Origin of the sequence: Burkholderia ubonensis (genome assembly GCF_902833085.1) — a bacterium.
GTDB lineage: Bacteria > Pseudomonadota > Gammaproteobacteria > Burkholderiales > Burkholderiaceae > Burkholderia > Burkholderia ubonensis.
On record NZ_CADFEB010000007.1, the window covers coordinates 396682 to 454352 of the forward strand.

At 64.3% G+C, this 57671-nt stretch carries 46 protein-coding genes and 2 pseudogenes (2 of these 48 only partly in view); 18 read left to right on the forward strand and 30 right to left on the reverse strand.

Translation table 11 applies throughout. The features are described 5' to 3' along the window. The 9 genes from HWX31_RS21660 to HWX31_RS21700 all read right to left on the reverse strand — a co-directional run. Positions 1-267, reverse strand: the 5' portion of a protein-coding gene (locus HWX31_RS21660; RefSeq protein WP_174963946.1) for an OmpA family protein. 408 nt of this gene lie to the left of the window's left edge; only the first 267 of its 675 coding nucleotides appear in the window; its start codon is at positions 265-267; its stop codon lies beyond the left edge, outside the window. 101 nt (positions 268-368) lie between these two features. After that, a complete protein-coding gene (locus tag HWX31_RS21665; RefSeq protein ID WP_175933962.1) occupies positions 369-9296 on the reverse strand; it encodes an ESPR-type extended signal peptide-containing protein in 8928 nt (2975 codons plus the stop codon). A 432-nt stretch (positions 9297-9728) separates the two neighbouring features. After that, positions 9729-10181 carry a hypothetical protein gene (locus HWX31_RS21670; protein WP_174964494.1) on the reverse strand — a complete coding sequence of 151 codons (453 nt, stop codon included), beginning with the start codon at positions 10179-10181 and terminating at the stop codon, positions 9729-9731. 142 nt (positions 10182-10323) lie between these two features. Next, positions 10324-11223 (reverse strand): ferritin-like domain-containing protein, encoded by a 900-nt coding sequence (locus HWX31_RS21675; RefSeq protein WP_174964495.1) that lies wholly within the window; start codon positions 11221-11223, stop codon positions 10324-10326. 105 nt (positions 11224-11328) lie between these two features. Further along, positions 11329-11544 carry a hypothetical protein gene (locus tag HWX31_RS21680; RefSeq protein ID WP_059609854.1) on the reverse strand — a complete coding sequence of 72 codons (216 nt, stop codon included), beginning with the start codon at positions 11542-11544 and terminating at the stop codon, positions 11329-11331. Between the two features lie 214 nt (positions 11545-11758). Then, on the reverse strand, positions 11759-12409 hold the full coding sequence (locus tag HWX31_RS21685; RefSeq protein WP_174964496.1) for an NADPH-dependent FMN reductase: 651 nt from the start codon (positions 12407-12409) through the stop codon (positions 11759-11761). Between the two features lie 373 nt (positions 12410-12782). Then, the gene (locus HWX31_RS21690; RefSeq protein ID WP_174964497.1) at positions 12783-13757 is read right to left on the reverse strand and encodes an isoaspartyl peptidase/L-asparaginase family protein; all 975 of its coding nucleotides are present in this window, start codon (positions 13755-13757) and stop codon (positions 12783-12785) included. A 31-nt stretch (positions 13758-13788) separates the two neighbouring features. Then, positions 13789-15348: a peptide MFS transporter gene (locus tag HWX31_RS21695; protein WP_174964498.1), complete on the reverse strand. Its 1560-nt coding sequence runs from the start codon at positions 15346-15348 to the stop codon at positions 13789-13791. Between the two features lie 57 nt (positions 15349-15405). Beyond that, positions 15406-16380 (reverse strand): MurR/RpiR family transcriptional regulator, encoded by a 975-nt coding sequence (locus HWX31_RS21700; RefSeq protein ID WP_174964499.1) that lies wholly within the window; start codon positions 16378-16380, stop codon positions 15406-15408. Between the two features lie 223 nt (positions 16381-16603). Here HWX31_RS21700 and HWX31_RS21705 point away from each other — a divergent pair, with 223 nt between their 5' ends. Continuing rightward, positions 16604-17392 carry a GNAT family N-acetyltransferase gene (locus HWX31_RS21705; protein ID WP_174964500.1) on the forward strand — a complete coding sequence of 263 codons (789 nt, stop codon included), beginning with the start codon at positions 16604-16606 and terminating at the stop codon, positions 17390-17392. Between the two features lie 214 nt (positions 17393-17606). Further along, positions 17607-19664: a potassium-transporting ATPase subunit KdpB gene (gene kdpB, locus HWX31_RS21710; RefSeq protein WP_174964536.1), complete on the forward strand. Its 2058-nt coding sequence runs from the start codon at positions 17607-17609 to the stop codon at positions 19662-19664. Between the two features lie 166 nt (positions 19665-19830). On the opposite strand, the gene HWX31_RS21715 is transcribed toward kdpB, so the two are convergent. Then, on the reverse strand, positions 19831-20481 hold the full coding sequence (locus HWX31_RS21715) for a lytic transglycosylase domain-containing protein (RefSeq protein ID WP_174964501.1): 651 nt from the start codon (positions 20479-20481) through the stop codon (positions 19831-19833). 477 nt (positions 20482-20958) lie between these two features. On the opposite strand from HWX31_RS21715, the pseudogene HWX31_RS21720 reads away from it, so the two are divergent. The 8 genes and pseudogenes from HWX31_RS21720 to HWX31_RS21755 form a co-directional block, all read left to right on the forward strand. Next, positions 20959-22247: pseudogene (locus tag HWX31_RS21720) on the forward strand (quaternary amine ABC transporter ATP-binding protein); the annotation flags it as partial. Then, the gene (gene choW, locus HWX31_RS21725; protein WP_174964502.1) at positions 22240-23136 is read left to right on the forward strand and encodes a choline ABC transporter permease subunit; all 897 of its coding nucleotides are present in this window, start codon (positions 22240-22242) and stop codon (positions 23134-23136) included. The pseudogene HWX31_RS21720 and the gene choW, both read left to right, overlap by 8 nt. A 120-nt stretch (positions 23137-23256) precedes the next feature. After that, the gene (locus HWX31_RS21730; RefSeq protein ID WP_059611058.1) at positions 23257-24264 is read left to right on the forward strand and encodes a GlxA family transcriptional regulator; all 1008 of its coding nucleotides are present in this window, start codon (positions 23257-23259) and stop codon (positions 24262-24264) included. 105 nt (positions 24265-24369) lie between these two features. Then, the gene (locus HWX31_RS21735) at positions 24370-25320 is read left to right on the forward strand and encodes a choline ABC transporter substrate-binding protein (protein ID WP_042588605.1); all 951 of its coding nucleotides are present in this window, start codon (positions 24370-24372) and stop codon (positions 25318-25320) included. 311 nt (positions 25321-25631) lie between these two features. Then, positions 25632-26309, forward strand: a complete 678-nt coding sequence (locus HWX31_RS21740; RefSeq protein WP_174964503.1) for a PAAR domain-containing protein — start codon at positions 25632-25634, stop codon at positions 26307-26309. Next, positions 26306-26863 carry a PAAR domain-containing protein gene (locus tag HWX31_RS21745; protein WP_059857050.1) on the forward strand — a complete coding sequence of 186 codons (558 nt, stop codon included), beginning with the start codon at positions 26306-26308 and terminating at the stop codon, positions 26861-26863. Before HWX31_RS21740 ends, HWX31_RS21745 begins: the two co-directional genes overlap by 4 nt. Continuing rightward, complete coding sequence (locus tag HWX31_RS21750) at positions 26853-27509, forward strand: M35 family metalloendopeptidase (protein WP_080401537.1); 657 nt, start codon at positions 26853-26855, stop codon at positions 27507-27509. Before HWX31_RS21745 ends, HWX31_RS21750 begins: the two co-directional genes overlap by 11 nt. Positions 27510-27517: 8 nt before the next feature. Beyond that, entirely contained in the window at positions 27518-27997 is a 480-nt protein-coding gene (locus HWX31_RS21755; RefSeq protein ID WP_174964504.1) for a hypothetical protein, read from the forward strand. Positions 27998-28078: 81 nt separating this feature from the next. On the opposite strand, the gene HWX31_RS21760 is transcribed toward HWX31_RS21755, so the two are convergent. After that, positions 28079-28504 (reverse strand): PACE efflux transporter, encoded by a 426-nt coding sequence (locus tag HWX31_RS21760; RefSeq protein WP_174964505.1) that lies wholly within the window; start codon positions 28502-28504, stop codon positions 28079-28081. A 148-nt stretch (positions 28505-28652) separates the two neighbouring features. Here HWX31_RS21760 and HWX31_RS21765 point away from each other — a divergent pair, with 148 nt between their 5' ends. After that, a complete protein-coding gene (locus HWX31_RS21765; RefSeq protein WP_174964506.1) occupies positions 28653-29591 on the forward strand; it encodes a LysR substrate-binding domain-containing protein in 939 nt (312 codons plus the stop codon). Between the two features lie 28 nt (positions 29592-29619). Here HWX31_RS21765 and HWX31_RS21770 read toward each other — a convergent pair whose 3' ends face one another. After that, on the reverse strand, positions 29620-30018 hold the full coding sequence (locus tag HWX31_RS21770) for a nuclear transport factor 2 family protein (RefSeq protein ID WP_174964507.1): 399 nt from the start codon (positions 30016-30018) through the stop codon (positions 29620-29622). A gap of 79 nt (positions 30019-30097) precedes the next feature. Between HWX31_RS21770 and HWX31_RS21775 the strand changes: the two genes are divergently transcribed. After that, positions 30098-31054: a LysR substrate-binding domain-containing protein gene (locus HWX31_RS21775; protein WP_174964508.1), complete on the forward strand. Its 957-nt coding sequence runs from the start codon at positions 30098-30100 to the stop codon at positions 31052-31054. A gap of 34 nt (positions 31055-31088) precedes the next feature. On the opposite strand, the gene HWX31_RS21780 is transcribed toward HWX31_RS21775, so the two are convergent. Both HWX31_RS21780 and HWX31_RS21785 read right to left on the reverse strand, forming a co-directional pair. Continuing rightward, positions 31089-31775, reverse strand: coding sequence for an aspartyl/asparaginyl beta-hydroxylase domain-containing protein (locus HWX31_RS21780; RefSeq protein ID WP_174964509.1), 687 nt, complete (start codon positions 31773-31775; stop codon positions 31089-31091). Positions 31776-31924: 149 nt separating this feature from the next. Continuing rightward, positions 31925-33931 carry a c-type cytochrome gene (locus tag HWX31_RS21785; protein ID WP_415494148.1) on the reverse strand — a complete coding sequence of 669 codons (2007 nt, stop codon included), beginning with the start codon at positions 33929-33931 and terminating at the stop codon, positions 31925-31927. 282 nt (positions 33932-34213) lie between these two features. Between HWX31_RS21785 and HWX31_RS21790 the strand changes: the two genes are divergently transcribed. The 3 genes from HWX31_RS21790 (at position 34214) to HWX31_RS21800 (ending at position 37304) form a co-directional block, all read left to right on the forward strand. Then, a complete protein-coding gene (locus HWX31_RS21790; protein WP_095404014.1) occupies positions 34214-34414 on the forward strand; it encodes a DUF3079 domain-containing protein in 201 nt (66 codons plus the stop codon). A gap of 174 nt (positions 34415-34588) precedes the next feature. Next, entirely contained in the window at positions 34589-36256 is a 1668-nt protein-coding gene (gene hcp / locus HWX31_RS21795) for a hydroxylamine reductase (protein WP_174964511.1), read from the forward strand. Between the two features lie 25 nt (positions 36257-36281). Next, positions 36282-37304, forward strand: coding sequence for a 2Fe-2S iron-sulfur cluster-binding protein (locus HWX31_RS21800; protein WP_174964512.1), 1023 nt, complete (start codon positions 36282-36284; stop codon positions 37302-37304). Positions 37305-37980: 676 nt separating this feature from the next. Here HWX31_RS21800 and HWX31_RS21805 read toward each other — a convergent pair. The 12 genes and pseudogenes from HWX31_RS21805 to HWX31_RS21860 form a co-directional block, all read right to left on the reverse strand. Then, positions 37981-38583, reverse strand: coding sequence for an immunity protein Imm33 domain-containing protein (locus HWX31_RS21805; protein ID WP_244143799.1), 603 nt, complete (start codon positions 38581-38583; stop codon positions 37981-37983). A 484-nt stretch (positions 38584-39067) separates the two neighbouring features. Further along, a complete protein-coding gene (locus tag HWX31_RS21810; RefSeq protein WP_174964513.1) occupies positions 39068-40306 on the reverse strand; it encodes a hypothetical protein in 1239 nt (412 codons plus the stop codon). A 483-nt stretch (positions 40307-40789) separates the two neighbouring features. Beyond that, complete coding sequence (locus HWX31_RS21815) at positions 40790-41533, reverse strand: hypothetical protein (RefSeq protein ID WP_157378853.1); 744 nt, start codon at positions 41531-41533, stop codon at positions 40790-40792. Between the two features lie 548 nt (positions 41534-42081). Further along, on the reverse strand, positions 42082-43569 hold the full coding sequence (locus HWX31_RS21820; protein ID WP_174964514.1) for a caspase family protein: 1488 nt from the start codon (positions 43567-43569) through the stop codon (positions 42082-42084). Between the two features lie 678 nt (positions 43570-44247). After that, positions 44248-45123: a hypothetical protein gene (locus HWX31_RS21825; protein ID WP_174964515.1), complete on the reverse strand. Its 876-nt coding sequence runs from the start codon at positions 45121-45123 to the stop codon at positions 44248-44250. A 310-nt stretch (positions 45124-45433) separates the two neighbouring features. Beyond that, positions 45434-46405, reverse strand: a complete 972-nt coding sequence (gene denD, locus HWX31_RS21830) for a D-erythronate dehydrogenase (RefSeq protein WP_174964516.1) — start codon at positions 46403-46405, stop codon at positions 45434-45436. A gap of 28 nt (positions 46406-46433) precedes the next feature. Further along, positions 46434-47210: a 2-oxo-tetronate isomerase gene (gene otnI / locus HWX31_RS21835; RefSeq protein WP_059609832.1), complete on the reverse strand. Its 777-nt coding sequence runs from the start codon at positions 47208-47210 to the stop codon at positions 46434-46436. 58 nt (positions 47211-47268) lie between these two features. After that, a complete protein-coding gene (locus tag HWX31_RS21840) occupies positions 47269-48594 on the reverse strand; it encodes an MFS transporter (protein WP_174964517.1) in 1326 nt (441 codons plus the stop codon). 113 nt (positions 48595-48707) lie between these two features. After that, positions 48708-49346 (reverse strand): 3-oxo-tetronate 4-phosphate decarboxylase, encoded by a 639-nt coding sequence (otnC, locus tag HWX31_RS21845; RefSeq protein WP_174964518.1) that lies wholly within the window; start codon positions 49344-49346, stop codon positions 48708-48710. Beyond that, on the reverse strand, positions 49343-50632 hold the full coding sequence (otnK, locus tag HWX31_RS21850) for a 3-oxo-tetronate kinase (protein WP_174964519.1): 1290 nt from the start codon (positions 50630-50632) through the stop codon (positions 49343-49345). The genes otnC and otnK overlap by 4 nt, the downstream gene beginning before the upstream one ends. Before the next feature lie 19 nt (positions 50633-50651). After that, positions 50652-51542, reverse strand: coding sequence for an L-threonate dehydrogenase (gene ltnD, locus HWX31_RS21855; RefSeq protein ID WP_174964520.1), 891 nt, complete (start codon positions 51540-51542; stop codon positions 50652-50654). Between the two features lie 356 nt (positions 51543-51898). Further along, a pseudogene (locus HWX31_RS21860) lies at positions 51899-52582 on the reverse strand (FadR/GntR family transcriptional regulator); the annotation flags it as partial. 205 nt (positions 52583-52787) lie between these two features. Here HWX31_RS21860 and HWX31_RS21865 point away from each other — a divergent pair. Further along, positions 52788-53933: a patatin-like phospholipase family protein gene (locus HWX31_RS21865; protein ID WP_174964521.1), complete on the forward strand. Its 1146-nt coding sequence runs from the start codon at positions 52788-52790 to the stop codon at positions 53931-53933. Between the two features lie 87 nt (positions 53934-54020). Beyond that, positions 54021-54260: a hypothetical protein gene (locus tag HWX31_RS21870; RefSeq protein ID WP_174964522.1), complete on the forward strand. Its 240-nt coding sequence runs from the start codon at positions 54021-54023 to the stop codon at positions 54258-54260. Positions 54261-54314: 54 nt separating this feature from the next. Here the strand turns inward: HWX31_RS21870 and HWX31_RS21875 are convergent, their stop codons facing one another. Both HWX31_RS21875 and HWX31_RS21880 read right to left on the reverse strand, forming a co-directional pair. Next, positions 54315-54785, reverse strand: a complete 471-nt coding sequence (locus tag HWX31_RS21875; RefSeq protein ID WP_174964523.1) for a VOC family protein — start codon at positions 54783-54785, stop codon at positions 54315-54317. 202 nt (positions 54786-54987) lie between these two features. Continuing rightward, positions 54988-55911 carry a LysR substrate-binding domain-containing protein gene (locus HWX31_RS21880; protein ID WP_174964524.1) on the reverse strand — a complete coding sequence of 308 codons (924 nt, stop codon included), beginning with the start codon at positions 55909-55911 and terminating at the stop codon, positions 54988-54990. 163 nt (positions 55912-56074) lie between these two features. Here HWX31_RS21880 and HWX31_RS21885 point away from each other — a divergent pair, with 163 nt between their 5' ends. Then, entirely contained in the window at positions 56075-56722 is a 648-nt protein-coding gene (locus HWX31_RS21885) for a LysE family translocator (protein ID WP_174964525.1), read from the forward strand. 17 nt (positions 56723-56739) lie between these two features. Here the strand turns inward: HWX31_RS21885 and HWX31_RS21890 are convergent, their stop codons facing one another. Both HWX31_RS21890 and HWX31_RS21895 read right to left on the reverse strand, forming a co-directional pair. Then, entirely contained in the window at positions 56740-56988 is a 249-nt protein-coding gene (locus HWX31_RS21890) for an adhesin (RefSeq protein WP_174964526.1), read from the reverse strand. A gap of 193 nt (positions 56989-57181) precedes the next feature. Continuing rightward, positions 57182-57671: the 3' portion of a GlxA family transcriptional regulator gene (locus HWX31_RS21895; protein ID WP_059552911.1), read on the reverse strand. Its footprint extends 563 nt past the window's final position; the window shows 490 of its 1053 coding nt (coding positions 564-1053); its start codon lies off the right edge, out of view; its stop codon occupies positions 57182-57184.

Below are 57671 nucleotides of genomic sequence, written 5' to 3' on the forward strand. Positions count from 1 at the left end.
GCACTGGAACACCAGCGTAGCCGGGTCGGCATGGTCGCGCAGCGCTTTCGCGGCATCGACCGTGCGCACCGGCTGGTCGCCGCAGAGGTGTTGTGCGGCCTTCATGCAGGTGTTCGGGCCGGAGAAGATTCCGTGGCAGTCGACCTGGTAAGTGCGCACGCCGTCGCGCGGCTGCAGCTCGGATGCGCTGAACGTCGGGCCGGATGCGCTGGAGCATGCGGCGAGGGCTATCGCGGAAAGCGCGAGCACGAAAGAGAGTTTGTTCACGGTGATGTCCTGAATGCGGTCGTTGACGGAAGCGCGCTGCGTCGATCGGGCGGCGCGGCGGGCCGGGCGCTGACGATTGCGCCCGGCCCGCGCGGCGCGGGTTATTTCCACTGATACAGCATGCCTGCGCCGATCACCTTCTGACCGCCGCTGAAGCCGCCGTTGATCGACGCCTTCAGGTTCTCGGTGATCCGCGCCTGCATGTTGACCGCCATCGCCTTCTGGCCGAGGAACGTCGACGTGCCGACACCCATCCCGAAGTTGGCGTCGCGGTCGAGCTGCGGGATCGACGCCATCGCGCCGACGGCCGCGATACCCTGCTTCGCCATCTGGTCGGTCTGCTGCAGTTGCGAACCGAGGCTGTTGATCTGCGCCTGCTGGCCCGACAGCGCCGTCGACATCGTCGACTGCACCGCGTTGAGCTGGTTGACGTTGACCGCATCGGTGCCTTGCGTGCCCGGCGCGACGTTGACGATCTGGCGCTGCTGCGTGTCGTTGCCGACCGAGACGACGTTCGAGCGGCCGCCGTCGGTCGAATTCGCGCCGATCGCCACCGAGTTCGAGCCGGCGGTGACGGTCGGACGATCCGTGCCGGTGCCGTTCATGTCGGCCGAGATGCCGTTCGTGTTCACCGTGCGCGTCGTGTTGTTGTTCAGCGTCGTCGACAGCTCGTTCAGCGTGTTGTTGATGTTCGTCACGCCGGTCGACAGCGACGCCACGGTGCTGTTCGTCGTGCTGAGGCCCGTCGACAGCGAGCCGATGCCGGTCGAGGTCGACGTCGACAGCGACGTGAGGTTGCTGTTGGTCGACGACAGGCCGGTCGACAGCGAGCTGATGCTGGTCGACGTCGACGTGGACAGCGAAGCGACCGTGCTGTTGGTCGAGCTCAGGCCGGTGGACAGCGAACTGATCCCGGTCGACAGCGAACCGATGCTCGTCGACGTTGCCGTCGACAGGCTGTTGACGGCCTGGTTCGTCGCGTTGAGCTGGCTGCCGTTGATCGCGTCCGTGCTGGTGGCCGAGACGCGGCCTGCAGCAACGTTGGTGATCTGTCGTTCCGCGCCCGGCGCGCCGACGCTCACGACGCTCGTCGGCGAGCTGCCCGCGAAGAAGTACGTGACGCCGCCGATCGTCGTGCTCGACGTCGGGTTCGCGGCGGACGTGACGGAGCCCGTGCCGAGCGCGACGTCGTTGAGGTTGTTCGCGACCGCGTTCGAGCCGAACGCGAGCGACCCGGCGCCGGCCGCGGTCGCCGTGTTGCCGAGGGCGAGCGAGCCGTTGCCCGTCGCCGTGTTGGCGTTGCCGATCGCCAGCGCGCCGTCGCCGGTGGCCGTATTGTTCGCGCCGAGCGCGACCGCGCCGGTGCCGGTGGCCACGTTCGGATCGCCGATCGCGACCGCGCCGTCGCCGCTCGCCGTGTTCGCGACGCCGATCGATACCGCCTTGCCGCCCGTCGCCGACGCGTTCTGGCCGATGGCGACCGCGCCGTTCGACGACGCGTTCGCGCCGTCGCCGACCGCGACGCTGCTCGCGCCCGATGCGGAGGCGTTCGTGCCGGCCGCGATGGCGTTGACGCCCGTTGCGCCGTCGTTGTTGTAGTTGGCCTGCTGCGTGCCGTTGTCGTTGACGCTGTAGTAGTGCGTCTTCGCGGCCTGGATCGCGGTCGAGGTCGAGGTGGACAGCGACGTGAGGTTGCTGTTGGTCGTGCTCAAGCCGGTCGACAGCGAGCCGATGCCGCTCGACGTGGAGGTCGACAGCGATGCGACGGTGCTGTCGGTCGTGCTCAGGCCGGTGGACAAGGAGTTGATGCCGGTCGAGGTCGACGTGGACAGCGATGCGACGGTGCTGTTGGTCGTGCTGAGGCCGGTGGACAGGGAGCCGATGCCGGTCGAGGTCGACGTGGACAGCGATGCGACGGTGCTGTTGGTCGTGCTGAGGCCGGTGGACAGGGAGCCGATGCCGGTCGAGGTCGAGGTGGACAGCGATGCGACGGTGCTGTTGGTCGTGCTCAGGCCGGTGGACAGCGAGCCGATGCCGGTCGAAGTCGACGTGGACAGCGATGCGATCGAGCTGGTTGCCGACGAGATACCCGTCGACGTGGAGGTCGACAGCGACGCGACGGAACTGTCGGTCGAGCTCAGGCCGGTCGACAGCGAGTTGATGCCCGTCGAGGTCGACGTGGACAGCGACGCGATCGAGCTGGTTGCCGTCGAAATTCCGGTCGACGTCGAGGTCGACAGGGACGCGACGGAGCTATCGGTCGAGCTCAGGCCCGTCGACAGTGAGTTGATGCCCGTCGAGGTTGACGTCGAGAGCGAAGCAATCGAGCTGGTCGCCGTCGAGATGCCGGTCGATGTGGAGGTCGACAGGGACGCGACGGAGCTATCGGTCGAACTCAGGCCCGTCGACAGCGAGCTGATGCCCGTCGAGGTCGACGTCGAGAGCGACGCAATCGAGCTGGTTGCCGACGAAATGCCGGTCGACGTCGAGGTCGACAGCGAGGCGACGGAGCTGTCCGTGGAGCTCAGGCCAGTCGACAGTGAGCTGATGCCGGTCGAGGTGGACGTGGACAGCGAGGCAACGGAGCTGTTGGTCGTGCTCAGGCCGGTCGACAGTGAGTTGATGCCCGTCGAGGTGGACGTCGAGAGCGACGCGATCGAGCTGGTTGCCGTCGAGATGCCCGTCGACGTGGACGTCGACAGGGAAGCGACCGAGCTATCGGTCGAGCTCAGACCGGTGGACAGCGAACTGATACCGGTCGAAGTCGACGTGGACAGCGACGCGATCGAGCTGGTCGCCGTCGAGATGCCGGTCGATGTGGAGGTCGACAGGGACGCGACGGAGCTATCGGTCGAGCTCAGACCCGTCGACAGCGAGCTGATGCCGGTCGAAGTCGACGTGGACAGCGACGCGATCGAGCTGGTCGCCGACGAAATGCCCGTCGATGTGGAAGTCGACAGGGACGCGACGGAGCTATCGGTCGAACTCAGGCCCGTCGACAGCGAGCTGATGCCCGTCGAGGTCGAGGTGGAGAGCGATGCGATCGAGCTGGTCGCCGTCGAAATGCCGGTCGACGTGGAGGTCGACAGGGACGCGACGGAGCTATCGGTCGAGCTCAGGCCCGTCGACAGTGAGTTGATGCCGGTCGAAGTCGACGTGGACAGCGACGCGATCGAGCTGGTCGCCGACGAAATGCCCGTCGATGTGGAAGTCGACAGGGAAGCGACGGAGCTATCGGTCGAGCTCAGACCCGTCGACAGCGAGCTGATGCCCGTCGAGGTCGACGTGGAGAGCGATGCGATCGAGCTAGTCGCCGTCGAAATGCCAGTCGACGTGGAGGTCGACAGCGACGCGACGGAGCTATCGGTCGAACTCAGACCCGTCGACAGCGAGCTGATGCCCGTCGAGGTCGACGTGGACAGCGACGCGATCGAGCTGGTGGCCGTCGAAATGCCGGTCGACGTGGAGGTCGACAGCGAAGCGACGGAGCTATCGGTCGAACTCAGACCGGTGGACAGTGAACTGATACCGGTCGAAGTCGACGTGGACAGCGACGCAACGGAGCTGTTGGTCGAACTCAGTCCGGTGGACAGCGAATTGACGCCACTTTGCGCGGTGCTGATGCCGGTCGACGTGGAGGTTGACAGGGAAGCGACGGAGCTGTCGGTCGAGCTCAGACCGGTGGACAGCGAGCTGATACCGGTCGAGGTCGACGTGGACAGCGACGCAATCGAGCTGGTGGCCGTCGAAATGCCCGTCGATGTGGAGGTCGACAGGGAAGCGACGGAGCTGTCGGTCGAGCTCAGGCCCGTCGACAGTGAGCTGATGCCGGTCGAAGTCGACGTGGACAGCGACGCAACGGAGCTGTTGGTCGAACTCAGACCGGTGGACAGCGAATTGACGCCGCTTTGCGCGGTGCTGATGCCGGTCGATGTGGAAGTCGACAGGGACGCGACGGAGCTATCGGTCGAGCTCAGGCCCGTCGACAGCGAGCTGATGCCCGTCGAGGTCGACGTCGAGAGCGACGCAATCGAGCTGGTTGCCGACGAAATGCCGGTCGACGTGGAAGTCGACAGCGAGGTCACGCTGCTATCCGTCGTCGAGAGTCCGGTCGACAGCGACGCAATCGCGCTGTCGGACGACGACAGTGTCGAGGACAGCGATGCGACGGTACTGTTCGTGCTCGACAGGCCGGTGGACAGCGAGCCGATGCCGGTCGAAGTCGACGTGGACAGCGACGTGATGCTCGAATCGGTCGTGCTCGCGACGGCGTAGAGCTGGCTGCCGTTGATTGCGTCCGTGCTGGACGACGTGATCCGGCCGGCTGCCACGTTGGTGATCTGACGTTCAGCCCCTGCGCTGCCGACGCTCACGACGCTCGATGGCGTGGCGCCGGCGAAGTTGCCGTACGTCGTCGAGCCGATAGTGGCGCTGCTGGTCGGGTTCGCGGCTGCCGTCACGGAGCCGGACCCGAGTGCGACATCGCCGGCATTGTTCGCGACGGCGTTCGGTCCGATCGCGACGGAGTTGGTGCCCAGAGCCTGGCTGTCCGGCGCGGTGGAATTCGCGTGGAAGTACTTGATGCCCTGGCTGTTGATGTTGTCGATTGCCGCGCCGACGCTGTTGGCCGTGGACGTCGTGCCGTTGGCGTTGTACGTGGTGTACGACGGCGCGGAGATCGTGCCGGTTGCCGGGTTGTAGGTGGCGCCGCCGCCGAGTGCCGCGGCAGTACTGTTGCCGAGATTGTTGGTGGTGGTCGTTACCGTGCTCAGGCCGGTGGACAGCGAGCTGATGCCCGTCGAGGTCGATGTGGACAGCGAAGCGACGGAGCTGTTGGTCGAGCTGAGGCCCGTCGACAGGGAATTGACGCCGCTCTGCGCGGTGCTGATGCCCGTCGAAGTCGACGTGGAGAGCGAAGCGACCGAGCTGTTGGTCGAGCTGAGTCCCGTGGACAGCGAGTTGACGCCGCTTTGCGCCGTGCTGATGCCGGTCGACGTGGAGGTCGACAGCGAAGCGACGGAGCTGTTGGTCGAGCTGAGGCCGGTCGACAGCGAATTGACACCGCTCTGTGCGGTGCTGATGCCCGTCGAAGTCGACGTGGACAGCGACACGACGGAGCTATTGGTCGAGCTGAGGCCGGTCGACAGCGAGTTGACGCCGCTTTGTGCGGTGCTGATACCGGTGGAGGTCGAGGTCGACAGCGAAGTGACAGAGCTATTGGTCGAGCTGAGGCCGGTCGACAGGGAATTGACGCCGCTCTGCGCGGTGCTGATACCGGTGGAGGTCGAGGTCGACAGCGAAGTGACAGAGCTATTGGTCGAGCTGAGACCGGTCGACAGCGAATTGACACCGCTCTGCGCGGTGCTGATGCCCGTCGAAGTCGACGTGGACAGCGACACGACGGAGCTATCGGTCGAACTGAGTCCGGTCGACAGCGAGTTGACGCCGCTTTGTGCGGTGCTGATACCGGTGGAGGTCGAGGTCGACAGCGAAGTGACGGAGCTATTGGTCGAGCTGAGTCCGGTCGACAGGGAATTGACGCCGCTCTGCGCGGTGCTGATTCCGGTCGAGCTCGACGTCGAGAGCGAGGCGATCGAGCTGTTGGCCGACGAGATGCCGGTCGAAGCCGAAGTGGACAGCGAAGCGACAGAGCTGTTAGTCGAGCTGAGGCCGGTCGACAGGGAATTGACGCCGCTTTGCGCGGTGCTGATGCCCGTCGAACTCGACGTGGAGAGCGAGGCAACGGAGCTGTTGGTCGTGCTCAGTCCGGTGGACAGCGAACCGATGCCGGTCGAGGTCGAGGTGGAGAGCGATGCGATCGAGCTGTTGGCCGTCGAAATGCCGGTCGACGTGGAAGTCGACAGCGAAGCGACGGAGCTATCGGTCGAACTGAGTCCGGTCGACAGCGAATTGACGCCGCTCTGTGCGGTGCTGATGCCCGTCGAGGTCGACGTGGACAGTGAAGCGACGGAGCTGTTGGTCGAGCTGAGGCCGGTCGACAGCGAATTGACACCGCTCTGCGCCGTGCTGATAGCTGTCGAAGCCGAAGTCGACAGCGAGCTGATTCCAGTCGAACTCGACGTGGAGAGCGAGGCAATCGAGCTGTTGGCCGACGAGATGCCGGTCGAAGCCGAAGTGGACAGCGAAGCGACGGAGCTATTGGTCGAGCTGAGGCCCGTCGACAGCGAATTGACGCCGCTTTGCGCAGTGCTGATTCCAGTCGAGCTCGACGTGGAGAGCGATGTGATCGAGCTGTTGGCCGACGAGATGCCCGTCGAAGTCGAGGTCGACAGCGAAGCGACGGAGCTGTTGGTCGAGCTGAGGCCCGTCGACAGCGAACTGACGCCCGTCGACAGTGAAGAAATCGCGGACGAACTCGAGCTCAGGCCGGTCGACAGCGAGCCGACGGCGGTCGAGGTCGACGTCGACAGCGTGTTGATCGCGGTATTGGTTGCGTAGAGCTGCGAACCGTTGATCGCGTCCGTGCTGGTGGCGGAAATTCGTCCGGCCGCGACGTTCGTGACCTGGCGCTCGGCGCCGGCTGCGCCGACGCTGACGACGCTGCTCGGCGTTGTGCCGGCGAACGAATAGGTCGTGCCGCCGACCGTGCCGGTGGCAGTCGGATTCGCGGCCGCGGTGACGGAGCCGCTGCCGAGCGCGACGTCGCCGGCATTGTTCGCAACCGCGTTCGGGCCGATCGCGACGGAGTTGGTGCCGAGGGCCTGGCTGTCCGGCGCGGTGGAATTCGCGTGGAAGTACTTGATGCCCTGGCTGTTGATGTTGTTGATCGCCGAGCCGACGTTGTTCGCGGTGGTCGTCGTGCCGTTCGCGTTGTACGTGGTATACGACGGGGCCGAGATCGTGCCGGTTGCCGGGTTGTACGTTGCGCCGCCGCCGAGCGCAGCGGCAGTGCTGTTGCCGAGGTTGTTGGTGTTGGTCGTCACCGAGCTCAGGCCGGTGGACAGCGAGCTGATGCCGGTCGAGGTCGACGTGGAGAGCGAGGCGATTGCGCTGTTGGCCGACGAGATGCCGGTCGATGCAGACGTCGACAACGAAGTGACCGTGCTATTGGTGGTCGACAGGCCGGTGGACAGCGAGTTGACGCCACTCTGTGCGGTGCTGATGCCGGTCGATGCAGACGTCGACAGCGAAGTGACCGTGCTATTGGTGGTCGACAGGCCGGTGGACAGCGAGTTGACGCCACTCTGTGCGGTGCTGATGCCGGTCGATGCAGACGTCGACAGCGAAGTGACCGTGCTGTTGGTGGTCGACAGGCCAGTGGACAGCGAATTGACGCCGCTTTGCGCGGTGCTGATACCGGTCGACGCGGAGGTCGACAGCGACGTCACCGTGCTGTTCGTCGTGCTCAGCCCGGTCGACAGTGAGCCGATCCCGGTCGAGGTCGACGTGGAAAGTGATGCAATCGAGCTGTTGGCCGACGAAATGCCGGTCGACGTGGACGTGGACAAACTGGCGATGCTCGACGTCGTCGTGCTGGCGACCGCGTAAAGCTGGCTGCCGTTGATCGCATCCGTGCTGGCCGCACCGACGAGGCCGGCGGCGACGTTCTGGATGCGGCGTTCCGAGCCGGGCACGCCGACACTGACCACACCGTTCGCCGCGCTCGCGCCGGCGTAGGTGCCGAACGTCTGAGTGCCGATCGTGGTGCTGCTGACCGTCCCGGTGCCGCCGGTTGCCGTCGTCGCGGTGGCGCTCGTCACCGAGCCGTTGCCGAGTGCAACCGAGTTCGCGACGTTTGCCGTCGAGTTGACACCGAGCGCCAGTGCATTGGTGGCTGTTGCGCTGGACCCTTGCGCAATCGCGACGGATCCGGTGCCGGACGCGTTGGCGTTTGCGCCCAATGCGGTCGCGTACGAATTCGAAGCCACGCTGCTCGAGCCCAGCGCTACGGAGCCTGCCGTCCCGCTCGCGGTCGAGCCGTTGCCGAGCGCCACGGCATCCGAGCCGGAGGCGAGGGCCTTGGCGCCGAAGCTCCCGCTGTTGCCGATCGCGATCGATCCAGTGCCGTTCGACGTCACCGAGTTGCCGATTGCAACCGAGCCGTTCGTGCCCGTGGCGACTGCGGTGCTGCCGATCGCGACAGAGCTGCCGTTCGACGTGGTGGCGTTGCCGATCGCCACGGCGCCCGTGCCGGTCGCCGAGTTCGCATTGCCGAGCGCGACGGCGCCCTGGCCATTCGACGTGTTGTTCGCGCCGATCGCCAGCGCGCCCGTGCCGATTGCGCTGTTCGGATCGCCGATCGCGACCGCGCCGTCACCCGTTGCCGTCTGGCCGCGGCCGATCGCAACCGCGCCGCCGGCTGCCGTGCTGCTGTTGGCCGTCGTGCCGCTCGAGCCGATCGCAACGTTCTGGCCGGTCGCGCCGGACACGATGCCGTCACCCTGGGCGATGCCGAACGCACCGTTGACCGTCGCGCCGCGACCCACCGCAATGCCGGAAGTTGCGGTCGACGCGACCGACGCCTGCAGGCCCGCGGCGACCGAGTTCACGCCCGCTGCGGTGGAGGAACTGCCGAGCGCGGTCGCTCCCGTTGCCGATGCCGTTGCATTGAAGCCGTACGCACTGCTGGATGTCCCTGAAGCGGTGGCAAAGCTGCCGACGGCGGTCGCGCCCTGCGCTGCCAGCGTACCCAGGCCGATCCCGACGGCGCCGTCACCCGACGCCGTTGCGAACGTACCGAACAATGTCACGCCGTTGAAGCCGACGCCGTAACCGCCCCCGTTGGCATTGCAACCTGCGACGTTCGACCAGGTGCCGCTGCCGTCGGCCGGGCCGGACGTCTCGACCGGAAGCGAATGACCGAGCACCGTTCCGGCGCCGCTATTGCAAGTGAGTGATCCAGTGTAGGTCGACGCATACCCGGCAGGTGCCAACGTTGCGAGCAGCAGGCTGACCAGAAGCTTGACCGAGGCCGAGCGTTTGCCCTTGCCGTGAGCCGAGTCGAGCTCCGATGCGGCAACCCAGGTGCCAAGCGATTCATTCCAGATCGAGCGGTATGCGCGGTTCATATCCAACTACCTCCAAATAATCACGCAACACACCTGGCTTTTTCGTTAGATGAATGCGCCGTGCGTTCGTGAAATCCCAAAAATATGGGCGGAGTTTATTTGAGATAGATTTTGTGAATTGCTAAAGAGTGAAAAATTAGGGTGAGGTAAAGTTGAAATTTTGTTAATAAGTAGGGAAGGAAGCAATTCCGTCGTCGGGTAGCGAAAAGAAAGATGAAGGCAATGTGGAAGCTTGGTGGTGCTACGCCTTGGCTGCGAGATATCCTTGTCTATCAATGGTTTGGCGGTGGTTCTGTCGATGGATTGGCAAGCGACGAGGCGAAAAAGTAAGACAAATGAAATGGCAAACGTTTGCGTGCCGCTCGTCGCGTTGTGTGTTTGTAATGTTAAAAATGAGGCCGAGATAATTTGATGTGTGTTGATGTTAAAGTATTAAATATATGTTTTTTGATGGTTTTGGTTTTTATTTTGTGTGTAAATTAAAAGTGAGAAATTCGTGAAGGGCGGTAATCCGGCTATGCCGATCTGCGCATCGCGCATCGCCGGGATGCGCCCGTCTGGCGGGCCGGTACAGGGAGGAGGCTGATTGTCGGCAGGCAAAAACATGAGGCCGGACGCGAGTCGTGCCGGCTGCATGTCTATTTCGAATTTGTTTGAGTGAATATTGCGATTCCACAACAATCGACTCAATTGTGGAAGGAAGTCGCAACGCACGATTCGGCGCTGATATTCGCTGCGGCCGCCGAGCAGCGGCAGCGGGGCAGCGGGGCGGCGTTGGCCTTGCGGCGCGTCCGGATCAATCGGATCGGGCCGCGACGCGGCAGGACGCTGCCGGACGGTTTCGTGTCGAGGGGCGGGAAATGAAGCGTGCGGGAAGGGCGCCATGTGCGGCGGGACGTCGCGCCAGGAGGACTGATCGCTCGGCTAACCTTCGGGCAGGCGGCGGAGGCAATACGAGGTGGACGCTAGCCCCGGCCGCCAAGCGGAATCGATCTTCGCGGCGAGAACCCGCGATCCACATCCGACGCTACTTCTTGATGAACCGCAGCGCAAACCGCGCCATCCGCGGCACGAACATCGGCCGCAGCAGCCGCTTGTCGTAGCCGGCCATCCGCCGGTCGTTCTCGGCGAGGCACAGTTCGATCAGCTCGCGCGGATCGAGCGCGTCGCCGACGGCCGCGGTGCCGGTCGCCGGGAAGTTCGCGTCGTGCGCGACGCCTTCGGCGTCGATCCCGCGCGCGATGCCGATCCGTTCCCAGATCAGGAATGCCCACACGGCAGCGACTTTCACGAAGAACGCGGGCCGGCGCCACCACGCCATGTTGCGCCAGTACCAGGCGTACCAGTTGACGAAGAACAGGATGTGCCGGCCTTCTTCCTGGATCACCGGCTCGAAGGTCTCGACGAGCGCTTCCGGGAAATAGCCGGAACGCTGCGCGGAGCGGAACAGGCCGAACGCGAAGAAGCTGTCGATGCATTCGCTGAAGCCCGTCACCATCCACGCCCATTCGGCGTCCTTCGGTGCGGGGTAGGCCGGCTCGGGGGCAAGCTTGATGCCATACGCGTCGACCAGCTTCGACAGTACGACCTTGTGGCGCGCTTCCTCGCCGCCGTCCATGTCGAGCGCCTGCTTCAGCAGCGGGTCGCGGATGGTCGACGCGAACGTCGCGACGCGAATCGACGCGCGGCCTTCCGTCTGCACGGCGATGTCCCAGATCGGCAACGACGTGAGCCGCTCGAGCTCCTTGGGCTTGAGCGGCGGCCAGTCGATCACGGCCGGCTTGTATGGGTTGTGTGTGTCGAGCAGCATGCGGCAATACATCTGCTTGTGCGCATCGGAACCGATCTTTACCGGACCTTGCCTCTCGAAAGTCCAGTTGCGCATTGCGTGATCAGCTGCCTGCTCTTGCTGCAGCGTGTCAGTCATGGCTTTTGTTATTGCGATTACGGAGTGAAAGATTCTCCCACTGCTTCCGTTTTCGCGTATTTTCGTGCGGCCATGCGCACGGCTGCGTGACTCAGGTCAAGCCGGTCAAGCGTGCGCATCCACCCACAGGCGGCCCCAGCGGGACGCGTAGGCGAGCGCGTGTTCTTCCTCGAAGAAGAAATCGATTGCGTCGAACGTGACCGCGCGCGACGGGCCGCCGCTCGCTTTTTCGATCGTCAGGTTGGCGGCGAACAGGCCGTTCGGCAGCCGCGCGGCGGCGGGCGCGACTTCGTAGCCCTTGTAGCGGATCGTGCGGATCATGGCGCGCTCGAAGAGGTTCGGGCTTTCAGCGTACGAAAACCCGCGACCGGCGTGAACCAATCTTTCGGCCAATGCAAATCACGCGGCGGGCCGAAACCTTATCGACGGTGGACGGCCGGGCGTACTGCGGCCGGCGGCGCCGGATGCGCGCCGCCCGCGCGCGGGCGAGGCGCCGGGCGCGGGCGGCGGAACGGGGAAAGCGGAAACGGGCGGGTTACTGGTTGGCGATCTTCAGCACCGGCGCGAGTGCGTCGACCGATGCCGCATGCGACGCCGCGCGATGCGACGCGAACGCGAGCGCAAATTCGGCGGCCTGCGTGCCGACCGTCTCGAGCTGCGCGACGACTTTCGGATCCGAGCAGCTGTCGGCGCTCTCGAAGCGCGTTTCGAGCGTGTTCACGGTTGCGCCGAACGGCGTCGGCCAGCCGCGCAGCGCATGGACGATCGAGCGCAGCGACGTCAGCACGGTGCCGGCGGCCTGCCAGCCATACGCGGTGACGATCAGGCCGACCGCGCGGCCGTCAAGATAGGGCCGCTGGTCGGCGCGCAGCTCCTCGAGCGTGTCGAGCGCGTTCTTGACGAGGCCGGACACGCCGCCGTGATAGCCGGGCGTCGCGATGATGATCGCGTCGGCTTCGCGCACCGTGTCGATCAGCTCGCGCTGCGTGTCGGTCAGCGCGTCGTGTTCGGGCGCGTAGTGCGGCAGCGTATGCAGGAACGGACCGTCGAACAGACGCGTGCGGGCGCCGGCCGCCTGCGCGCCGCGCAGCGCGAACGCCAGTGCGCGTTCGGTGGACGAGGCGGCGCGGGTGGTGCCGCCGATGCCGACGACGAACGGCCGGCGGTGTTGATCGAATGCAGTCAAGGGGCGCTCCTCGGGGATCGGTTGCCCGGCGGCTTGGCACAGCCTTAAACACGGGCTTAAAAGCTGCATGGTAACGACCCTGCCGCCAGTCTGAAAACGACTTTTCGTTCTATCGATATGCGGCGCGGGCCGGTGAATCGTGTGCGCGGCGGCGCAGATCGATAGCAGAAATGCTTGGTTGGGCGCGCGGCGGACCGTCGATATGATGGCTCCGTCTCCTCCATGATGTCTCTACTGACATGGGTTGGCCCCGCCGGCACGGATGCAGGCGGGGCCTTTTTTCGTGGTGGATTTCGACGAAGAAGCATCCCTCGTCGCGGCATGCATGAGCCCGCCGCTTGATGGAGGCGACACGTCGCCAGCTACCCGCCGTCTACCGATAGATGTCGACGTACCGCTTGCCGTCCGCCTGAATGACGCCGCGATACATGCCTTCGGTGTTGAACGGCATCGAAACGCGCCCTTGGGCATCGACGGCGATGAGTCCTCCGCTGCCGCCCCGGCTCGGAATCACCTCGTTGACGACCGTGCGCGCGGCCTCGTCGACCATCGCATGACCGTACTTCATCCGTGCGGCGACGTCATGGGCCGCGACCGCGCGGATGAATGCTTCTCCCGTTCCCGTCGCGGACACGGCCACGCGTGTATCGGCAAAGGTGCCGCATCCGATGAGCGGCGAATCGCCGATGCGTCCGTGGCGCTTGTTCGTCAAGCCGCCCGTGGAGGTCGCGGCGGCGAGATGACCGTTTGCATCGCGCGCGACGGCGCCGACCGTGCCGAACTTGTGCTCGCCGTTGATGAGCCGGCTCGAATCGGCAGGCGCCTGCTGGCGAAGCAGCGCCGCTCCGTCGTGATCGAGCAATGCGCGTCCGGTGTCGCGCACGGCAACCAGCTGCTGCCAGCGGAAATCGGTGTAGAAGTACTCGGGGGACTCCAGCGCAAGGCCTTCGTCGATCGCGAATTGCTCGGCCCCTGCACCCGACAGCAGCACGTGCGTGGATCGATCCATCACGCGCTGCGCCGCTTCGACGGGATTCCTGATGCGAGACACGCCGGCCACCGCGCCTGCGCGCCCGGTGTGCCCTTCCATGACGGCCGCATCCATTTCGTGGGTGCCCGCATGCGTGAACACCGAGCCGCGCCCCGCGTTGAACAGCGGGCAATTCTCCAATGCGACGACGGCGGCGACGACGGCGTCGACGCTCGACCCGCCGGCTTTCAGGACCAGATGGCCCGCCACGAGCGCTGCTTCGAGCGCGGCGCGATGAGCGGCTTCCTGTTCCGGCGTCATGACGCCGCGCTTCAGTGTCCCGGCGCCGCCGTGGATTGCGAGGATGGTCCTTTCCATTTCATGTTTCCTGCGGTATTCGGTTCGAACGTCAATGCGTGTGCGTCGCGGCCTTCGCCGATTCGTCCCCGACGAGCTTCCTCATCATGGGCATCATCAGGAACAGCAGGGCCGCGACGGCGAAGAGTCCTGCGGCGATGCCGCCGTAGAGCATCGTCAGCCGCGCCGGGTCGGGCACGTAGAAGCCCGCGAAGTAGCCGGCGAGCTTGTAGCCGAACGAACTGCCGAAGAACCACAGGCCCATCATCAAGCCGACGAGCTTGACGGGCGCGAGCTTCGTGACGAGGTTCAGGCCGATCGGGCTCAGGCACAGCTCGCCGAACACTTCGAACAGGAACAGGCCGGCGAGCCACAGCGGATTGATCTTCACGCCGACATGAAGCGTCGAGCACAGGATCGCGAACGCGGCATAGCCGAAGCCGATCAGCACCGGCGCGATCGCGAGCTTCGCGAGGCTCGACGGTTGACGACGGCCGAGCCGCACCCAGAGCGCCGCGAACACCGGTGCGAGCAGGATCACGTACAGCGCGGTCAGCGACTGGAACCACGCCGCGGGCACGACGAAGCCGCCGATGTTGCGCTCCACCATTTCCTTGGCGAACAGGCTCAGGCTCGAGCCTTTCTGTTCATAAGCGGACCAGAATGCGATCGTCACGACGAAGTAAATGCCCATCACGGCGAGGCGCTTCCACTCGGCGCCGGTCAGTTGCTCCCGGATGCCCATCATGATGACGAGCACGAGCGCATCGAACGCCAGCAGGAACGGAAGCACGTTCTGCCAGTTGCTTCCCGCGAGCCCCGTGCCGATGACGGTGAGCACGCCGAGCGCGACGTAGACCGCCGTCTGCCGCGCCCCGCCTTGCCGTTTCCGCGTCGACGCCGCGGGTTTCGCCGCGAGCCGGTCGCCGACGTGCTCGAGACGGCCGCGCTGGAACCAGAAGACGACGAGGCCGAGCAACATGCCGACGCCTGCCGCTGCAAAACCGAAGTGCCAGCTGTTGACCGGATCGATGCCGAACGAGCGCAGCACGTTCTTGAAGGGCTCGGCTTCCGCGAGAAAGCCGCAGACGAGCGGCGCGAGGAATGCGCCGACGTTGATGCCCATGTAGAAGAGCGAGAACCCGCTGTCGCGGCGGTCGTCGTCTTGCGCGTAGAGGCCGCCCACGAGCGCGCTCACGTTCGGCTTGAGCAGGCCCGTGCCGCATGCGACGAGCACGAGCCCCGCGAAGAACGTCGGGACCGCGGGAATGGCCATCGTGAAGTGGCCGGCCGCGATGATGATGCCGCCGATCAATACCGAGCGACGCGTGCCGAGCCACTGGTCGGCGATGATGCCGCCCGGCAGCGACAGCAGGAATGCGGCCATCGAATACGTGCCGTAGATTGCGGTCGCATGGGGGGTGTCGTAGCCGAGCCCGCCGAGACCCGGAGCGGCGACCATGTACAGGACGAGAATGGCTCTCATCCCGTAGAAGCTGAACCGCTCCCACATCTCGGTGAAGAACAGCGTGGTGAGACCGCGCGGATGCCCCGCGAGCCCCGCCGTATCCCTGAGCGGCTGAACTGTGACGCTATCGGAAGTCGTGGTCATGTTGGGTCTCCTCGAATACCCGAACTGCTGAATGGAATGATGGCGACGCTCGCAAGGTCACGAAGGGTTGCGTGTCTTGCGAGGTGCGCCGGGAGCGGCTGCGCCACGCGGGCGGCCAACGTCCCTGGTCGTGTTGTCGTGCGTCCCGTCGGCTTCCGCTTGCGCCGGCGTCGAAGCCGTGGTGTCGAACACGAGATACGGCAGAACGGTTTGCGACAACGCGGCCGCGACGGCTTGCGTCTGCGGTGTCGCTTTCAGCACTTCCGATGCCAGCGTTTCGACGAGCGCCACCATGGCCACCGAACTCGACGACAGCACGCGATGCTCGGCCGGCGCCAGCAGGACGGCGTCGGCCGCGGCGGCGAGCGGCGCGGTCGGGTTGTCGGTCAGCGCGACGACGAAAGCGCCGCGTTCGCGCGCAAAGCGCGCAAGCTCGACCGTGTCACGCGAATAGCGGGGCAGCGAGATCGCGATCAGCGTGTCGCCGGCGCCGACGCGCGTCATGTGCCGGGCGGCTTGCTCGCTGCCGCCTCCGGCGGCGGCCCACACGACCCGCCGGTGATACGGCATCAGCGTGTCTGCAAGCAAGCCGGTCAGATAGGTGCTCAGGCCGAGCCCGAGGCAATACACGGCGTTGCTCGCGACGATGCGCGTCACCACCTGGGCCAGCCGCTCCGTTTGAAGCGACGAATCCATCGCGGCAAGATTGCGCTGGTGATCCGCGAGCCACGCGCCGATCCCTTCTTGCGTTGCCTGCGCCGCCAGTTTCTCGACCGGTTGCAGCGCTTGCCGCACGACCGCGGCAAGGTCCGCCTTCAGCTCCGAAAACCCGCGATATCCGGCGTGCTTCGCGAACCGGTTGACGCTGGCGACGGAGCCGCCGCACGCTTGCGCGACTTCCTCGATCGTGAGCGTTGCAGCGTCGAGCGAATGGGACGCCAGCCATCGCGCGACGGGCTTCAGCGCGTCGGATGCGGTCGCGGATGCGTGGTGAATGCGCTCGATCGCGCCGGGCGGCTCGTTGTGGCTCACGGGGAGGGATGGCTAGCCTGGGTAGCGGGATAACGGGACGTGTGAAGTATGGTCGAGTGAATATCAATTTTCAAGTTAGTGAAAACGTGAAAATGGATGTTCAATCGTCTGGATAATTCAACAAGTGACGACCACGCGCGGCGCAACTTTTACGACATTTTTTCTTGCGACGGAAAAGCCGCCGCTCATAGACTTCGGGCACCCGAAGCGAAGGAGCCAAGCCATGTCGACACCCTCGGACGAAGTCATCGAGCGCTTGCACGTCACGCTGCCGGCGCCACGCGCCGAGCGCGTCGTCGTGCGGCGTTTCGATCCTGTGTTCGACGGCTATGCGCGGCTCACCGACATGCTGCACCGTGCATTCGCGCGACTCGGCGCAATGGGATTGAACTGCACCTGCGTCGACCAGAACGAAGACGTCACGCGGCGGCGCGCGGAAGCAGGCGAGTGTTTCGTCGCGGTCAGCGGCGGCTGCGTGATCGGCACGATGACGCTGTATGCGACCGATCCGGCGTCGGCCTGCTCGCTGTACCGCCGCGACACTGTCGCGAGCGTGCGGCAGGTCGCGGTCGATCCCGGCTGGCAGGGCTGCGGCGTCGGCGCGATGCTGCTGTCGTTCGCCGAGCAATGGGCCGCGACGCGCGGCTATGCGCTGCTTGCGCTCGACACGCCGCAGCCGGCATCGCACCTGCTCGCGTTCTATCGCTCGCAGGGGTTCGAGATCGTCGACGCCGTACGGTTCGCCGGCAAGCGCTACGACAGCGCGATTCTGTGCAAGCGGCCGGTCGCGATGCCGGCGCGGCGGGTGTCGCCCGCGTCGCGGATGGCGGTGCGCATGGCGGCCGTGCGGCGCATCGCCCGCATACTGCCGTCGCGCGTCGCCGCGATGGCCCGGGACGGCATGCGGGCCCGCCCGTGCGCACGGATGGCGGCGCGCCGCGCCGCGGGTGCGGCCAGTTGGCGTTCGTCGCCGTGGCGTGCGCGGCTGCATGGGCGCATCGCGTTGAAGTAAGCGCCGGCGCGTCTGCCCGCGTCCGCATTTACGCGATCTTTACGTTTCGGCTGACGCCTTTACCGCGATTTTCACGCGGGCCTGTCTAGGATGGTTGATGTGGAATCGGATGCCGCGCGCGTTGTCGCGGCACGAGGAGATCGCCATGTCCCTTGCTCCAACGACCGGTCATCGTCCCGACAATCTCGGTCAGGCTCGCACTGCCGCGCGCTCGATGTTCGATCCCGCGATCGTGCGGCCGGCGCTTGCCGATGCGTTCCGCAAGCTCACGCCGCGCACGCAGTTCCGCAACCCGGTGATGTTCTGCGTGTACGTCGGCAGCATCCTGACGACGCTCCTCTGGATCGCAGCGCTCGTCGGCCAGGCCGAGGCGCCGGCCGGCTTCATCGTTGCGATCGCGCTGTGGCTGTGGTTCACGGTGCTGTTCGCGAACTTCGCGGAGGCGCTCGCCGAAGGCCGCTCGAAGGCGCAGGCCGCATCGCTGCGCAGCGCGAAGCACAACGTCGTCGCGAAGAAGCTCGCGGCGCCGCGCGCACAGGCCGCCGTCGAGGTGATGGGTTCCACCGACCTGCGTCGCGGCGATTTCGTGCTCGTCGAGACCGGCGACGTGATCCCGGCCGACGGCGAGGTGATCGAAGGCGTCGCGTCGGTCGACGAATCGGCGATCACCGGCGAATCCGCGCCGGTGATCCGCGAGTCGGGCGGCGACTTTTCGTCGGTGACGGGCGGTACGCGCGTGTTGTCCGACTGGATCGTCGTCGAGGTCACCGCGAACCCGGGCGAGGCATTCCTCGACCGGATGATCGCGATGGTCGAGGGCGCGAAGCGCCAGAAGACGCCGAACGAGATCGCGCTGACGATCCTGCTGGTCGCGCTGACGATCGTGATGCTGCTCGCGACCGCGACGCTGCTGCCGTTCTCGATGTTCTCGGTGGAAGCAATGAAGGCGGGGCACGTGGTGACGATCACCGCGCTGGTCGCGCTGCTCGTGTGCCTGATCCCGACGACGATCGGCGGCCTGCTGTCCGCGATCGGCGTGGCCGGCATGAGCCGGATGATGCAGGCGAACGTGATCGCGACCTCGGGCCGCGCGGTGGAAGCGGCCGGCGACGTCGACGTGCTGCTGCTCGACAAGACCGGCACGATCACGCTCGGCAACCGCCAGGCGTCGGCGTTCATGCCCGGGCCGGGCGTGACGGAAGAGGCGCTTGCGGATGCCGCGCAGCTGTCGTCGCTCGCCGACGAGACGCCGGAGGGCCGCAGCATCGTCGTGCTGGCCAAGCAGCGCTTCAACCTGCGCGAGCGCGACATGCAGGCGCTCCATGCGGTGTTCCTGTCGTTCAGCGCGCAGACGCGGATGAGCGGCGTCGATTTGCCGGGCCGCGAGATTCGCAAGGGCGCGGCCGATGCGGTCAGGCATTACGTGGAGGCCCACGGCGGGCGCGTCGCGCATGAAGTGGACGCGCTCGTGACCGACGTCGCGCGGCGCGGCAGCACGCCGCTCGTGGTCGCGGAGCTGCGCGGCGGCGCGGCGCGCGTGCTCGGCGTGATCGAGCTGAAGGACATCGTGAAGGGCGGCATCAAGGAGCGCTTCGCGGAGCTGCGCAAGATGGGCATCAAGACCGTGATGGTGACGGGCGACAACCGGCTGACCGCGGCGGCGATCGCGGCGGAGGCCGGCGTCGACGATTTTCTTGCGGAAGCGACGCCGGAAGCCAAGCTGACGACGATCCGCGAGCACCAGGCGGCGGGGCGGCTGGTCGCGATGACGGGCGACGGCACCAACGATGCGCCGGCGCTCGCGCAGGCGGACGTCGCAGTCGCGATGAACAGCGGCACGCAGGCGGCGAAGGAAGCCGGGAACATGGTCGACCTCGACTCGAACCCGACCAAGCTGATCGAGATCGTCGAGATCGGCAAGCAGATGCTGATGACGCGCGGCTCGCTGACGACGTTCTCGATCGCGAACGACATCGCGAAGTATTTCGCGATCATCCCGGCCGCGTTCGCGACCACCTATCCGCAACTGCGCGTGCTCGACGTGATGCATCTGGCGTCGCCGTCGTCCGCGATCCTGTCGGCGGTGATCTTCAACGCGCTGATCATCGTCGCGCTGATTCCGCTCGCGCTGAAGGGCGTGCGCTACAGGCCGCTCGGCGCCGCGCCGCTGCTGCGCCGCAACCTGCTGATCTACGGCCTCGGCGGCGTGCTGCTGCCGTTCCCGTTCATCAAGCTGATCGACATGGTGCTGGTGGCGTGCGGGTGGGCATGAGCGAGCCGGCCGTCGTGGACGACGACCGGTTCATCCGGCGTTTTCGAACGCGCTCCGCGCCGGCCCGAGCATATCGTGACGGAGGCGGGCATCGGCTATCGGCTGGTCGGCAGCGCGTAGCACGAAACGGCGACGAAACCGCGCGGGCGTCGTGACGTCCGGACAGTCACGGATTGTCGGCCGTGCGCGGCTCGCCTGCGGTCCGGCGCAACTGCGCATCGAACTGCTGCACGCGCAGCACGACGCGCTGCGCGTAGCGTTTCGTGCCGCCGTTGTAGCGCACGAGCGCGGCTTCGACGTCGCCGTCCTCGTCGTCGAGATAGCCGCGGAAGATCGCCGCGCCGATCCGCACGTTGGTCGCGGGATCGGACAGGTCCTTCACGTGCGCGACGAGATCGCGATGCGACCCGGGCAGCACCTGCATGAGCCCGCGCGCGCCCGCGCCGCTGACCGCATGGCGGTCGAAGCTCGATTCGACCGCGATGATCGCGAGCAGCAGCGCCGGCGCAAGTCCGTAACGTTCCGATTCGGCCTGCACCGCATGCGCGATGGTGCGCGCCTCGGCGTACGCAACGTGGAAGCGGTCGCGCAGCGTCGCGGCGATCGCGTCGAGCGCGGGGACGAACGGCGCGTCAGGCGCGCTGCCGGCAATGGGGCCGGCGGCAGCGACGGACGAGACCTGCGCCGCATTGTCGGCGCTGGCGGGCAATGCGACGGCCGACAGCGAAAGGGCGGCCGCGACGACAAGGGCATTCAGTGACGAAACCGCGCGTTTGCGCGTGACCGGTCGCTTGCCCGACGAGGGTGTTTCCTGCATGTCTGCGCAGTGTTGTCCCGATGGCATCGACTGTACGCAGTCGCGCATTGCGGGCGTCGAAAGAATTGCGTGCGCCGGATAAAGACGTCGTAAAGAAGCGTGTGTCGACCGGAAGGAACCCGAAGCATGTTGCGGGTGAACGTCGGTAGTCGGCGCAATCGGACTCGGCTGGCGCGCCGGTTTCCGCACGGGCATTCGCTTTTCGGACGATCTCGTTGTGACGCCTGCCGGCTCGCCGTCGCGCACCAGCCCGGTGCGGCACGAACCAATCCAGCCCGATCGGACGCGGATTTGTCCGAAAGCGACGCGCGGCTGAGGCAATTTCGCGCCCGCCCGCCGCCGAATCCGCGGCACGTTGCTCCGCACAAGTTTTACTCGCGATGTCCGCCAGTCATGGCGATACGGGTTTTGCGCCGCCGCAAACCGGCCGCGCCGGCCGCACGGCCTCACCCGGCGCGGCCGGACGCCGATTTTCCCTCGTGTCGTATTTGCGCAAGCGTTTGTCGTAATTCGTCGGCAGGTCGGGGTTTTTTCTGGCAACTATGTAGGCACGCTGTGACACGCGTGAGTCCCCGCTACACGAGGAGAAGGTTTCGATGGATGCCCCCAAGGTCGTGGTCGAAGGTCTGTGCAAGGTATTTGGAAGCAACCCGCAGCAGGCGCTCGACATGCTCGCCGCCGGAGCGACGAAGGACGAAGTACTCAAGCGCACGGGCCAGGTCGTCGGCGTGCACAACGTATCGTTCGACGTGCAGGAAGGCGAAATTTTTGTGCTGATGGGCCTGTCCGGCTCCGGCAAATCCACGCTGATCCGCCTCGTGAACCGGCTGGTCGATCCGAGCGCGGGCAAGGTGATGATCGACGGCCTCGACGTCGCGTCGGCGCGCCGCTCGGCACTCACCGCGCTGCGCCGCAAGGACATGAGCATGGTGTTCCAGTCGTTCGCGCTGATGCCGCATCGCACCGTGGTGTCGAACGCCGCGTTCGGCCTCGAGGTCGCGGGCGTCGGCAAGAAGGAGCGCGAACGGCGCGCGATGGAAGTGCTCGAGCAGGTTGGCCTCGCACCGTTTTCGCACAAGCTGCCGTCCGAGCTGTCGGGCGGCATGCAGCAGCGCGTCGGCCTCGCACGCGCGCTCGCCGTGAACCCGTCGCTGATGATCATGGACGAGGCGTTCTCCGCGCTCGATCCGCTCAAGCGCAGGGAAATGCAGGATGTGCTGCTGCAGCTGCAGAAAGAGCAGCGCCGCACGATCATGTTCGTGTCGCACGATCTGGAGGAAGCGCTGCGCATCGGCAACCGGATCGCGATCATGGAGGGCGGGCGCCTCGTGCAGGTCGGCACGCCGCAGGACATCATCGCGAACCCGGCCGACGACTACGTGCGCGCGTTCTTCGACGGCATCGACACCAGCCGCTACCTCACCGCCGGCGACCTGATGCAGACGGGCGCCGTGCCGATCGTGTCGAAGTGCGATGCCGCGAACGTCGCGGCGACGCTGAACGGCAGTGCCGAATACGCGTTCGTGCTCGACGCCGAACGCAAGATCCGCGGCTTCGTCACGCGTGATGCGATCGGTCAGGCCACGCCGTCGGTGCGGCCGATCGAGAGCATCCGGCGCGATGCGTCGCTTGAACATGTCGTCGCGCGCGTGGTCGCGAACCCGAATGCATTGCCCGTCGTCGACGACGACGGCTGCTATTGCGGCTCGGTCGATCGTGCGCTCATCCTGAAGGCCATCACGCGTTCGCGAGGCTCCCATGTCTGAAATGATTCCGCTCGGTACCTGGGTCGACCAGTCCGTTCACTACCTGCTCGATCACGACGCGCAGACGTTCGATGCGATCGGTCGAGCGATCGAGGGCCTCGCGGCATTCGTCGAGCACAGTCTGCAGGCGATCCCGATGTGGATGATGATGGCGATCTTCATCGGCGTCGGGTTGTGGCGCGTCGGCTGGCGCTTCGCGCTGTTCACCACCGCGTCGCTGCTCCTGATCTTCGCGACGGGCTTCTGGGATCAGACCGTCATCACGCTCGGCCTCACGCTGTCGTCGACGATCATCAGCCTCGTGCTCGGCATCCCGCTCGGCATCTGGGCCGCGAAGAGCAAGTGGGTCGCCGCGACCGTGCGTCCGATCCTCGACCTGATGCAGACGATGCCGGCCTTCGTCTACCTGATTCCGGCCGCGATGCTGTTCGGTCTCGGCCGCGTGCCGGGGATCCTGTCGACGGTGATCTTCGCGATGCCGCCGGCCGTGCGCCTCACGAGCCTCGGCATCCGCCACGTGAACCGCGAGATCGTCGAAGCGGGCCAGGCGTTCGGCTGCACGCCGTGGCAGCTGCTCTACAAGGTGCAGTTCCCGAATGCGCTGCCGTCGATCATGCAGGGCGTGAACCAGACGATCATGATGGCGCTGTCGATGGTGATCATCGCGTCGATGGTCGGCGCGGGCGGCCTCGGCAACGACGTGCTCGCCAGCATCCAGCGTCTCGACATCGGCCTGGGCTTCGAAAGCGGCCTGTCGGTCGTGCTGCTCGCGATCATCCTCGACCGCATCACCGAGAGCTTCGGCCGCGCGCCCGGCACCGTGAAGGCGCCGCTGTTCGCGGGCCTCAAGCAGCTGTTCCGCGTCAAGGCCGCCCCCGCGCAGGCCTGATCGACCGGCGGCCGGCGCCTTGTCGTCGACAATCCCGGCCGCCTTCTCCGTGTTTCGCATCGGCTGCCGTGGCGACGCCACGGCGCCGGCTGCCTGCAACCTGCCCGTTAGGAGAGCGATGTGACGTCTGCCGCCGCCGCTGCCGCCCTGGCGCCCGCCGCCTGCGTTTCACCGGTTTCGTCCCTCGCGCATTTCGGCTTTCTGACGCTGCCGAATTTTTCGATGATCGCGTTCTCGAGCGCGGTCGAAGTCCTGCGCATGGCGAATTACGTCGGGCGCGCCGATCACTACCAGTGGTCGATCTATTCGCTCGACGGCGCGCCGGTGCACGCGAGCAACGGCATCGCGGTGCGGCCGACGCAGGCGCTCGACCCGGAACGCTTGCCCGACGTGATGATCGTCTGCGGCGGCATCCGCATCCGCGACGTGGTCGACGAGGACGCGCGCGCGACGCTCGGCTGGCTCGCCGAGCGCGGCCTGCCGCTCGGCGGCATCTGCACCGGCGCGTACGCGCTGATGTCGAGCGGGCTGCTCGACGGCTACCGCTGCACCGTCCATTGGGAAAACCTGTCGTCGCTGCATGCGGAGTTCCCGCAGGTGCGTTTCGCCGACGAGCTGTTCGTCGTCGATCGCGACCGCCTGACCTGCACCGGCGGCACCGCGCCGCTCGACCTGATGCTGAACCTCGTCGGCGCGCGCTTCGGGCAGCAGCTCGCCGCGCAGGTGTCCGAACAGTTCATCCTCGAGCGCATCCGCAGCGCGACCGATCCGCAGCCGATTCCGGTGGACGCGCGCGTCGGCTTCTCGCGCGCGGAGCTGATCGAGGTCGTGCGGCTGATGGAGGCGAACATCGAGGAGCCGCTGTCGCTCGACGAGCTCGCGCGGCTCGTGCGGCTTTCGCAGCGGCATCTGCAGCGGATGTTCAAGGTCTACCTGAACGTGTCGCCGACCCACTATTACCTGACGCTGCGCCTGAAGCGCGCGCGCGACCTGCTGCGCACGACCGACGCGACGATCGCGCGCGTGACGACGGTCTGCGGATTCCATTCGCCGTGCCATTTCAGCAAGGCGTACCGCGCGCAGTTCGGTCATGCGCCGAGCGTCGAGCGCCGGCTGCCGGGGCGCTGAACGGCGCCGCCCCATACGGCCCGTGCGCCGCCGGGATCGCGGCGCACGGCTTCCATTCACGATCCCGGATTTCACGCGAACGACAACACTTTGAGGAGAAGAAAGATGAAGCGACTACTGATCGCAGCGGCATGTGGTGTCGGGATCGCCGCCGCGCCGGCAACGGCCGTGTATGCGGCCGATCCGCCGGTATGCAAGAACGTGCGCTTCGCGGACGTCGGCTGGTCCGACATCGCCGCGACGACCGGCCTTGCATCGACGATGCTGCAGGGCCTCGGCTACACGCCGACCAAGACGATCGCATCGGTGCCGATCACGTTCGCGGGGATCAAGAGCAAGCAGATCGACGTGTTCCTCGGCTACTGGTCGCCGACGATGGACCCGATCATCCAGCCGTTCACGAAGGCCGGCACGATCAAGGTGCTTGCGACGCCGAACCTGACTGGCGCGAAATACACGCTCGCGGTGCCCGACTACGTGTACCAGGGCGGGCTGAAATCGTTCGCGGACATCCAGAAGTTCGCGGACAAGCTGAACGGCAAGATCTACGGGATCGAGCCCGGCAACGACGGCAATGCGCTGATCAAGAAGATGATCGACGGCAACCAGTTCGGGCTCGGCAAGTTCAAGCTGGTCGAGTCGAGCGAGGCCGGGATGCTGGTCGAGGTGAACCGCGCGATCCGCGACAAGCAGTGGATCGTGTTCCTCGGCTGGGAGCCGCATCCGATGAACGTGCAGATGAAGATCGACTACCTGACCGGCGGCGACGACGTGTTCGGCCCGAACTACGGCGAGGCGAAAGTGCTGACGGCGACGCCGCCCGACTACGCCCAGCGCTGCCCGAACGTCGCGAAGTTCGTGTCGAACCTGCAGTTCACGACGTCGATCGAGAACCACGTGATGGTGCCGATCATGAACAAGGAGGAGCCGAACAAGGCTGCGGCCGCATGGTTGAAGGCGAACCCGCAGGCGCTCGACAAGTGGCTCGCGGGCGTGACGACGATCGACGGCAAGCCGGGGCTGCCGGCGGTTAAGGCGTATCTCGGGGTGCATTGACGCATGGTGTGCGGTGCGCGCGGTTGACGCGCGCACGGACGGCGGCCTTCTCGCTTGAAGCGGGAAGGCCGTTTTGCTTTTTTGGGGATCTTGGCGTGATTTCCATTCGCAAATTGCGCATGCTGGTTCGGTAGTCGGAATCTTGCATCGTCCCGAACGTCACGCGTAAGACCAGGATCAGCATGCCGGCTGAAACGGTCAATAAAAATTAGTGTTGCGAATTTCGTATTCGTCAGATTGATTCTTCTTTCTCGTTCACGCAAATTTTGTGCGGAGCAATCCTCACCAATTCGTCGAGAAAGGAAATCCGGATGAAGAACGAACAGACGGCGCCGACTTATCTTTTCGCTACCATCGGCGCACTCACAGAACGCGGCGGTCGAGTGACCGAGGCAACCGGTAGCTTGACTATCGCCGGGCTTGCCGTTGCCCGCGTCGGCGATGTCGTGACCTACGAGGATGGCAGCGAGGCCGTTATTACGGACGGTGCGGGCAATTACGCGGTTTCCGGCAACAAGCCGTTTGCGCTAGTCGGCAGCCGATTGAGCAACGGCGACCGTATCGTCGAAACGCTTCAGCGGTTATGGGGAATTCCGGTTCAGGCAGAGGAAACAGTCGAGGGACTGTTCGAAGCGACTTATGTGCCGCCACCTTCGCCGCCGCGCTATCGGCTGGCGGTACGAGGGGCAACGACCGCGCGCGGTGGCGTACTACGCGAGGCTACCGGCAAGTGGGATACAGGTACTCGGCTCGGCAAGGCTGGTGTCGTGGGTAATCAAGTTCACTATGCAGACGGCTCGACCGCACGAATCGTAAGCGGCCTTGGGCTGGCGGATAACGGAGACTTCGAGCCACTGGCTTTCGTCGGTAGCGAACTGGACAACGGCGATACCGTTACCGACAGCCCGGAGCGTGAGGGTCTTGTATCCGCCTGCACCTTTACGGTGGTGAAGCGTTCGACTGTTGTGCGCCAAGGGAAGGGCTCATGATCCGCTATTTCCTTGCCAAGGGCGATCGTGGCGGCAGCGCGACGATCACGGAAGGATTGGAACACGTCACTTGTTCTAATCCGCCGCCGCGCGTGCATATTGCGACGCTCTACATGAAAACCTACTGCACAGCCTGCAAACAGGCAGGGTTCATCGCGCCCAAGGGGCCGCGCCTGCCCGGTACAGGCCCAAATGGCAAGCCGTGGGCGCTGAGCGGCGACATCAACGTGTGTGGTTGCAATCCGCCGCCGATCTTTCACGCAGAGCGCAACATGCGCATGGTCTTCACAGGCGAGGAGACGGCGACGTTGACGGGACAAAGTCGAAGCGCCACGCGCTCGTCCGTCGTCGACCACGGCACGCATGACGAGCAATATGTGTTGAGTGACGTAGACACGGGCGAACCGTTGGCCCGTGTGCGTTATCGCATTCGTACCGCATCCGGCCAGGTATTCGATGGCGTCACGGATGCCACGGGCTACACGCAACGCATTAGGACAACTGACGCCGAGTCGCTTCACCTTGAAATTGTGAGAGACGAAAATGCCTCGTGACGACGATTACGAACTGGTTCACAATTCGGCCACAACGAACACGACGCCGGGTTCAAAGGTTCCGGTTGCCGTAAACATGGCGCCAATATGTTCGAATATGACCAATAAAGAATTTCGCGAGTCGATAGTAAAATCGCGAGATGACGCGGTGTTATTGATTCGGAAGCGCATCGACGCCGTAGCAAAATGGGATAAAAATGAGCAGGCGCGCGCGAAGAGATGGTTTGGTCGATCAGGTGATTCGACTCGCGCCGCAATGCATCAGGGGTTGCCGAAGCTCTTGCGGGCTATGCAGGAACTAAAGCCGGAAAATATCATTCGATGGGATGAGCAGAAGCAACGAAACATTACTTGTGAAGTTGTTCCCGATAATGGGAGTACTGATGCTGCTGTGTGTAAGCCAGATTCGCATCGACGAATTATCGCAATCTACTCGCATTTTTGCACGTCGCCGCGAGATCATTTTTGGCGAGGATGTCAGGTTCTGACTCTCATTCACGAATGCACCCACTATACCGATGTTTTTGATTCAACCGATGACATGTACGGCGTTTCTGTTGGTCTCTCGTTTTGGGCGCAATCTAATCCAGATCAGGCAATTCGGAATGCCGACAGTATTGCATGTTATATCGGATTCAATGATTAAGTGCATCCATGAAAAATAGAAATTCGGTGTTGCTGAAACTCGCTCTATCGTTGTGGGTATTTTTTGTTTCGTGTCATGCTGGCGCCTGCACGATTTCCGAGGATATGGAAAGTAGCTTGCCAATTAATTCGGTATCGATTTCTAATGAGGATCGGTTGAAAATCGTCGACATGGTTTTGAGTGCGAGGAAATGGCCTGACGTCGAAATCAGAGGGATTGTGTATGCGGGTGGCTATGTGTTGGAGCATAATCCCAATGCTTTGGCGGTTGAGCGTGCAAAATTGCTGAAAGACTATCTCGTTCAGCTCGGTATCAAAGAAGGCAATATTTGGGTGGATACGAGAATCATCAAGAAGCCAGATGTTTCGATGAATGGGAAGAAGGAGTTAAATCAGATCAGCGTAACACTCGTTCCTATCTGTGCTGGAAGTTGCGAGCGGCTTTGTAACGATCCACGTGTCACACCGACAACAAAGGCGATTAGATAATTCGCCATGACTGCGGCCCCGCTTTGGCGGGGCTTTTCTCCGTATAGTTGAACGTGAAGCTGTCTCGTCGTTGCTTGCAGTTCACACCTCCTTCGTCGCCGCCGGCACGTCGAACACCCGATCGAACGCCCACTGGAACACGAACGCATAACAGAAGAAGAACGCGAACAACCCAAGGTCGACGAGGAACGCGTCGAACCACGAGATCTTCAACCACCACGCGACGACCGGCACCAGGATGAAGATCAGCCCGCCTTCGAATCCGCATGCATGGATGACGCGGCGCCCGAGCGTCCGGGCGCGCTGTACGCGCGTTGCTTCCCACCGCTCGAACAGCGAGTTGTAGACCATGTTCCACAGCAGCGCGATTGCGGACATCGTTGCCGACAGCGTGCCCGAGTAAACGAGACCTTCCCCGAAGAGCGCGGCAATCGCGGGCGAGATGCAGGCGATCGCGATCGCCTCGTAGAGGATTGCCTGCGTGATCTTGCGGGGTAGGCCTTGCACGGCGCGTCTCCGTTCCGACGAAAAAGTGGCGCGGCGCGATGCCGCGACGCCTCGCCAGACTAGGCGCGTTGCGCGCCGGGTTCAATTCACCTAATCTCAACCGGATTGAATCGAACTCAACCCGGATCGCGTCCGGCTTGCCCAGCCCGTGTTCTCGAAAATCCCCCTGACCGCGTTGCGTGTATTCGAATCGTCGGCGCGCCTCGGCACGTTCAAGGCCGCCGCGCAGGAACTGTCGGTGACGCCCGCCGCGGTCTCACACCAGATCAAGTCGCTGGAAAGCCGGCTCGGCGTGCTGCTGTTCGAGCGCGACCCGGGCGGCGTGCGGCTGACCGGCGACGGCGAGCGCCTGTTCCGCGCGTGCCACGACGCGCTGCTCGCGCTGAGCCGCGGGCTCGACGCGGTGCGGCCCGAGCCGGCCGAACGCACGCTCGTGCTGACCACGACACCGGCGTTTGCGTCGATGTGGCTGATTCCGCGTCTCGGCCGCTTCCAGCAGGCCGATCCGTCGCTGCACATCAAGGTCGAGACCGGCAACGCGCTCGTCGATCTCGAACGCGACGCGCGCGTGGACCTCGCGATCCGCGCGAGCGCGCGCGACTTCCCGGCGTTGTTCCAGCACGAACTGATCGACGAGTATTTCGGCGCGTATGCGGCGCCCGGCTTCGACGCGAACCGCCCGGATGGGCGGCTGGACCTGATCGAGATCGCCTGGGAGAGCGCCGTGCCGCTGCCGGTCGACTGGCCGTCGTGGTGCCGGGCGGCCGGCAGGGCCGAGTGGCTGCAGCGCGCGGTGTTCCGGCATTACGACGACGAACACTACGCGTTGCAGGCTGTGCTGCACGGGCAGGGTGTCGTGCTCGCCAGTTCGGTGCTGGTGGCCGAGCACGTCGAGCGGGGCGCGTTGACGCCGATCGAGCCGTCGGTGCGGCTCGCGGGCACGCGCTATGTCGCGCTGTGCCGGCCGGGACGCGAGCGGCAGCCGCAAGTCAGGCGGTTTCTCGACTGGCTGGACGACGAACTCGCGCAGACGCGCGCGGCGATCGCGCGGATGACGCGACGCGGTTCGCCGGCGCATGGCGTGTGAAGCATCGATTTGTTACGCCGAGGCCCGGCTACGCGTATTTGTCGCCGACCGTACTGCGCACCGGATGCGTGTCGTAGACGATGACCATGCGCTCGATGAGTCCGCTGTCGTCGAATTCGAATACGTCGACGCATTCGAATCGAACCGCGGCACCGTCCTTCAGTCCCCAGTCGTAGACAAAGTAACCGGTTGCCCGACGCGCGCCGGTCGCGCTGACGCAGATGTCGATCGGCGTGATCCTGCTCTGCCCCGACGCCGACTCGACCTTTTCAAAGAAGGGCCCAGGTTCCATCCAACCGAGAAACGGCGAAAAAATCTGCGCGTCCGGTGTGAACAGCGCGCAGATCGCAGCGGTATCGCCGCGCTCCAGCGCCTTCAGGTAAGTATCCACCTGCCGCGTGTATAGTGCCTCCGACGACGAATCCATCATCATTCTCCGCTGATTGTTTAAAAGCCGGCCGCAAGCGCCAACACGACGCCGCCGCAACCACGATAGCGATGCACCGATGACCGAACCATCGAAAAATCCGCAATCCGGGCATGCGCCGCATGCATACCCACTGGCCGATCTCACACGTTCGCTGCCTCCGTTGACGGCGTACCAGGCGTTCGTCGCGGCCGCGCAACTCGGCAGCATCAGCAAGGCCGCCGACCATTTGTGCCGGACCCAGGGTGCGGTGAGCCGTCAGGTGCAGCAACTGGAAGCGCATTACCGGTGTGCGCTGTTCGTGCGTCACGCGTCGGGGCTGACGCTGACCGCGGAAGGCGACGCATTGCTGACGGTGGCCGTCAACGTCCTCACGCAACTGGCCCGTCATGCGGACGTTCATGCCCGATCCGCGCCGATTCTCACGCTGCGGTTGCCGTCCACCTTCGCGATCCGCTGGCTGCTGCCACGGCTCCCGGCGATCAATCAGGCGCTTGCGCGCACCGAGCTGCGTATCCATACGTCGGCGGACGACACGCCGGATTTCACCGAGGCCGACGTCGATGCGATCGTCGTGCGCGGCGCCGGGAACTGGGCAGGGATGGTGTCGATTCCGTTGTTCGAGGAGTCTCTTACGCCGATGTGCACAAGCGGATTGGCCGCGTCGCTCAGGTCGGTCGCCGACCTCGCGCACGCGCATCTGCTTCATCCCGGACGCGGCCGGGACGAATGGCGATGCTGGCTCGGTGCGCTCGGCGCGACGCAGATCGACCCGGCTGCCGGGCTCGTATTCGATACCCTCGAACTGACGCTCACGGCGGCGGAGCAGGGGCATGGCGTGGCCATCGGCGATCCGCGGATGGCGAGGGACCGGCTCGAAGCCGGAACGCTGGTGGCGCCGTTCGGCGAGGTCGTGCCGAACGGTCTGGGTTACTTTCTCGTCTATCCGTCGCCGCGCGCGACGCAACCGAAGATTCGCGCGCTCGAGGCGATCCTGACGCGCCTCGCGCACGAAGATCGATCGAAGCCGGCGTAACGAAGGCTTCGTTGTCCGATGCGTGTCAGCGCCGCTAGACCGGAATCGACCCGCCCCGTATCCGTATCCCGAGCCGCACGACACCGATCACCGCATTCGACAGCCACGTCAGCGCGCGCGGCATCCCGCGCCGGCGGATGTCGAGCAGCAGCACGATCCGCACTTCGCCGCTGTCGTTCCACACCTCGTGCTCGAACGTGTCGTCCCACAGCAGGAAGCGGCCTTCTTCGAGCCGGTATTCGCGGCCATCGATCTTCAGCACCGCGGCGGGCGAGCCGTCCGCGCGCCTGGGCATCGACAGCACGAGATAGCCGCGCAGGATGCCGCGAAACGGGCCGCGATGCGGCGGGACGTGCTTGCCCGGCGCGAGGAACGACAGCGACGCGGACAGCACGTCCGGCGACGCGGCGACCAGCGACGCGACGGTCGGGCAGCGCGACAGGTTGCGCGGAAACGGCTGCCCGTATGCCTGCATGATGAACATCCGCCAGTCGCGCGCATCGTTCGCGGAGATGTCGCGCTGCTCGCGCATGATCTCGTGAAAGCGCGGGATGCGCGGCAGGTCGCGCGCGACCGCGAGCGCTTCCGCGCGGATGGCCGGCCACGCGCGGACGAAGCGCTCGGCGTCCGGAAAGGCGGCGGCGTCGAGCACCGCGCCACTGTCGATGTGGCGGTCGTAGAGCGTACGGAGCAGGCCGGCAGCATACTCGTAGGCGGACATGGTCGGTCGGGCGGCAGACGGGGCAATGGACTGCGGACAGTCTGCCTGAACGCCCGTCAGGGTTGGGTTACGTCAGGTTACACCCGCTGACGAAAAGGTGACGGAAGCAATTTAGCGCCTTCGTCCCGTCCCGCCGCCGTCGACGCCGGTCAATACCGCGCATCCTTGGGCTTGCCGCCCTTCGGCCAGTCGTGGATCTTGTCCGGGAAATCCGGGCGCGGCTGCGTCGTGAACCACGCGGCAACGTCGACCGCATCCTGATCGCTCAACCCGCCTTGCCCGAGCGGGAAGCGATTGTGCGAGCCGATCGACATGTTGTGCTTCACGAACGCCGCGGCGGTGTAAAGGCGCGCCATGCCGGCCCCGATGTTGAACGACTGGTCGCCCCACAGCGGCGGATAGATCGGCGTGCCGTCGGCGCGTCGCGTGCCGGCGCCGTCCGCGCCGTGGCACGACGCGCATTGCGCGGCGTACACCGCCTTGCCGTGCGTCAGGTCAGGCTGCAGCGCGGTGTCGATCTTGCCGACCCCGCGCCCCGGAAGCTTGTCCTTCGGGTGCGCGCCGTTCTGCATCCAGTCGAAGTACGCGACCATCGCCTTCATGTCGTCCGAATCGACCGGCAGCGGCGTGCCGTTCATCGAGCGCCGGAAGCAGCCGTTGATGCGCTCCGCCAGCGACAGCACCTTGCCGGCACGCGGCGCATAGCTCGGGAACTGGGCGGACAGGCCGAGGTACGGCGACGCGAGCGCGACGGTGCCGCTGTTCAGGTGGCAGCTCGCGCAGTTGAGCGACGCGCCGACGTGGTTCGGCAGCAGCGCTTTCGTGTCGAGATTCAGGCGCATGCCCCTGATCAGTTGCGCGGCGTTCGGCTGGTCGAGCAGCGTCGCGAAGCGCGGGGTGGGGAACGACGACGCATCGCCGTTGCCGATCGCCAGCGTCCGGCGCATCCGGGCGACGTCCGACGCCAGGATCGGATCCTCGCGGTCGCCCCACGCAGAACGGACGAACGTCAGGATCTCGGCCAGCTCCTGGTTGGAGAGCAGGTTGAACGCCGGCATCGTGTAGACGCGCGGATGGGCGCCGGTGCGCGGCGACGTCCATCCGGTCAGCACGACGTGAATCAGCGAGGCCGGGTCCTTCGACAGCACGGCGGGATTGCGGGACAACGGCGGAAACACCGGCGAGAACCCGCCGCCGTCGGCCTGATGGCAGCCGATGCAGAACTGCGCGTAGCCGAGACCGCCCTTCGACGCATACAACGCGTCGGGCGCGCTGCCCGCCGGTTCGCCGCGCATCGGCGCTTCGGCGCTTCGCCGGTCGGCCGTCAGGTTCGGCAGCGATTGCAGATAGACGCCCATCGAGGTGAGGTCCGCGTCGCTGATGTACTGCGTACTGTGGTGAACGACATCCGTCATGCCGCCGCTGGCGATCGCATAGCGATTCCTGCCGGTCTTGAGGAACGTGACGAAATCCTCGACGGGCCACAGCGCGCGCAGATTGACGGCCCGCCACGACTCGACCGTCGCGCCGGAGAGATAGAGCGGCCCGTTGCCGCCCGCCTCGGACATGGCCTTTTCCTGGAACGCGAGGCCGCGCGGCGTATGACACGCGCCGCAATGCCCCGGGCCCTGGGTCAGGTAGGCGCCGCGGTTCCAGGTCGCGTCCCTGGCGGGGTTGGGCCGGTAGGGCGTGTCGTCGACGAACAGCGCATTCCACAGCGCGAGCCCCCAGCGCTGGTTGAACGGCCATTTGATGCCGAGCGGCTTGTTCTCCTGCCTGACCGGCGCGACACCCTGTTTCAGGTACGCGAAGAGGGCGCGCATGTCGTCGTCGCTGAACTTCGCGAACGACGGGTAGGGCATCGCCGGATACAGGTGATGGCCGTCGGCCGCGATGCCCTTGCGCATCGCCCGGTCGAATTGCTCGAACGTATAGCGGCCGATGCCGGTCGCGTCGTCGGGCGTGATGTTGGTCGAATGGACGGCGCCGAACGGCGTGCTCATCGACAGGCCGCCCGCGAGGGGCCGGCCGTTCGGCGCGGTATGGCACGCGACGCAGTCGGCGATGCGCGCGACGTACGCGCCTTTGTTCAGCAGCTCGGCGTCGCCGGACTGCGGGGCGGCCGACGCCGTGGCCGGGATGAAGAACAACAGCATGTGCAACAGCGCGGCGATCGATGCGGCCGCTTTGACGAAGGTCCGAATCCGACTGCTTGTCGATGATTTCATTACGTGTGGGAAGTTATTGTTTTGCGCGACGATTCATCGTATCGCCGTCGGCCATGGCATTTACCTGACGGGAATCAACAAGCAGCCGATCGGTTGTGGAATGCCTGTTCAATCGGCTTCGCGTCGGCAGCGGTGCGAAAGAATGTCGCAGCGCCGGCCGTCGAGCGCGCACTAGAGTCGATGTCGTACCCGCAGAGGCGACGTCGAATCATGGCCAAGAAATTTCCGCTGCATCCCGTTCACCCGGAAAGAATTTGCTGGGGCTGCGACAACTACTGCCCGACCCGGTCGATGCGTTGCGGCAACGGCTCCAGCCGTACCCAGCATCCCGCCGAGCTGCTCGGCGACGACTGGTATCAGTACGGCGACTGGGGCATCGAATGTCCGGATGCACCTGCCGAGACAGGTTGACGCAGCACCTCGTTTCTTGATCGGCGTCAGGGTATCGAAACGGCGGACGGAACATCATAAAAAAAGATGCACGAAAAGAGCATCTTGAAGCGGGCGAGCTGCGTGGCCGAGCGGAACGCGTGTTCCGCCGCCGCCTGCGCCGACCCGTGCCCCACGATCAAAAAGGAGAAACCCGTGTTTTGCTACCAATGCGAACAGACTGACCGGACCGGTGCGCGGCCCGGCTGTGCGTCGGCGAAGGGGAATTGCGGCAAGGACGCGACGACGGCCGACCTGCAGGACCTGCTGGTTCATGCGGTGAAGGGCATCGCGCAGTACGGCGCGCTCGCGCGCGGCATGGGCGAGCCCGACCGCGAGGCCGACCGGTTCGTGCTGTACGCGATGTTCACGACGCTGACCAACGTGAACTTTCATGCGGCGCGCTTCGTGGCGCTGCTGCGCGAGGCCGCGCAGATCCGCGATCGGGTGAAGGGCGTGTGCGAGGCGGTCGCGCGGGACACGGGCACGACCTTGCCGACGCTGTCGGGGCCGGCAACGTGGCAGCCGGCGGCGGAGCTGGCCGGCATGCTGGAGCAGGCCGCGAACGTCGGCATCGACGCAGGCGCCGACAAGGTCGGCGCGGACATCATCGGCCTGCGTGCGCTGGTGGTCTACGGCCTGAAAGGCGTGTGCGCGTATGCGCATCATGCGCAGGTGCTCGGCTACGAGAGCGACGAGGTGTATGCGGGCATCGAGGCGGCGCTTGATTTTCTCGCGCACGATCCGGCCGACGTCGACGCGCTGCTGGCGAAGGCGCTCGAACTGGGCCGGCTGAACCTGAAGGTGATGGAGTTGCTCGACAGCGCGAACACCGGCCGCTTCGGCGCGCAGCAGCCCACGTCGGTGCGCGTGACGCCGGTGGCGGGCAAGGCGATCCTCGTGTCCGGCCATGATCTCGGCGACCTGCATGCGCTGCTCGAACAGACCGCGGGAACCGGCATCCAGGTCTACACGCACGGCGAAATGCTGCCGGCCCATGCGTACCCGACGCTCAAGGCGTTCCCGCATCTCGCCGGCAACTACGGCGGCGCGTGGCAGGACCAGCAGAGCGACTTCGCGCATTTCCCCGGCCCGATCCTGATGACGTCCAACTGCATCATCGAGCCGTTGCCGCAGTACCGGCAGCGCATCTTCACGACGGGGCCGGTGGGCTGGCCGGGCGTGCGCCATCTCGAGCACCACGATTTCTCGACGCTGATCCAGGCGGCGCGGGCGTTGCCCGGCTTCCCGGCGACGGCGCCGGAAGAGACCATCACGGTCGGCTTCGGCCGGCACGCGGTGCTCGGCGTCGCGGACAAGGTGATCGACGCGGTCAAGGCCGGCCAGATTCGCCACTTCTTCCTGATCGGCGGCTGCGACGGCGCCGCGCCGGGCCGCAACTACTACACGGAATTCGCGGAGCAGGCGCCCGGCGATACGGTCGTGATGACGCTCGGCTGCAACAAGTACCGCTTCAACCGGCATGCATTCGGCGACATCGGCGGCATCCCGCGCCTGCTCGACATCGGGCAGTGCAACGACAGCTACTCGGCGATCCGCATTGCGACCGCGCTTGCCGATGCGTTCGAGTGCGGCGTGAACGACCTGCCGTTGTCGCTGGTGATCTCGTGGTTCGAGCAGAAGGCGGCGGCGGTGCTGCTGACGCTGCTCGCGCTCGGCCTGCGCAACATCCGGCTCGGGCCGACGCTGCCGGCGTTCCTCACGCCGGGCGTGCTCGACGTGCTGGTCGAGCAGTTCGGCATCCAGCCGATCGGGGAGGCCGGCGCCGATCTCGCCGCGTCGCTGTCGCGCCAGGCCGCTTGACGCGCGTCGTGAAGGAATCCTTCGGATGACCTATCAGATCGAGATCACGACGCGCGACGGGCAGCCGTTCGGCTTCGCGTGCGAGGACGGGCAGGATCTGCTCACGGCGGCCGCCGAGGCCGGCATCACGCTGCCGTCGCAATGCCGGCGCGGCAGTTGCGGCGCGTGTCACGCCACGGTTGCCGACGGCGACTACGACTTGCAGGCGCACGGCATCGACGCGCTGCCGGCCGGCCAGCCGGGCGCGATCCTGATGTGCCGGACGACGCCGCGCAGCGACTTGCGCGTCGTCGCGCCGTACGACCACACGAAGGTGCTGCTGCAGCCGGTGCCGGTACGCATCGCGCGGATCGCGGCGCTCGATATGGTCGCGGACCAGACGATGCGCGTCGAGCTGCAGGTCGAGCTCGACGACGCGAACGGTTCGGCCGTGGAGTTCGAGGCCGGCCAGTTCGCGGAGCTGGAGGTGCCGGGCAGCGGCGTGCGCCGGCCGTTTTCGCTTGCCAACACGAGCAACTGGGAGGGGCGCCTCGAATTCCTGATCCGCCTGCGGCCGGACGGATGGTTCTCGAAATACCTGCGGGAGCGCGCGCAGCTGGGCGATCCGCTGACCGTGCGCGCGCCGATGGGCGGCTTCGGCCTGTTCGCGGAAAGCCTGCGGCCGCGCTGGTTCGTCGCGGGCGGCACGGGGCTCGCACCGATCCTGTCGATGCTGCGGCGGATGGCCGAGTATCAGGAGATGATCGACGCAAGGCTGTTCTTCGGCGTGAACCGGCAAAGCGAACTGTTCATGCTCGACGCATTGCAGCAGTTGCAGGCCGACATGCCGCAGTTGAAGGTGGATCTCTGCGTGTGGCATCCGCGCGATGACTGGTCGGGGTTTCGTGGCACGCCGGTGGATGCGTTGAGCGCGGCGCTGGCGGGCACGGGCGTGCGGCCGGATATCTACGTGTGCGGGCCGCCGGCGCTCGTGCGGGGCGTGCAGGCTGCTGCTGTTGCGGCCGGCGTGCCTGACGCGCAGTTCGCGAGCGAGCGCTTCACGGCGTGAAGCTCGTGTGTGGTAACGGGCGTGTGCGCGGTGCGTGCGCCCGTTTGACGCATTGGCGGTGCGACAGGAAACCACAGGTGTGCTGCTGTTCACAGATTTACGATGTATGCATGTTCAAGCGGGACGCAATGTTTGGCCAGGTTGCGGGTTCCGCGTGAAGCCGATGTGTGTTGAGAGTCGTTATTAAGTTAGTGAGGAATCCAAATGCTTAACGTCACCTCCGTTCTGATCAGTCTGGCTCCGATGTGGGCGATTTTGCTGGTCGCATCCTCGGCGGCCGCATATCTTGTGTTTTGGCGCAAGGTCATCAAATAAAGGCCGCCGGATATGCTGTCGATGACCCGATGAAAAACCCTCGCGACCGTTCGGCATGCGAGGGTTTTGCGTGCAAGTGCAAGTGCTGAATCAGTGCCGCTTGTCTTCGAGATAATTGCGGATCACGTCGGCAAACGACGCATTCACCTTCAACCCGAGCGCTTCCGCTCGCGACGTATCAGCTTCACGACATCGTCCCCCGCGACGCGGGCGTCGACCGCGCTGCGTTCGTTACCGCTTTGGGACATGCTCGTGCGCGGACGCCGTCAGGTGCGGCAAATCTGCGTGAATAAATCGCGTCGCAGAATTCCGCGGACGTCGCTTGCCGACCCGAAGCGGACGGGGAGGTCCCCTAAAGCGGTCACTTATCGACACGTTGCAGTTGGACCCCATTCAATGCTTCGAGATACGATCCGGGCACCGGTTGAATTTCGCCATCAGAGTCCTTCACACGAATGGTCGAACCCGCGACGACGACTTGCATGCCGGATGGCAAGGCTAAGAATTGGACCAGGTCTGGCCTGTTAACGCCCAATTGATAAAGTGAAATTTTGACGTACCGCGATGGGTCCTGTGAGCCAGCTTCGTCATTCAGATCGGTGAGCGTCCAACCGGAGTCGGTTTCTCGAGCCGGGTAGCGAGTCAGCAGCACGCTACTGGCGCTCTTGTAATCGACATGTACCACTGCGCTTTGCCGAAGTGACGGAAAGTCAGGCTCCTGGGTGAGCGCAACGCTCGCGACGATATCTTTCTGATTGCGCAGGTGCTTAAGCGTACTGTCGACGGAGTCGATAAACTCGATTGGAATCGCCTTCATATCGGGCTCCATGATGCGCAAAATATCATCCTTTCCAACCTCGAGCATCGTGAGCATCCAGCCGATTTGTAAAGTCTCGCCGGCGCGGAATCGTTCGCCTCCCGCAACACTTTGCTCGAGGAATCGCAGCAGCCAGCCGATGTCCACTGCGGGAATCGTTCGATCGGAAACCTGAATCTGAAACTCTGGATGGTCGAATCTTTTGCAATTGACGGTTCTATGCACCGGATCGTTTAGCTGTTCCGTTGCTTGCTTTGAGCTGGACGATCGAAAAAATGAGCGAAAGATCATAGTTCGAATTTTTTGAATGAGAGGCGATCGGCGACGGTCCATCCGGCAATGCCGAACCCCCGCTCCTGGCCGATTACCGACGGATGCGGCCGGCTGTTGCCGACCCGAAGCGGTCCCCCGCAACATGGGTGACCGAATGGCAGCTATCGAGTGGCGAGCGGTCATCCGTTGCCCCGGTGCCTGTCGTTCACACGGTACGCACCCCGTTGTGAGCAATCCATTGCTGCGGAGGCGGTCTTTCTCATCAGTACGGCATGAGCCCCGTACAGTACGAAGCAGCAACAAAACCACATTGAAACGGTGTCTCCACGAAATCCAGGGAACTCCAATCCTTCCCTGTTTACGCGCTCCCAGTGGAACTCTTGGCTGCATTGACCATGTCTGCGATCTCCCCTTCAAGGGAACGAATCACTCGACTCAAGTCGTCCCTAGAAACGCTTCCAGATTTTATCTGGCGTTCGGGATCATCAATTCTGATACGGGCAGCGTCCGATATCGAATTATGCAAACATCGCTGAAAGTCCAACTCATCATCAAATATCGCCTCGACTGCCTCACCGATATCGTCTATGAGAATGGCCCGCAAAGGGCACGCTTTGATTGTGGCGAGCAAATTTTCATCCAGAGTCGTGACAGCCGGGATGTAGAACGTCGTCCCCTTGAGTTCTGTCATCAACGTCTCACACCAACGAAAGAGAAACAAGTCCCACGCCAAGGCTGAGATACGCCTCAGAGAATCTTTGGTAGGAGAGCGTAGCGCGCGCTCGGCAAAAATGGCCAATCGTCCTTCCGGTTCGTAAATGCCCGTGATCGCCTTCCATCCAAAGTAGAGTTCTTTGAGCGGAAGTATGTTGAACGACTCCAAGCAAAAATCGACTAGATTCGACATTGCGGCGTTCACTGCGCTGCCGTTCCAGCATTCGCGAATCGAAAACAGCATGATGGCGTAAAAAAGGTCACGCCTTATGATCTGCCGCCAACATTCTTCGCTGACCAGCCACGACCGCCATTGCGCTTCGGCCACGGGCATGTATTCCAATAACCCGTCTCTACTGGTCGGGGCTAATCCATGCTCGCAAAAATGATGGGCCGCAGCAACTTTTAAGAACGGCCATGGGTTGTTGGTTTTGTTCGCCTCTCGCAAATTCTCAAGGGAGGCAAATGTCCAATCAATGTTGCCATCGAGATTTTCGACCACGAACTGCAAAGCGGCTTCCACTCGCTCTCGGGTGCTGATTACGTCGCCGGTAAAGAATTTTGGCAGATCCGACAGTAAGTTCGTGTCCAACATTGCCCTGACCCCGAACTGGACCTCTGCGCGTCCAAAACGCATTTGCGCCTCAACTTCGTCAGAGAAAACGAGTACCCCCTTACCACAAAAAAGAGAGCTCACGCATCCAGTTGCTTCGAGGGCAGATTGTATTGGAGTTCCTGAGATATCCGACGCGTACACTAGGCGTAGCCCTGAGAATGCATCTCTATCGGCAGCAATAATATCTGCGAGAGACTGGTGCTCACCTTGAGTCAAGATCGCGGTTTTTGCCCGCTGGAACTTCATTCGCCGTAGCGTCTTCTGCATCGCTGCACTCTCAGATTATGTTTTGTTTCGCCAACACTGTTTGGGCTCCGATGGCTCGCCAGATATCCGGACGCGACACCACTGTAGCTGACGATAGATGCTCCGTACGTTTGGCCATGTCTCGATCAGCATAGGCTCGATAGTCAGCAATGCGTTTTCGATGCTAAGGAGCAGTTCGGCATTCATCATAATTGGGGAAAAGCTTAGTGCTTGGTATCACACCGTTTCTACGGCAAGTGTGTGCGGAACTTGAGGGATCGATTGGACGGCCGCTTCGGGCCCGTCATCGACGCTCGAATGTCCGGTCGGAACGTCGGACCACCGTCCCATGTTGGCCGACTACAGCCCGACGGCGAGCCGTTGTCGGATGCCGGCGTCGAACGGACTGCATCCGGCGGAAGCCGACCCATTGCAGGCATTCAACTAACGCTTAAGCAAAACCACCATCACGAAGTAGCGGTCGACTCGGACGAATTTTTGATGCTATGCAGGAAAACCGCGCTCGCGCGACTGATGTATGGCTGCAACATGCTCAATGAACTTGGTCACGACTCCGGTGACCTCGTTCTTAGACTTGTCCACGTTCACGGTGGCGGTGGACAATGTGATGTGGTTAACACCCTCTGGAACTTGCGACAGCTGGACTTTCATCTCCCGCTCGACCTCTTCGGCTACGAATTGGGGAAACTTCGATTGAAGCTCTGTCTGAAGGTGTTGGATTACGCTGTAGACGTTTTCGGCAAATTCGAGGGCCTCCGCCTCCCGCACAATTTTACCTCGGTGGACCACTTTGTTACGCGTCTCGGTAATGCGTGGCTCAAGCTTGAAGGGGCGGCTCTGGTCAAGCATATAGAGGAACTGAAATGCACCAAATTGGCGTTCTGACTGGGCGGCGACATTTTTCCAAGCCGCCTCAACCGTTTCTTCCGGGGTACCCTTTGCCCGGGACGAGACCCGGATGTAGAACTCGTATATGCGTTCTAGTGCCGAGGACATAACAGCTACGACTTCGTTTGTATATCCGTCGAGCGCTGCACGAGCGGCTGATCGCACGAGTACTTCGTATCTGCGGGCGTTGTATAGGACGACTCCGCTGTGTCCTCGGTCGCAGGTGACGTGAATTATGCCATTGTCATCAAGTTCGCCAGCTATGGGATTGAACTTGGGCTGCTTCCCATCCTTTGATGCTTCTTGAATGCAATCTGGGCATGCGGCGATGGTCTTCATAGCATCTAACGTTTGAGTTAAGCGGCACCGTCAGGCCTCCGATTGAACGAAGGGCAGATCCCAACCGCTGCCTATGGTGAGCACATGAACATAGGGAGGCGAATGTCGCCTTCTGGCCGAATCCGGAAGCTCGAAGTTGGTGGACGGTTGCCCGCGCTGGCACTGACCGCCGAACTTCCGCTGCCGACCCAATTCTGCCCTTCAACACGGCGAGAACTGAAAGGCAGATTTTGGGTGGACAATGACCATTCGCTCAGACGCGTCGGACGCGACACGTCCGCACGAGAAAACGCGATCCGCCATTCCGAACGACGCCAAACGCATCACGTCAAAGGGGCCCTTGCAGCCCCTTTGTACTTGAGCGAGTTACTCGACATTGCGCCGCCGATGAAGCGCGGTTCTGTACTGCCATCGACAGCGTTCGCCTTTTAGCAAACGAGAGTACCCGAAGTGTACGCAATGCTCATAGAGTATCTTTGGATCAACGAGGGTTCACAGTCGACTGACGTAAGAGGTTCAAAACCGTATGTGATTCGAGTCTTGGTCGGTTACGATGTAGTCCTCTTGCGGGTAGTCCAACCATACGGGAACAACATCTTCGGGTGACGGCCCGCCGTAGCCGTAGGGGTATTCGTGTACTTGACGCTGAACAGGTGATTTGGCACCACCATCTGCTCGGCAAGTGTTTCCTCGAACGATGACACTGACATCTTGCGCCTCATCGGCTCCTCACCTGGCTCCGGCGCATAATCTTGATCCTCGAGCCAGAGGATGTTAGTACCTCCAAAGACGACGGCCTCCACAATATACTCGCCGGGGGCAAGGCTTGGCTTGTTTACCACGTCGACCACGATAGGGTGATTTTTCCCCGGAAGTGCGTGAAACCGACCGACATCTGCCAACAAGCACTTGGCGATGAATTCAAAACTCGGTGCCAGCTCTTTCAACTGTTGTAGCTCGAAAAGCGACTGAAAAGTGCCAAGCTTGAAGCTCAAGCGTAGCCTAGCGAGTGGATCGAAGAAGACCTCGAATAGCATGCCATCAAGAATCGCTCTCCGCTTTTCGTCGTCTAAGCCAGCCGTGCGAGTCGTGAAATCGCCAATGTACGACTGTGCACCATGCGAACCACCGCAAGCAGCCTGATAGACGTTGCGCCCAAAAACAAACAGGGAGTTGACCGAAGCCTTTGACGCTTTTTCCTTCGTGAAATCGACGATGGCGGAATTCTGCGTCCCCCAAGTGAGACTCTTTAGACCTCGGATAACACGGTGAGAAGCCTTCGCCTCGTCCAAGACGAACAATTTATCACGGAGCGCCTCCGGCGCATATTCGGTAAGGCGCTTGCTTATACTAAGGTTGAAGAAGAATTCTCCCGCCAATGAAGTGTGTTCCCACGATATCTGCTTTCCACCCGAAGTCGCACTGAGAGTATTACGCACCCGCTTGAACATACTTTCTATAGAACAATCAGGCGTAGATATATGCTGAAGGAGGGCGGCCGTGTATGCTCCATTGCGGCCGACTCCGTCGGAAGCCGTTTGGCCTGGCGAAGTGGCATATGCGATCAGAGTTCCTCGGGGGGCATAAACAGGAGCCAGACCGCGCGGGATAGTGGATCGCGTCCAGGCGCGTTCGAACGGGTTGTTGCGGCAAGCGTCGAGTATGATAATACTTGTCTGGACGTCGGCCTTCTCCATCACGTCAATGACGCGGTTCAACGGCAGGGAGGAGTATTTTGCCTCATCCTCCCCGCTTGAATCGGTGTCAATTGCTGTCAGAAAATTTTCACCGTCAATTTGCAGCCCGTGACCTGCAAAGAAGAAAAGTCCTACGTCGTGATCCTTCAATGCCATTTTGAAACGCTTCAGAGCGCGATCCATCTCGGGATACGTACAATCAGTCACTTTGTCTACGGTGAAACCGCTCGCCCGTAATTTCGTCGTGACATCGCTCGCGTCGTTTATAGTGTTAGTCAATTTAGTCGCGTGTTGGTAGGCGCCGTTGCCAATCACCAAAGCTATCAACCTTCTGCTCATAGTCGTCCCGTTATGGTCTCAAAATTATTCTAGTAGGTCTGAGACGATTTTGTTGTCATCTGCAGATCCACACCCCTTGAATGGAATTGAGAATCATAGCGCAAGATGCTCCGCGCAAGGTTCGGCAGGTAACGACAAGAGGGCCGCTGCTGCCCCGTGGGGAGCTGGTCAGGTGTGGGCCATTGGTGTGTGAACGAACCGCCTACGCGACTACCCACGAACGCGACGCGGAGTTCCAAAGCAATAAGAGTCGTCATTGCAGAATGGCGTTTCCGGTCGAGGCGACTCGACTCCGACCTCCCTCGCCAGCAGTCGTTCGGTGTGGTTGGCCCTCGATGGAAAGCCATTGACCTCAGCGGTTGCCACGATGGACGAAATGTCCGGGGCGCCATTTTTGAGGTGCCGGCCAACGGCCGAAGATGGCCGACCGTCACTTGTCGCAATCGGCGGAACTGGCTGCCGGATTTCCCCGGGAAGCGTCGTGAGCAACGATTGGCGGTCTGATGCAAGTCACATAAACTGCAATCATGAGGATGTCGTCAATGCGAGTCGTATTCAGGGACAACATCCAAAGTCTTCACTTATCGATAGCGTTTCTGAAGCCAAGAGCTACCATGGCTGCCGAGGACGATCAAGCAGATCAGTGTGACGAGGGAGTAAGGCCATACGATTACATTGTCACGACGTTACAGGCCACTTTCTCGCGTATTCGTCGAGCTGCTCGAACGACAGGCTGTTCCTGCCGTGGAGGAAGGTGCTAGACAGACGAACGAAGTGCGCCCGACTGCTTTTTATTGAAGTCCGTGCAATGCGTCGTGCCGCCTTAACATTCTTGTTATCACCAGGCTGAGTAAGAAGGATTTTTGTCGTGAGTTCCTCCGAAAATTTTTTGCGCCCTGATCCCAGCGTATGTCTACGCAGATATCCAATAAAGTGACTATAGAAGTGCAGATGTGAGTGGAAGAAATCGTAGTGGGGGTGTAAATGCTGTATGGCAAGATCCATGGAGTGCGTCTTGAGCATCGTCTGAAGGAATAGCTGCATTTGCGTTTCCACGACGCAGGCCTTTATCTCATATTTCGGCGCAATGCAGAATTGAAACGGAGCTGGTTGGGTAATTTGAATTCCGTCGCATACGGTCATTCCGTGACAGCTGGAAATTACTACTCCGGTTCCATTTCTAGTTTTCTCATTGATACGCCTTAATGCGGCCTGAAGCTCCAACCAAGGCACATACATATTCGTTGGCGCAATCAACAACCCGCGGTCAGGGCATCCATGGGCGTCGAAGGCTATCAGAGGATTATTGCTTTCGCTAGCCTGCTCTGCAAGATTTTTCAAGAGCGCGTCAAACATCGGCTTGTTATGGATTTTTACGTACCGGGAATAATCCGTCGCACCGGTCCGAGCTGCTTCATTCGCCGCGCATTGAGCTATTGCCGATGCGGTCTTCAAATCACCAGGCCCTAGAAGATCGACGCTAATTAGATAGCGATGAGATGCATCTGTGGTGATGGGTAGACCGGGTTCGTAGTGGCGAGGGCGGCTTGTCATAGAACGTCTTGAAAAAATAGAATGAGTGAGATGAATATGACCACATATGGGGTATTCTGGCACGGGTCATTAGGCAATACGAGCACGATCCATGCGATTCCTGAACGTCGGCTACAGAGCGCATACCGGTCATCTGAGTGTCAGCGCGACAGAGTCGGTGGCTGACCTCTTATGGCCGAACTCGGACGATCGGTGTTGCGCTCCCGCCCACAAAATGATGGATGTGTCCCTCAAACGCGCAACGACCCAAAAAAGAACCCCCGCATCCGTCCGGCATGCGGGGGTTCGTTCACGCAGTGCGACCACCGAATCAGCGCCGCTCATCCTCGAGATAACTGCGAATCACATCGACAAACGACGCATCCCCCTTCAACCCGAGCGCTTCCGCACGCGACGTATCCCACCGCCCCGGCCAGCTCCCGACGATCTTCTCGACACGCTCATCCGGCTCGCGACGAATCAGCTTCACGACCTCGTCCCCCGCGACCTCGCGCAACGCGGCGATCATCTCGTCGACCGTCACCGAAATCCCCGGCAGGTTGATCACGCGCTTGTTGCCGAGCTTTGCGCCGTCGAGCTCGCACCCCGCGACGAGCGCGTCGATCGCGCCGCGCGGCGACAGCAGCCACAGGCGCGTCGAACCAGGCACCGGGCACACGCTTTCCTCGCCGTTCAGCGGCTCGCGGATGATGCCGCTCGCGAACGACGACGCGGCCGCGTTCGGCCGGCCCGGCCGCACGCTGATCGTCGGCAGTCGCAGCACGCGGCCGTCGACGAAGCCGCGCCGCGCATAGTCGCCCAGCAGCAGCTCGGCGATCGCCTTCTCCGCGCCATACGACGATTGCGGGTTCAGCGCGGTGTCGTCCTGCACGACGTCCGGCAGCGCGCCGCCGTACACCGCGACGGAACTCGTGAACACGACACGCGGACGATGCCCACGCGCGCGGCACACTTCGAGCAGCATGCGCGACGCGTCGAGGTTGATCCGCATCCCGAGATCGAAATCGGCTTCGGCCTGACCGCTGACGATCGCCGCGAGATGGAAGATCGCGCCCGTCTGCGTGTCGATCGCGCTTTCGAGCACCGCGCGCTCGGCGATGTCGCCGACGATCGACGTCACGCGCGGATCGCCGAAATCACCGCCCTTGACGACGTCGAGCAGCACCAGCTCGGTGATGGGCTGAAGCCGGCCGTCCGCGCCGGTCAGCTCGCCGCGTTCGAGCAGCTTGCGCGCGAGACGCTGGCCGAGAAACCCGGCGCCGCCGGTGATCAGTACTTTCATGTTCGTTGCCCTCGTGGAAATGCGGGAATCACAGGTAAGGCTTCAGCCAGCCGAGGCCAGCGGACGTGCCGGCCTTCGGGCGGTATTCGCAGCCGATCCAGCCGTCGTAGCCGAGCGCATCGATCAGGTCGAACAGGTACGGATAGTTCAGCTCGCCGAGATCCGGCTCGTGACGCTCCGGCACGCCCGCGATCTGGATGTGGCCGATGCCCGCGAAATCGCGCTTGAGCTTCATCGCGAGATCGCCTTCGACGATCTGGCAGTGGTAGCAGTCGAACTGCACCTTCAGGTTCGGCGCGCGGACTTCCGCGCAGATCGCATGCGCATCGTCCTGCCTGCTGATGAAGTAGCCGGGCATGTCGCGCTGGTTGATCGGTTCGACGAGGATCGTGATGCCGTGCGCGAAGGCGGCCTGCGCGGCATGCGCGAGGTTCGCGACATAGGTCGCACGATGGCGCGCGCGGTCCTGGCCCGGCGCAATCAGCCCGGCCATCACGTGCAGCTTCGTGTTGCCGAGCACGCGCGCGTAGTCGAGCGCGGTGTCGATGCCGCGCCGGAACTCGTCCTCGCGGCCCGGCAGCGACGCGATCCCGCGCTCGCCGGCGGCCCAGTCGCCGGGCGGCGCGTTGAACAGCGCCTGCGTGAGGCCGTGCTGGTCGAGGCGTTCGCGGATGTCCTCGGCGGCGAAGTCGTACGGGAACAGGTACTCGACCGCCTTGAAGCCGTCGTGAGCGGCGGCGGCGAAGCGCTCGAGGAACGCGTATTCGTTGTACATCATCGAGAGGTTGGCGGCGAAGCGTGGCATGGCAGCAGATCCTGTCAGTGAGAAAAAAGGGGGCAGCCGTGCGGCGCCCCGGCGTCGATCAGCGGTTGACCAGTTTGGCCGGCGTGAGCCAGACGGCGATCGCGCCGATCACGAGCATCGCCGACAGCACGTACATGCCGGACGACGTGCTGTGCGTGGCGTCCTTCAGGTAGCCGATCACATACGGGCTCGCGAAGCCGGCGAGGTTGCCGACCGAGTTGATGATCGCGATGCCGGCCGCGGCCGCGCTGCCCGCGAGGAACGCGGTCGGCAGCGACCAGAAGAGGGGCGCGCAGGTCAGCACGCCGCCCGCCGCGATCGACAGGAACACGATCGACACGGCGGTATTGTGCGAGTAAGACGCGGCGACCGCAAAGCCGGCCGCGCCCATCAACGCCGGTACGATCAGGTGCCAGCGGCGCTCGCGGCGCTTGTCCGCGCTGTGGCCGAACAGGTTCATCGCGACGATCGCGAACAGGAACGGAATTGCGGACAGCAGGCCGATCTGCAGCGTGTCGGTGATGCCGGTCGACTTGACGAGCGTCGGCATCCAGAACGTCAGCCCGTACTGGCCGGTGACGAACGCGAAGTAGATCAGCGACATCCACCACATGCGCGGGTCCGCGAACACGGCCTTCAGCGAATGGCCGTGCTGCTGTTGCTCCTGCGGCTGCGCGGCGATCTCGTCCTCGAGCAACTGTTTCTCGCGGTCGCTCAGCCATTTCGCGCCGCGGATGTTGTTGTCGAGATAGAGCACCGTCGCGATGCCGATCAGGAGCGCCGGCACGGCCTCGATCATGAACATCCATTGCCAGCCGTGGAAGCCCGAGCCGCCGTGGAAGCGCTCCATGATCCAGCCCGACAGCGGGTTGCCGAAGATCCCGGACACCGGAATCGCGGACATGAACACCGCGATGATCTTCGCGCGGCGGTGCGACGGGAACCAGTACGTGAGGTACAGGATGACGCCCGGGTAGAAGCCCGCTTCCGCGAGGCCGAGCAGGAAGCGCAGCACGTAGAACTGCGTGGGCGTCTTCACGAACGCGAACAGCGCGGACAGGATGCCCCACGTGATCATGATCCGCGCGATCCAGATGCGCGCGCCGATCCGGTGCATCAGCAGGTTGCTCGGCAGTTCGAACAGGAAGTAGCCGATGAAGAAGATCCCGGCGCCGAGCCCGAACACGGTCTCGCTGAACGCGAGATCCTGCGACATCTGCAGCTTCGCGAAGCCGACGTTCACGCGGTCGAGATACGCGACCACGTAGCACAGCATCAGGAACGGCACGATGCGCCAGAAAACTTTCTTGTAGGTGAGGTCCAGTTCGGCCGAACCGGCGGCCGTGGCGGGCGAACGGCCTGCGGCCGCGTCGAGAGCTGTCATCGTCGTCTCCAATCCAATGATGGGGGGTGCCGGCGGCGCGTACGACGCCGGTCGTTGGTGTGTGCTTGCTGACGGAACAAAGGCCCGCGCACACGGCGGGCAGAAATGGCGAGTTACCAGCGCGCGCCGAACGCTTGCCTGAGCTCGTCGAGCGCCGCTTCGGACAGCGGCTCGGGTTTCGGCTCGGTCATCAGCCACAGGCGCGCCGTTTCCTCGAGCTCCTCGAGCGCGTACGACGCCTGCGACACCGATGCGCCCCACATCACCGGGCCGAGCCGGTCGAGCAGCACGCCGCGCACGCGGTCGGCGAGCGCGGCGACTTCGGCCGCGACCTCCGGGTCGCCGGGGCGGCGGTAGCGGATCAGCGGGATGTGGCCGACCTTCATCACGTAGTACGGCGTGATCGGCGGCAGCACGTCGGTGTCGCGCCACACGCCCGCGAGCGTCAGCGCGACGAGATGCGTCGAATGCGTATGGACGATGCCGTTCGCTTCCGCGTTGCGCGCATAGATGTTGCGATGCAGCGTCAGCGTCTTCGACGGCTTGCCGCCCGACACCGGCCGGCCGTCGAGGCCGACCTTCGCGATGTCGTTCGGGTCGAGCCGGCCGAGGCACGCGTCGGTCGGCGTGATGAGCCAGCCGTCGTCGAGCCGCGCGCTGATGTTGCCCGCGCTGCCGACCGCATGGCCGCGCGCATACAGGCTCGCGCCGACCACGCAGATTTCCTCGCGCAGTGTTGCCTCGATGCTCATCGGCCGGCTCCGTCCAGTTGGCGCAGCGCCTTGTCGAAGAAATCGACCGCGCCGAAATTGCCCGACTTCAGCGCGAGGCCGAGCGGCTGCGCGTCGATCGTCGCCGTTGCGGGCACGCCCGGATCGATCTGCGCGCCGATCTGCAGCGATTTCACGTCGAGCGCCTGCACGACCGCGCCGGAGGTCTCGCCGCCCGCGACGACGAACTTGCGCACGCCGAGCGCGCGCAGGCCCCGCGCGATCGCGGCGAGCGTGCTTTCGACGAGATGGCCGGCCGCTTCGACGCCGAGCGCCTGCTGGACGGCCTTCACTTCGTCGGGCGTCGCGGTCGCGTAGATCAGCACCGGTTCGGGCAGGTGCGAGCGCGCGAACGCGAGCGCCTGCTCGACCACCGGCTCGCCGCGCGCCGCCGCGAGCGGATCGATGCGCAAGCTCGGGCGCTGCGCGCGCCATTCGGCGACCTGCGCATTGGTTGCCTTCGACGCGCTGCCGGCGAGCACGGCAGAGAACCCGTCGATGCGCGGCAGCGATGCCGCGTTGTCGCGCTCGGGCAGCAGGCCCGCCGTGCGGAAATTGGCCGGCAGGCCGAGCGCAACGCCCGAGCCGCCGGTGACGAGCGGCAGGTCCGCGCACGCTTCGCCGAGCACGTACAGGTCGTGATCGGACAGCGCGTCGGCGATCGCGAAGCGCGCGCCTTCCGCGCGCAGCTGCGCGATCGTCGCGCGCACGGCGGCGGCGCCGAGGCCGACCGCGTCGTAGCGGATCAGGCCGACTTTCGACGGCGTCTGCCGCTGCAGCACGCGCACGAGGTTCGCGTCCCGCATCGGCGTGAGCGGATGGTTCTCCATGCCCGAATCGTTCAGCAGCACGTCGCCGACGAACAGGTGACCACGGAAGATCGTGCGGCCGTTCTCCGGGAACGCCGGGCACGCGATCGCGAAGCCGCCGCCCGCCGCGTCGAGCAGCGCGTCGGCGACCGGGCCGATGTTGCCCGCGTCGGTCGAGTCGAACGTCGAGCAGTACTTGAAGAAGAACTGGCGGCAGCCCTGCGCGCGCAGCCATTCGAGCGCGGCGAGCGATTGCGCGACGGCGTCGGCCGCGGGAATCGTGCGCGACTTCAGCGCAACGACGATCGCGTCGGCGTCGAGCGTGGCGCCATCGGCGGGCACGCCGATCGTCTGCACGGTGCGCATGCCGCTCTTGACGAGCATGTTCGCGAGATCGGTCGCGCCGGTGAAATCGTCGGCGATGCAGCCGAGCAGGGGGCGGGAAGCGGATGCGTTCATGGTCGTGGCCTCGCGCGGATCAACGGGACGGCGGCAGCGTGATGCCGGGGAAGGTCTTGATCACGGCGGAATCGTCCTCGCCGCCGTGGCCGGCGCTCGACGCGCTCATGAACATCTGGTGCGCGGCAGCCGACAGCGGCAGCGGGAATTTGCTGCGGCGCGCGGTGTCGAGCACGAGGCCGAGATCCTTCACGAAGATGTCGACCGCGGACAGCGGCGTGTAGTCGCCGTTCAGGATGTGCGGCACGCGGTTCTCGAACATCCACGAGTTGCCGGCGCTGTGCGTGATCACGTCGTAGAGCGCGTCGGCGTCGACGCCTTCGCGCAGGCCGAGCGCCATCGCTTCGGCGGCCGCCGCGATGTGCACGCCCGCGAGCAGCTGGTTGATGATCTTCACTTTCGAGCCGACGCCGTGCGCGCTGCCGAGGCGATAGACCTTGCCTGCGATCGCAGCCAGCACGTCCTCGCACGCGGCGTAGGCGGCAGCGGGGCCGGACGTCATCATCGTCATCTCGCCGGACGCCGCGCGCGCGGCGCCGCCGGACACCGGCGCGTCGAGCATCTGCAGCCCGGCCGCCTCGATGCGCCGGCCGAGCGCGATCGCGAACTCGGGCGCGACGGTCGCGCTCGCGATCACGACGCCGCCCGGCTTCATCCGCGCGACCGCGCCGTGCTCGCCGAACAGAACCGTTTCGGACTGCTCTGCATTGACGACGAGCGTAACGACGACGTCGCACAGTGCGCCGAGCTCGGCGGGCGTCGCGCACGCGATGCCGCCTTCGGCCGCGAACGCGTTCAGCACCGGCTCGCGCACGTCGCATGCGTGCACGCGAAACCCGGCGCGCAGCAGCGAGCGGGCGACGCCCAGGCCCATCGCGCCGAGACCGATGACTCCAACATTTCGTGACATGGTCAACCTTGATCGATTCGTGAGAAAAGGGCGGCGCGCCGCCGCGTTCAGCAGATGCCGGCTTCAGTTAGGGCCTGTTCCCGCTAATAACGGGCTTGCGAACGTGCGTTGCCGGTCGTAGTGCAAGGAGGAGGAGCGCCGTTTGGCCGAGCCAAACAAGCGACGACCGACGCCGCAATACGGCCGGCAACGCGCGTTCCCCTGTTTGGAAAAATTCATTCGTGGGGCTGGCCGCCAGAAGGGCCGATCGCCGCGTCATGCTCCTTGCGAATACGTCGAGTATTCGCTGCGTCGCAATCCTCGCGCTCGGCCCTTCTGGCGGCCAGCGCAAGCCCGTTATTAGCGGGAACAGGCCCTAAGCGGCGGGCCGCGTTGTACATGTGCGTGCGTGCGGCGTTGCGCGCCGCGCTCGGGTCGCGCGCGCGGATCGCGTCGGCGATCGCCGCGTGTTCTTCGCGAACCTGCCGCGAGAAATCCTCGCGCGTCGCCTCGTTGCCGCGCGTGACCTTTACGCCCGCTTCGAGATACTGGTTCAGGAACTGCAGCGTCTTCAGGAAATACGGGTTGCCGGTGACGGCCGCGATCGTGCGGTGGAACGCGACGTCCTCGGCGACGCCGTCGCGCCCTTCGGCCACCGCGTCATCGATCTTGCGCAGCGAGTCGTCGATGTCGGCCATGTCGTCGGCGGTGTGATGCAGTGCGGCTTCGGCGGCGACTTCCGCCTCGATCGCGCGGCGCACCGCGAGCAGGTGCGGCAGCGAGCTCGCCTCGACCGCTTCCGCGTAGTCGATGCGCAGCGGCCGGATCGCGCCGTGCTGGTTCACGTACACGCCGCTGCCCTGGCGCGGCTCGACGACGCCTTCGTTCTTCAGGCGCGAGATCGCCTCGCGGATCACGGTGCGGCTCACGCCGAATTCGTGCGCGAGCACGGCCTCGGTCGGCAGCTTGCCGGTGGCCGCGAAACTGCCGGCCTCGATCTGCTTCAGAAGCTGCTGCGCGACGTGGTCGCTCATCGCGCGGGCGGGAATTTTCTCGAACATGGCGCTCATGTTTGTAAGGTGATGTGGTCATCATACAAATTTCAAAGAACGGGAGCATCCGGAATAACCCTCGATCAACGCGGCGTGACGTCAGCGGGATTTGACCCGCCGTACCCCTCGGCAAGCCGCCGTGACACCGGGCCGATCGCCTACACTGAAGCAACCGGACCGGGTCCGGCCATTGCTACCACCAGCGGGGCAAGCCATGTTTGTGAGCCAGCCAGAACGAATGGAATTGCCGGGGCAGGTCGTGCTCGTCCTGCAGGGCGGCGGCGCGTTGGGCGCGTACCAGCTCGGCGTGTTCCAGGCGATGAGCGAATCCGGCATCGAGCCGGACTGGGTCATCGGCACCTCGATCGGCGCGATCAATGCGGCGTTGATCGTCGGGAATCCGCCCGAGCATCGCTATCGGCGCCTCGCGGAGTTCTGGCGCCGCGTGACCGAGCGAACCGAGCTCGCCGGCCCCGGCGCGCTGCCGGGCTGGGACAGGCTGTTTGCCGAGATGATGATCATCGGCGGCGGCATCACGGGGTTCTTCGAGCCGAATCCCGCGTCGTGGCTCGGGCCGATGGCCCGCCTGGGCGTCGATCGCGCGTCCTATTACAGGATCGCGCCGCTGCGCGACACGCTCGTCTCGCTGATCGAGCCCGACCTGCTGAACGCGGGCCGGCCGCGCCTGACCGTCGGCGCCGTGAACGCATGCACGGGCGAGATGCGCTATTTCGACTCGCGCGACCCCCACAACCCGCTGACCGTCGAGCACATCATGAGCTCGGGCGCGCTGCCGCCGGCGTTCCCCGCGGTGCGGATCGACGGCCAGCCGTACTGGGACGGCGGCGTCTATTCCAATACCCCGGTCGAAGTGGTGCTGGACGATGCGCCGCGCCGGAGCTCGATCATCTTCTCGGTGCAGATGTGGAATCCGGTCGGCCCCGAGCCGGAGAGCATCTGGCAGGTATCGGAACGGCAGAAGGACATCCAGTACGCGAGCCGCACCGACAGCCAGATCAAGCGTCAGCAGCAGATCCACCGCCTGCGCCACGTGATTCGCGAACTGGTCCGGCACGTGCCGGAAGCCGAGCGCGCGACGCCCGAAGTCCGGGCGCTGGCCGCGTGGGGATGCCAGACCACGATGCGCGTGATCAAGCTCGCCGCGCCGCGGCTCGACGGGGACAACCAGTTCAAGGACATCGATTTCACGCCGGCCGGCATCGCCGCCCGCCGGCGGGCCGGCTACGATGCCGCGATGCGCGCGATTGCGGCGCGCCCGTGGGAGACGCCGATGGACCCGATCGAGGGATTGAGCGTCTACAGTCCGGACGAAACCGCGACCAGCGAAGCGCGTGTTTGATGCACTTCGCGCGGCCGCGATCGGGCGCGCCGGGACGGCGATCAAAGCTGGTATGCTGCCCTGATCGTATCCATGGAGGAGGGTGTCATGGCTGCAAAGCAAGTGTCGAAGAAAAAGTACCTGAAGATTCTCAACAAGCGCCTGCGTGCGCAGCCGGACGCCTCGGCCGGCGCGTCGTTCGTGTTCTACCCGCCGGGCGCGAAGGCGAAACAGGCAACCGGCGTCGTCTCCAGCGAGTCGGGCAGCAAGCACGATCTGGCGATGATGGCCGCAATTCAGCGCAAGGCGGCCGAGGAGTTCATCGTGACCGACGCGCGGGCGAAGTAGGCGGGCGTAGCCTGATCGACGCCCGGCGGCGCGCACGAGGCGCGGGGCCTTTCGTCAAGCCGTCGTTCCCGCATAGGCCGCTTGCAGCGCGGCGACGTCGAACTTCGTCATTTGCATCATCGCGCCGGCCACGCGCGCGGCCTTGACCGGGTCGGGGTCGGCCATCATCGCGATCAGATCGTCCGGAACGATCTGCCACGACACGCCGAAGCGGTCTCTCAGCCAGCCGCAGCCGTCGGCCGTGCCGCCCTCGAGCAGCGCGCTCCAGTAGCCGTCGAGCTCCGCCTGGTCGCGACAATTGACCATCAGCGAGATCGCGTGGTTGAACGGCTCGGTGCGCTCATGGCTCATCGCGACGAACGGCTGCCCGAACAGAACGAACTCGACGACCTTGGTGGAACCGGCGCCCGGCACCGACGTGACCCGATTCACGTGCGAGTCCGGAAAGATGCGTGCATAGAAGGCGGCGGCCTCTTCGGCTTCCGTGGCGTACCAGAGAAAAGGCGTGATCTTCTGAATCGTCATGGCAAATCTCCTGTCAGTGTGGGCCAAATGCCCGGGCAAGCTGCGTGCCGCCATTGAGACGACGGAGAGAGGCCACCCAAACTAACACGTCGGGAAGAAAAACTTCACACCTTTTTGTCCACTTCGGGCATGCGGATGCGACCCCGGTTGATCGGTCGTTGTCGCTTGCTGATCAGGTATCCGAATTTTGGTTTGAGCAAGCTCAGCGCACACCCGCGAAGCGAATGTCCGGATAGGTCAGTCGCGGCATTCGGCTTTCCAGGAAGGCATGAAGTTCGCGAACCTGCGCCGCCTTGCCGGAGTCTTCCGGCGCGACGAGGTAGTACGCGTCGCCGGCGTTGACCGCCGTCTTGAACGGCAGCGCGAGCTGCCCCTCATCGATCGCGCCGGCGCAGAGCGCCAGATCGCCGATCGATATCCCGTGACCGGCGACGGCCGCCGCGATGCCCTGTTCGAGCATGTCGAAGACCTGTCCGCCGCGCGTGATGTCCACATCGAACGCGTGTCCGTTTCCGTTGAGCCAGCGGCGCCAGTCGCGACGGTCGGGTGACGGATGGATCAGATCGCACGCGGCAAGATTCGCACGGGCCGCCGGCGCGAGCGCGTGCGAGCAGATCGGGATCAGCCATTCATCGAACAGCTTCACGCAGTGCGTGTCTTCGCCGAACTTGCCGGCGCCGAGCAGGATCGCGCAATCGTAGGGTTCGCTGAAAAAGTCGACGGTATCGACATCCATCCAGACGCTCGTGATCTGCACCTCGAAGCCGGGCTGAGTCTTGCGAAACGCGGCGAGCGCATCGAGCAGCCAGCGCATGGTGAGCGTGGACGGCGCCTTGAGCCGCAGCACGTCGCGTTGCGTCTGGAAGAGCGTGCACGCTTCCTCGATTTGCCGGAAACCGCGCCTGAGGCCCGACGCGAAGATGCGTCCTTCCGCCGTCACGCTCATCTTGGGCCCCTGCCGGACGAACAGTTTCCGGCCGAAGTACGCCTCGAGCGTCCTGACGTGCTTGCTCACCGCACTTTGCGTGAGGCTCAGTTCCTCGGCGGCAAGCGTAAACGAGCCGGTGCGCGCCGCACTCTCGAACGCGCGCAATGCGTAAACAGGGGGAAGCGGTTTTGCCTTCATCGAGTTCAATGTGAATAAAACTCATGTATCCAGGCAGGATTTTCCGTTTTTCAGCGGCGGTCCTGACGCGCAATACTACACGCATCCCGCAGCCACGGGCGTTGAGCCGGCATGAGGTCGCGCCGGGCGGCGGGCGAGTCCGACCAACCAACAACTTTTATTCATGGCAATCCATTACCCGCTGCTGTCGGCCTATCTTGCCGCGATCGTGCTGCTCATCGCGACGCCCGGACCCGTCGTCATGCTCGTGGTCGGCACGGTTGCCCGGCGTGGCTTCCGTCAGGGCGTCCTGACCGCGATGGGCGCGAATGCCGCAAGCCTCGTCCTGATCGCGCTGGCGATGCTGATGGTGTTCGGCGTGGTGCTCGTCAGCGAGCGCCTGATCAAGTGGCTGCACGTGCTGGGCTGCGTGTTCATCGCCGTCCTGGCGATCCGCACGCTGCATGGCGAATGGCGCGCCCGCCGCGTGCGCGGCGGCAGCGATGGCGAACCCGAACCGGCGCCCAAATCGCGGCGTGTGCCGGGCGTGGTGCGCGGCTTTCTCGTCGGGATCTCGAATCCGAAGGACCTGCTGTTTTTTGTCGCGTTCTTTCCGCAATTCGTCGGCATCACGCCGGATTCACGCGCGAGTCTGGCAATCCTGGCTGCGCTGTGGATCGCTGTCGATTTCACGATCCTCGCGGGCTACATGGCCGCGATCAACCATCCGCTGATTCATCGAAAGCAGCGCTGGATCACCGCATCGTCGGCGGGTTTGCTGCTGGTGATCGCGCTCGCGGGGTTCGTCGGGGGGATTGGGGGCGTGGCGTAGCGTGCGGAAGACCTGCTTCAATTGCTCGAAATCGTCATGTCCCGGCTCCCCCTCCCGGTCACCAGGCAGCCCGACATGAATGCCTCGCCCTGACTGCTGGCCGCGGCATCGTCGAAGCCCCGGCCGAGCGCGTCATGCTTCACCCGCTCCGCGCCTTGCCTGCACGCAAGCGGGCTGGCGTCGAGCCCGCGGGCATGCAGCAGCGCGCGATCGGCGACGAGATACGCCAGCAGCGCGACAACGGCGATATGCAAAGCTCTTCTCATGGTTCGTCTCCTCGCCGTGCAAGCGTAACGCGGACGCGCGTCGTGCGGCACTCGGGGCTTCCCCGGTAAACGCTGGCTTAATCAGCGGCCCGGCAAGTCGCGCAGGAAAGCCGGGCACGGCGCGCGGGCCGCAACGACGAGCGCGTATGCGGGGCGAGGGCGCGCCGGATTGCGGGTGGCCGGCGCTCGCCGATCAGTCCACCTCTTCCTCGACCACGTCCGGCACGGCCGCCGCCTCCCCGCCGCGCTCCCGATAAGCGGCCGGCGGCACCCCGAACTGCTTGCGGAACTCCCGCCCGAGATGCGACGCGTCGGCGAACCCGCAGCTCGACGCGATGTCGGCGACCGTCCGGTCCGAACTCGTCAGCAGCCACGCGGCCGTGCGCAGCCGCACCTGCTTCGCGAACGCCTGCGGGCTCTTGCCGGTTTCCGCCTTGAACAGCCGTTCGAGCTGCCGCGCCGACAGGTCGAGCTTGCACGCGAGCTCCTCGAGCGGCAGCGCGCGCCCGACGTGCTGTTCCATCAGCAGAATCGCGCGCTTGACCTTCGGGTGCGTCGCCGGCTCGAGACCCGGCGGATGCGGCTGCGGCGCGTTGCCTTTCTGCATCTCGCCGACCAGCAGGATGCGCAGCGCCTTCTGCACGGTCGCATGGTCGAAATGGCGCAGCAGGATCGCGGCGGCG

Excerpts from the sequence above, each read along its gene's own strand:
- HWX31_RS21665 (WP_175933962.1), bottom strand. The coding sequence starts at position 9,296 with ATGAACCGCGCATACCGCTCGATCTGGAATGAATCGCTTGGCACCTGG.
- HWX31_RS21670 (WP_174964494.1), bottom strand. The coding sequence starts at position 10,181 with ATGGCGCCCTTCCCGCACGCTTCATTTCCCGCCCCTCGACACGAAACC.
- HWX31_RS21675 (WP_174964495.1), bottom strand. The coding sequence starts at position 11,223 with ATGACTGACACGCTGCAGCAAGAGCAGGCAGCTGATCACGCAATGCGC.
- HWX31_RS21680 (WP_059609854.1), bottom strand. The coding sequence starts at position 11,544 with ATGATCCGCACGATCCGCTACAAGGGCTACGAAGTCGCGCCCGCCGCC.
- HWX31_RS21690 (WP_174964497.1), bottom strand. The coding sequence starts at position 13,757 with ATGGAAAGGACCATCCTCGCAATCCACGGCGGCGCCGGGACACTGAAG.
- HWX31_RS21695 (WP_174964498.1), bottom strand. The coding sequence starts at position 15,348 with ATGACCACGACTTCCGATAGCGTCACAGTTCAGCCGCTCAGGGATACG.
- HWX31_RS21705 (WP_174964500.1), top strand. The coding sequence starts at position 16,604 with ATGTCGACACCCTCGGACGAAGTCATCGAGCGCTTGCACGTCACGCTG.
- kdpB (WP_174964536.1), top strand. The coding sequence starts at position 17,607 with ATGTTCGATCCCGCGATCGTGCGGCCGGCGCTTGCCGATGCGTTCCGC.
- HWX31_RS21715 (WP_174964501.1), bottom strand. The coding sequence starts at position 20,481 with ATGCAGGAAACACCCTCGTCGGGCAAGCGACCGGTCACGCGCAAACGC.
- choW (WP_174964502.1), top strand. The coding sequence starts at position 22,240 with ATGTCTGAAATGATTCCGCTCGGTACCTGGGTCGACCAGTCCGTTCAC.
- HWX31_RS21735 (WP_042588605.1), top strand. The coding sequence starts at position 24,370 with ATGAAGCGACTACTGATCGCAGCGGCATGTGGTGTCGGGATCGCCGCC.
- HWX31_RS21740 (WP_174964503.1), top strand. The coding sequence starts at position 25,632 with ATGAAGAACGAACAGACGGCGCCGACTTATCTTTTCGCTACCATCGGC.
- HWX31_RS21745 (WP_059857050.1), top strand. The coding sequence starts at position 26,306 with ATGATCCGCTATTTCCTTGCCAAGGGCGATCGTGGCGGCAGCGCGACG.
- HWX31_RS21750 (WP_080401537.1), top strand. The coding sequence starts at position 26,853 with ATGCCTCGTGACGACGATTACGAACTGGTTCACAATTCGGCCACAACG.
- HWX31_RS21755 (WP_174964504.1), top strand. The coding sequence starts at position 27,518 with ATGAAAAATAGAAATTCGGTGTTGCTGAAACTCGCTCTATCGTTGTGG.
- HWX31_RS21770 (WP_174964507.1), bottom strand. The coding sequence starts at position 30,018 with ATGGATTCGTCGTCGGAGGCACTATACACGCGGCAGGTGGATACTTAC.
- HWX31_RS21775 (WP_174964508.1), top strand. The coding sequence starts at position 30,098 with ATGACCGAACCATCGAAAAATCCGCAATCCGGGCATGCGCCGCATGCA.
- HWX31_RS21780 (WP_174964509.1), bottom strand. The coding sequence starts at position 31,775 with ATGTCCGCCTACGAGTATGCTGCCGGCCTGCTCCGTACGCTCTACGAC.
- HWX31_RS21785 (WP_415494148.1), bottom strand. The coding sequence starts at position 33,931 with ATGCTGTTGTTCTTCATCCCGGCCACGGCGTCGGCCGCCCCGCAGTCC.
- HWX31_RS21790 (WP_095404014.1), top strand. The coding sequence starts at position 34,214 with ATGGCCAAGAAATTTCCGCTGCATCCCGTTCACCCGGAAAGAATTTGC.
- HWX31_RS21800 (WP_174964512.1), top strand. The coding sequence starts at position 36,282 with ATGACCTATCAGATCGAGATCACGACGCGCGACGGGCAGCCGTTCGGC.
- HWX31_RS21810 (WP_174964513.1), bottom strand. The coding sequence starts at position 40,306 with ATGCAGAAGACGCTACGGCGAATGAAGTTCCAGCGGGCAAAAACCGCG.
- HWX31_RS21815 (WP_157378853.1), bottom strand. The coding sequence starts at position 41,533 with ATGAAGACCATCGCCGCATGCCCAGATTGCATTCAAGAAGCATCAAAG.
- HWX31_RS21820 (WP_174964514.1), bottom strand. The coding sequence starts at position 43,569 with ATGAGCAGAAGGTTGATAGCTTTGGTGATTGGCAACGGCGCCTACCAA.
- HWX31_RS21825 (WP_174964515.1), bottom strand. The coding sequence starts at position 45,123 with ATGACAAGCCGCCCTCGCCACTACGAACCCGGTCTACCCATCACCACA.
- denD (WP_174964516.1), bottom strand. The coding sequence starts at position 46,405 with ATGAAAGTACTGATCACCGGCGGCGCCGGGTTTCTCGGCCAGCGTCTC.
- otnI (WP_059609832.1), bottom strand. The coding sequence starts at position 47,210 with ATGCCACGCTTCGCCGCCAACCTCTCGATGATGTACAACGAATACGCG.
- HWX31_RS21840 (WP_174964517.1), bottom strand. The coding sequence starts at position 48,594 with ATGACAGCTCTCGACGCGGCCGCAGGCCGTTCGCCCGCCACGGCCGCC.
- otnC (WP_174964518.1), bottom strand. The coding sequence starts at position 49,346 with ATGAGCATCGAGGCAACACTGCGCGAGGAAATCTGCGTGGTCGGCGCG.
- otnK (WP_174964519.1), bottom strand. The coding sequence starts at position 50,632 with ATGAACGCATCCGCTTCCCGCCCCCTGCTCGGCTGCATCGCCGACGAT.
- ltnD (WP_174964520.1), bottom strand. The coding sequence starts at position 51,542 with ATGTCACGAAATGTTGGAGTCATCGGTCTCGGCGCGATGGGCCTGGGC.
- HWX31_RS21865 (WP_174964521.1), top strand. The coding sequence starts at position 52,788 with ATGTTTGTGAGCCAGCCAGAACGAATGGAATTGCCGGGGCAGGTCGTG.
- HWX31_RS21870 (WP_174964522.1), top strand. The coding sequence starts at position 54,021 with ATGGCTGCAAAGCAAGTGTCGAAGAAAAAGTACCTGAAGATTCTCAAC.
- HWX31_RS21875 (WP_174964523.1), bottom strand. The coding sequence starts at position 54,785 with ATGACGATTCAGAAGATCACGCCTTTTCTCTGGTACGCCACGGAAGCC.
- HWX31_RS21880 (WP_174964524.1), bottom strand. The coding sequence starts at position 55,911 with ATGAAGGCAAAACCGCTTCCCCCTGTTTACGCATTGCGCGCGTTCGAG.
- HWX31_RS21885 (WP_174964525.1), top strand. The coding sequence starts at position 56,075 with ATGGCAATCCATTACCCGCTGCTGTCGGCCTATCTTGCCGCGATCGTG.
- HWX31_RS21890 (WP_174964526.1), bottom strand. The coding sequence starts at position 56,988 with ATGAGAAGAGCTTTGCATATCGCCGTTGTCGCGCTGCTGGCGTATCTC.